General features: G+C 39.7%; 58 protein-coding genes and 4 pseudogenes (2 of these 62 only partly in view). 21 read left to right on the forward strand and 41 right to left on the reverse strand.

The features are described from left to right. Positions 1-639, forward strand: partial view of a phenylalanine--tRNA ligase subunit beta gene (gene pheT / locus myaer_RS10205; RefSeq protein WP_046662007.1) — the 3' end only. It extends 1,797 nt beyond the left edge of the window; 639 of the gene's 2,436 nt are visible here — the last part of the coding sequence; its start codon lies off the left edge, out of view; the stop codon is at positions 637-639. Positions 640-804: 165 nt separating this feature from the next. Here pheT and myaer_RS10210 read toward each other — a convergent pair whose 3' ends face one another. Beyond that, complete coding sequence (locus tag myaer_RS10210; protein ID WP_046662008.1) at positions 805-2,154, reverse strand: AAA family ATPase; 1,350 nt, start codon at positions 2,152-2,154, stop codon at positions 805-807. A gap of 246 nt (positions 2,155-2,400) precedes the next feature. Here myaer_RS10210 and myaer_RS10215 point away from each other — a divergent pair, with 246 nt between their 5' ends. The 6 genes from myaer_RS10215 (at position 2,401) to myaer_RS10240 (ending at position 6,570) form a co-directional block, all read left to right on the forward strand. Further along, positions 2,401-2,586 carry a hypothetical protein gene (locus tag myaer_RS10215; RefSeq protein ID WP_002754073.1) on the forward strand — a complete coding sequence of 62 codons (186 nt, stop codon included), beginning with the start codon at positions 2,401-2,403 and terminating at the stop codon, positions 2,584-2,586. A gap of 125 nt (positions 2,587-2,711) precedes the next feature. After that, on the forward strand, positions 2,712-3,068 hold the full coding sequence (locus tag myaer_RS10220) for a hypothetical protein (RefSeq protein WP_046662009.1): 357 nt from the start codon (positions 2,712-2,714) through the stop codon (positions 3,066-3,068). Between the two features lie 16 nt (positions 3,069-3,084). After that, the gene (locus tag myaer_RS10225) at positions 3,085-4,554 is read left to right on the forward strand and encodes a hypothetical protein (RefSeq protein ID WP_046662010.1); all 1,470 of its coding nucleotides are present in this window, start codon (positions 3,085-3,087) and stop codon (positions 4,552-4,554) included. A gap of 32 nt (positions 4,555-4,586) precedes the next feature. Next, on the forward strand, positions 4,587-5,678 hold the full coding sequence (locus myaer_RS10230) for a hypothetical protein (RefSeq protein ID WP_046662011.1): 1,092 nt from the start codon (positions 4,587-4,589) through the stop codon (positions 5,676-5,678). A 182-nt stretch (positions 5,679-5,860) separates the two neighbouring features. Next, a complete protein-coding gene (locus myaer_RS10235; RefSeq protein ID WP_002754053.1) occupies positions 5,861-6,100 on the forward strand; it encodes a UPF0175 family protein in 240 nt (79 codons plus the stop codon). A gap of 5 nt (positions 6,101-6,105) precedes the next feature. Then, positions 6,106-6,570, forward strand: a complete 465-nt coding sequence (locus myaer_RS10240; RefSeq protein WP_046663694.1) for a DUF3368 domain-containing protein — start codon at positions 6,106-6,108, stop codon at positions 6,568-6,570. Positions 6,571-6,640: 70 nt separating this feature from the next. Here myaer_RS10240 and myaer_RS10245 read toward each other — a convergent pair whose 3' ends face one another. Genes myaer_RS10245 through myaer_RS10255 form a run of 3 tightly spaced genes read right to left on the reverse strand, consistent with a single transcriptional unit; the run spans position 6,641 to position 7,592 of the window. Then, the gene (locus myaer_RS10245; RefSeq protein WP_002747316.1) at positions 6,641-6,820 is read right to left on the reverse strand and encodes a hypothetical protein; all 180 of its coding nucleotides are present in this window, start codon (positions 6,818-6,820) and stop codon (positions 6,641-6,643) included. After that, positions 6,801-7,274, reverse strand: coding sequence for a PIN domain-containing protein (locus myaer_RS10250; RefSeq protein WP_046662012.1), 474 nt, complete (start codon positions 7,272-7,274; stop codon positions 6,801-6,803). Before myaer_RS10250 ends, myaer_RS10245 begins: the two co-directional genes overlap by 20 nt. A gap of 15 nt (positions 7,275-7,289) precedes the next feature. Next, positions 7,290-7,592 carry a DUF433 domain-containing protein gene (locus tag myaer_RS10255; RefSeq protein ID WP_046662013.1) on the reverse strand — a complete coding sequence of 101 codons (303 nt, stop codon included), beginning with the start codon at positions 7,590-7,592 and terminating at the stop codon, positions 7,290-7,292. Positions 7,593-8,142: 550 nt separating this feature from the next. Here myaer_RS10255 and myaer_RS10260 point away from each other — a divergent pair. Beyond that, complete coding sequence (locus myaer_RS10260) at positions 8,143-8,397, forward strand: hypothetical protein (protein WP_046662014.1); 255 nt, start codon at positions 8,143-8,145, stop codon at positions 8,395-8,397. A 659-nt stretch (positions 8,398-9,056) separates the two neighbouring features. Here the strand turns inward: myaer_RS10260 and myaer_RS10270 are convergent. Further along, positions 9,057-9,689 (reverse strand): Uma2 family endonuclease, encoded by a 633-nt coding sequence (locus myaer_RS10270; RefSeq protein ID WP_046662015.1) that lies wholly within the window; start codon positions 9,687-9,689, stop codon positions 9,057-9,059. A 211-nt stretch (positions 9,690-9,900) separates the two neighbouring features. Beyond that, positions 9,901-10,101 carry a hypothetical protein gene (locus tag myaer_RS10275; protein ID WP_046662016.1) on the reverse strand — a complete coding sequence of 67 codons (201 nt, stop codon included), beginning with the start codon at positions 10,099-10,101 and terminating at the stop codon, positions 9,901-9,903. Positions 10,102-10,360: 259 nt separating this feature from the next. Here myaer_RS10275 and myaer_RS10280 point away from each other — a divergent pair, with 259 nt between their 5' ends. Then, entirely contained in the window at positions 10,361-11,029 is a 669-nt protein-coding gene (locus myaer_RS10280; RefSeq protein ID WP_046662017.1) for a lysophospholipid acyltransferase family protein, read from the forward strand. Between the two features lie 153 nt (positions 11,030-11,182). Further along, a complete protein-coding gene (locus myaer_RS10285; protein WP_046662018.1) occupies positions 11,183-11,527 on the forward strand; it encodes a hypothetical protein in 345 nt (114 codons plus the stop codon). Here myaer_RS10285 and cbiB read toward each other — a convergent pair. The 3 genes from cbiB to myaer_RS10300 are packed head-to-tail and all read right to left on the reverse strand — an operon-like array spanning position 11,498 to position 13,345. Next, complete coding sequence (gene cbiB / locus myaer_RS10290; RefSeq protein ID WP_046662019.1) at positions 11,498-12,478, reverse strand: adenosylcobinamide-phosphate synthase CbiB; 981 nt, start codon at positions 12,476-12,478, stop codon at positions 11,498-11,500. The two genes, myaer_RS10285 and cbiB, sit on opposite strands and share 30 nt — an antisense overlap. Positions 12,479-12,480: 2 nt before the next feature. Beyond that, positions 12,481-12,954, reverse strand: coding sequence for a GFA family protein (locus myaer_RS10295; protein ID WP_080949737.1), 474 nt, complete (start codon positions 12,952-12,954; stop codon positions 12,481-12,483). Beyond that, positions 12,902-13,345 (reverse strand): Rrf2 family transcriptional regulator, encoded by a 444-nt coding sequence (locus tag myaer_RS10300; protein WP_002783777.1) that lies wholly within the window; start codon positions 13,343-13,345, stop codon positions 12,902-12,904. Before myaer_RS10300 ends, myaer_RS10295 begins: the two co-directional genes overlap by 53 nt. 300 nt (positions 13,346-13,645) lie before the next feature. On the opposite strand from myaer_RS10300, the gene myaer_RS10305 reads away from it, so the two are divergent. Beyond that, complete coding sequence (locus myaer_RS10305) at positions 13,646-14,035, forward strand: AbrB family transcriptional regulator (protein ID WP_046662020.1); 390 nt, start codon at positions 13,646-13,648, stop codon at positions 14,033-14,035. Positions 14,036-14,707: 672 nt separating this feature from the next. Here the strand turns inward: myaer_RS10305 and myaer_RS10315 are convergent. Next, positions 14,708-15,457 (reverse strand): SIMPL domain-containing protein, encoded by a 750-nt coding sequence (locus myaer_RS10315; protein WP_080949740.1) that lies wholly within the window; start codon positions 15,455-15,457, stop codon positions 14,708-14,710. Positions 15,458-15,649: 192 nt separating this feature from the next. Here myaer_RS10315 and myaer_RS22475 point away from each other — a divergent pair. Continuing rightward, positions 15,650-15,760 (forward strand): annotated as a pseudogene (locus myaer_RS22475) (IS982 family transposase); the annotation flags it as partial. 296 nt (positions 15,761-16,056) lie between these two features. Here the strand turns inward: myaer_RS22475 and eno are convergent. The 5 genes and pseudogenes from eno to myaer_RS10345 form a co-directional block, all read right to left on the reverse strand. Further along, complete coding sequence (gene eno / locus myaer_RS10325) at positions 16,057-17,355, reverse strand: phosphopyruvate hydratase (RefSeq protein ID WP_002802932.1); 1,299 nt, start codon at positions 17,353-17,355, stop codon at positions 16,057-16,059. A gap of 46 nt (positions 17,356-17,401) precedes the next feature. Next, positions 17,402-18,163 (reverse strand): DUF3887 domain-containing protein, encoded by a 762-nt coding sequence (locus myaer_RS10330; protein WP_046662022.1) that lies wholly within the window; start codon positions 18,161-18,163, stop codon positions 17,402-17,404. Between the two features lie 115 nt (positions 18,164-18,278). After that, complete coding sequence (gene glgX, locus myaer_RS10335; RefSeq protein WP_046662023.1) at positions 18,279-20,357, reverse strand: glycogen debranching protein GlgX; 2,079 nt, start codon at positions 20,355-20,357, stop codon at positions 18,279-18,281. Positions 20,358-20,635: 278 nt separating this feature from the next. After that, positions 20,636-21,533 (reverse strand): annotated as a pseudogene (locus myaer_RS10340) (DUF4351 domain-containing protein). Positions 21,534-21,587: 54 nt separating this feature from the next. After that, positions 21,588-22,526, reverse strand: coding sequence for a DUF4351 domain-containing protein (locus myaer_RS10345; protein ID WP_046662025.1), 939 nt, complete (start codon positions 22,524-22,526; stop codon positions 21,588-21,590). Between the two features lie 150 nt (positions 22,527-22,676). On the opposite strand from myaer_RS10345, the gene myaer_RS10350 reads away from it, so the two are divergent. Together myaer_RS10350 and myaer_RS10355 are read left to right on the forward strand one after the other, a co-directional pair. After that, positions 22,677-24,383: a potassium channel family protein gene (locus myaer_RS10350; protein ID WP_046662026.1), complete on the forward strand. Its 1,707-nt coding sequence runs from the start codon at positions 22,677-22,679 to the stop codon at positions 24,381-24,383. Continuing rightward, complete coding sequence (locus myaer_RS10355; protein WP_002776534.1) at positions 24,380-24,634, forward strand: hypothetical protein; 255 nt, start codon at positions 24,380-24,382, stop codon at positions 24,632-24,634. Before myaer_RS10350 ends, myaer_RS10355 begins: the two co-directional genes overlap by 4 nt. Before the next feature lie 117 nt (positions 24,635-24,751). Here myaer_RS10355 and myaer_RS10360 read toward each other — a convergent pair whose 3' ends face one another. Beyond that, on the reverse strand, positions 24,752-25,363 hold the full coding sequence (locus myaer_RS10360) for a Uma2 family endonuclease (protein WP_046662027.1): 612 nt from the start codon (positions 25,361-25,363) through the stop codon (positions 24,752-24,754). A 230-nt stretch (positions 25,364-25,593) separates the two neighbouring features. Here myaer_RS10360 and myaer_RS10365 point away from each other — a divergent pair, with 230 nt between their 5' ends. The 5 genes from myaer_RS10365 to myaer_RS10385 all read left to right on the forward strand — a co-directional run bounded on the left by myaer_RS10365 (position 25,594) and on the right by myaer_RS10385 (position 29,161). Continuing rightward, positions 25,594-25,800, forward strand: a complete 207-nt coding sequence (locus myaer_RS10365) for a hypothetical protein (protein ID WP_002740011.1) — start codon at positions 25,594-25,596, stop codon at positions 25,798-25,800. Positions 25,801-25,881: 81 nt separating this feature from the next. Continuing rightward, positions 25,882-26,091 carry a hypothetical protein gene (locus tag myaer_RS10370; protein WP_046662028.1) on the forward strand — a complete coding sequence of 70 codons (210 nt, stop codon included), beginning with the start codon at positions 25,882-25,884 and terminating at the stop codon, positions 26,089-26,091. Positions 26,092-26,198: 107 nt separating this feature from the next. Continuing rightward, on the forward strand, positions 26,199-26,765 hold the full coding sequence (locus tag myaer_RS10375; RefSeq protein WP_002757316.1) for a nicotinate-nucleotide adenylyltransferase: 567 nt from the start codon (positions 26,199-26,201) through the stop codon (positions 26,763-26,765). Next, a complete protein-coding gene (locus myaer_RS10380) occupies positions 26,762-27,490 on the forward strand; it encodes an NUDIX hydrolase (RefSeq protein WP_046662029.1) in 729 nt (242 codons plus the stop codon). The genes myaer_RS10375 and myaer_RS10380 overlap by 4 nt, the downstream gene beginning before the upstream one ends. A 12-nt stretch (positions 27,491-27,502) precedes the next feature. Continuing rightward, the gene (locus tag myaer_RS10385; RefSeq protein ID WP_046662030.1) at positions 27,503-29,161 is read left to right on the forward strand and encodes an NAD+ synthase; all 1,659 of its coding nucleotides are present in this window, start codon (positions 27,503-27,505) and stop codon (positions 29,159-29,161) included. A gap of 376 nt (positions 29,162-29,537) precedes the next feature. Here the strand turns inward: myaer_RS10385 and myaer_RS10390 are convergent, their stop codons facing one another. The 7 genes from myaer_RS10390 to gcvH form a co-directional block, all read right to left on the reverse strand. Continuing rightward, positions 29,538-30,551: a YgfZ/GcvT domain-containing protein gene (locus myaer_RS10390; RefSeq protein ID WP_046662031.1), complete on the reverse strand. Its 1,014-nt coding sequence runs from the start codon at positions 30,549-30,551 to the stop codon at positions 29,538-29,540. Beyond that, positions 30,548-30,916: a hypothetical protein gene (locus myaer_RS10395; protein WP_002802888.1), complete on the reverse strand. Its 369-nt coding sequence runs from the start codon at positions 30,914-30,916 to the stop codon at positions 30,548-30,550. Before myaer_RS10395 ends, myaer_RS10390 begins: the two co-directional genes overlap by 4 nt. A gap of 281 nt (positions 30,917-31,197) precedes the next feature. After that, positions 31,198-32,232: a type I glyceraldehyde-3-phosphate dehydrogenase gene (gap, locus tag myaer_RS10400; RefSeq protein WP_046662032.1), complete on the reverse strand. Its 1,035-nt coding sequence runs from the start codon at positions 32,230-32,232 to the stop codon at positions 31,198-31,200. 724 nt (positions 32,233-32,956) lie between these two features. Then, positions 32,957-35,710 (reverse strand): DNA methyltransferase, encoded by a 2,754-nt coding sequence (locus myaer_RS10405; RefSeq protein ID WP_046662033.1) that lies wholly within the window; start codon positions 35,708-35,710, stop codon positions 32,957-32,959. A 72-nt stretch (positions 35,711-35,782) separates the two neighbouring features. Beyond that, positions 35,783-36,364 carry a hypothetical protein gene (locus myaer_RS10410; RefSeq protein ID WP_046662034.1) on the reverse strand — a complete coding sequence of 194 codons (582 nt, stop codon included), beginning with the start codon at positions 36,362-36,364 and terminating at the stop codon, positions 35,783-35,785. A 224-nt stretch (positions 36,365-36,588) separates the two neighbouring features. Next, positions 36,589-37,761, reverse strand: coding sequence for a molybdopterin-synthase adenylyltransferase MoeB (moeB, locus tag myaer_RS10415; protein WP_046662035.1), 1,173 nt, complete (start codon positions 37,759-37,761; stop codon positions 36,589-36,591). Between the two features lie 159 nt (positions 37,762-37,920). Further along, complete coding sequence (gcvH, locus tag myaer_RS10420; protein ID WP_002737085.1) at positions 37,921-38,316, reverse strand: glycine cleavage system protein GcvH; 396 nt, start codon at positions 38,314-38,316, stop codon at positions 37,921-37,923. A 219-nt stretch (positions 38,317-38,535) separates the two neighbouring features. Here gcvH and myaer_RS10425 point away from each other — a divergent pair, with 219 nt between their 5' ends. Continuing rightward, a complete protein-coding gene (locus tag myaer_RS10425; RefSeq protein WP_046662036.1) occupies positions 38,536-41,244 on the forward strand; it encodes a bifunctional acetate--CoA ligase family protein/GNAT family N-acetyltransferase in 2,709 nt (902 codons plus the stop codon). A 22-nt stretch (positions 41,245-41,266) separates the two neighbouring features. Here myaer_RS10425 and myaer_RS10430 read toward each other — a convergent pair whose 3' ends face one another. From myaer_RS10430 to myaer_RS21195, 5 genes are all read right to left on the reverse strand, one after another. Further along, positions 41,267-42,247 carry an NAD-dependent epimerase/dehydratase family protein gene (locus myaer_RS10430; protein WP_046662037.1) on the reverse strand — a complete coding sequence of 327 codons (981 nt, stop codon included), beginning with the start codon at positions 42,245-42,247 and terminating at the stop codon, positions 41,267-41,269. A gap of 20 nt (positions 42,248-42,267) precedes the next feature. Next, complete coding sequence (locus tag myaer_RS10435) at positions 42,268-43,047, reverse strand: glycosyltransferase (protein ID WP_046662038.1); 780 nt, start codon at positions 43,045-43,047, stop codon at positions 42,268-42,270. Positions 43,048-43,165: 118 nt separating this feature from the next. Further along, positions 43,166-43,903 (reverse strand): glycosyltransferase family 2 protein, encoded by a 738-nt coding sequence (locus myaer_RS10440; RefSeq protein WP_046662039.1) that lies wholly within the window; start codon positions 43,901-43,903, stop codon positions 43,166-43,168. Between the two features lie 29 nt (positions 43,904-43,932). Then, complete coding sequence (locus myaer_RS10445; protein WP_052734176.1) at positions 43,933-44,931, reverse strand: glycosyltransferase family 2 protein; 999 nt, start codon at positions 44,929-44,931, stop codon at positions 43,933-43,935. A gap of 108 nt (positions 44,932-45,039) precedes the next feature. After that, complete coding sequence (locus tag myaer_RS21195) at positions 45,040-45,789, reverse strand: hypothetical protein (RefSeq protein WP_149039025.1); 750 nt, start codon at positions 45,787-45,789, stop codon at positions 45,040-45,042. An 850-nt stretch (positions 45,790-46,639) separates the two neighbouring features. Between myaer_RS21195 and myaer_RS10455 the strand changes: the two are divergent. Next, positions 46,640-46,804, forward strand: a pseudogene (locus myaer_RS10455) (IS982 family transposase); the annotation flags it as partial. 156 nt (positions 46,805-46,960) lie between these two features. On the opposite strand, the pseudogene ltrA reads toward myaer_RS10455, so the two are convergent. The 13 genes and pseudogenes from ltrA to myaer_RS10515 all read right to left on the reverse strand — a co-directional run. After that, positions 46,961-48,785, reverse strand: a pseudogene (gene ltrA, locus myaer_RS10465) (group II intron reverse transcriptase/maturase). A 669-nt stretch (positions 48,786-49,454) separates the two neighbouring features. Continuing rightward, positions 49,455-49,850 carry a DUF433 domain-containing protein gene (locus myaer_RS10470; protein ID WP_046662042.1) on the reverse strand — a complete coding sequence of 132 codons (396 nt, stop codon included), beginning with the start codon at positions 49,848-49,850 and terminating at the stop codon, positions 49,455-49,457. A 141-nt stretch (positions 49,851-49,991) separates the two neighbouring features. Further along, a complete protein-coding gene (locus myaer_RS10475) occupies positions 49,992-50,309 on the reverse strand; it encodes a hypothetical protein (protein ID WP_046663697.1) in 318 nt (105 codons plus the stop codon). A 75-nt stretch (positions 50,310-50,384) separates the two neighbouring features. Next, positions 50,385-50,600, reverse strand: a complete 216-nt coding sequence (locus myaer_RS22010; RefSeq protein WP_235614840.1) for a hypothetical protein — start codon at positions 50,598-50,600, stop codon at positions 50,385-50,387. A gap of 12 nt (positions 50,601-50,612) precedes the next feature. Continuing rightward, positions 50,613-51,110 carry an FkbM family methyltransferase gene (locus myaer_RS10480; RefSeq protein WP_235614841.1) on the reverse strand — a complete coding sequence of 166 codons (498 nt, stop codon included), beginning with the start codon at positions 51,108-51,110 and terminating at the stop codon, positions 50,613-50,615. Between the two features lie 171 nt (positions 51,111-51,281). Further along, positions 51,282-52,418, reverse strand: coding sequence for a glycosyltransferase family 4 protein (locus myaer_RS10485; protein ID WP_046662043.1), 1,137 nt, complete (start codon positions 52,416-52,418; stop codon positions 51,282-51,284). A 52-nt stretch (positions 52,419-52,470) separates the two neighbouring features. Continuing rightward, positions 52,471-53,361 carry a hypothetical protein gene (locus myaer_RS10490; protein ID WP_103672707.1) on the reverse strand — a complete coding sequence of 297 codons (891 nt, stop codon included), beginning with the start codon at positions 53,359-53,361 and terminating at the stop codon, positions 52,471-52,473. A gap of 63 nt (positions 53,362-53,424) precedes the next feature. Continuing rightward, on the reverse strand, positions 53,425-54,348 hold the full coding sequence (locus myaer_RS10495; protein ID WP_046662044.1) for a hemolytic protein HlpA-like protein: 924 nt from the start codon (positions 54,346-54,348) through the stop codon (positions 53,425-53,427). 316 nt (positions 54,349-54,664) lie between these two features. Continuing rightward, the gene (locus myaer_RS10500; protein ID WP_046662045.1) at positions 54,665-55,426 is read right to left on the reverse strand and encodes a Uma2 family endonuclease; all 762 of its coding nucleotides are present in this window, start codon (positions 55,424-55,426) and stop codon (positions 54,665-54,667) included. Positions 55,427-55,622: 196 nt separating this feature from the next. Beyond that, positions 55,623-56,096: a DUF29 domain-containing protein gene (locus tag myaer_RS10505; RefSeq protein ID WP_046662046.1), complete on the reverse strand. Its 474-nt coding sequence runs from the start codon at positions 56,094-56,096 to the stop codon at positions 55,623-55,625. A 154-nt stretch (positions 56,097-56,250) separates the two neighbouring features. Beyond that, positions 56,251-56,436: a hypothetical protein gene (locus tag myaer_RS22670; protein ID WP_419178826.1), complete on the reverse strand. Its 186-nt coding sequence runs from the start codon at positions 56,434-56,436 to the stop codon at positions 56,251-56,253. After that, the gene (locus tag myaer_RS21630) at positions 56,437-56,649 is read right to left on the reverse strand and encodes a DUF3782 domain-containing protein (RefSeq protein ID WP_052734177.1); all 213 of its coding nucleotides are present in this window, start codon (positions 56,647-56,649) and stop codon (positions 56,437-56,439) included. A 335-nt stretch (positions 56,650-56,984) separates the two neighbouring features. After that, positions 56,985-57,671, reverse strand: partial view of an O-antigen polymerase gene (locus tag myaer_RS10515; RefSeq protein WP_046662047.1) — the 3' portion only. 348 nt of this gene lie beyond the right edge of the window; only the last 687 of its 1,035 coding nucleotides appear in the window; its start codon lies beyond the right edge, outside the window — the gene reads right to left on this strand; it ends in the stop codon at positions 56,985-56,987.

The following is a 57,671-nucleotide window of genomic DNA, read 5'->3' on the forward strand; positions in this document are numbered from 1 at the left end:
ATTGCTGGCATTTTTGGCGGTGATTTCTTCCCGGCCGGACGTTGGCTGCGATCGGGTAAAGAGGTGGCCATGACTTGGTATGAAGCAAAAGGCATTTTAGAAGCAGTATTCGATCGCCTTTCGCTGACAGTAAGCTACGAAAAATATGCCGAAGATGCGCGTTTTCATCCCGGACGAACAGCCTCTTTATGGATTGGTAAACAACGACTAGGAATTTTTGGTCAACTACACCCGCAATTGCGTCAGCAAAAGGGATTAATTGAGGCAGTTTATGCCTTTGAAATCCGGTTCCCGATCCTGTTAGCAACTCTTAGCGATAGTGCCAAAATTACCCCGCGTTTACAGGTCTATTCTACCTATCCGGGGGCAGCACGAGATATCGCCTTCTTTGTTTCTACAGATATACCCGTAGATAGATTGACAAAAACTATCAAAAATGCTGGGGGAACTCTTTTAGAAAAAGTCGAATTATTCGATCGCTATCAGGGGCAGAATGTGCCAGAAAATCATTGTAGTTTGGCCTTTAGTTTAGTCTATCGTGCCAGCGATCGAACTTTAACCGATGAAGATGTGGAACCCTTAATGACAAAAGTGCGAGAAGCTTTAGTTAAACAGTTCCAAGTTTCTTTAAGAAGTTAAATTCAGCGATCAATTATCAGTTATCAGACATCGACTTTATATTATCTCAAGAATAATCTCACACATCGCTATCAATATCGCTGATTGCCTCTAATTGTTACCAATCAGTTTAAGAGGTTGGAATGGTTCTTTTTTAGACTCGATCTCCTCTAAGAAATATTACAATCAATCGCTTTTGATATACGCTTTAAAAATAGATGATAATTGAAATCGGTTTTGCTCCCTTTGAATTAAATAACGTTGTTGCAAGGATTGTAAACCATTGATTAAATCACTAGCAGATAAATCTAGGTTATTTTTTAACTCCTCTCTAGATAAAGGTTGATTAACTTTACTTAATTCTAAGGCGATTTGTTGGGCAAGGGGAGAACAGCGACCAAAAATTTGTTTTAAATGAGACTGCATTTTTTTAGTAATAACTAAGCTATTTTCTGCCAAGAAATCATTAACCTTGCCATCAAAAACATCTTTAATCAAAACGGCAATATCAGTTAAATAAAAAGGATTACCTTCGTATAATTGAATTAATTCTAACCATCTTTCCCCATCTTGTAAACCTTTATTTTCAAGAAAATCAATCGCTTCAAATCCTGATAATTCTAAGCATTGAATAGGAGAATTTTCTTGATTAAGATAGTTCATTTCCGCCGATTTTTCTTGACTAATGAGAATAAAATGGCTCTGGTGTTGGATTTCTGCAATCAGTTTTAAAAAATGTTGATAACTACTATATTCAGGTTGATAATTACCCGCCATTTGACCAACAGCAAAAAGATTTTGAAAATCATCTAAGACGATTAAACATTTATGATTGCTTAGAACTTCTAACAATTGCTGGATTTTATTATCGGTGCTTTCTTTCGGTTCTTTTTGGCAAGTATTCAATAAATCATTTAGCCATAAATCTAAAGACTTAGGAAATTTTAAACTTTTCCAAATCACCACTTCAAATTGTTCTAAATTGAGATCAATAAATCGTTTAACTAGGGTGGTTTTTCCTATTCCCCATAATCCCAAAACGGCAATTAAGCGAGTATTTTGCTTAAACACCCAGTTCGAGATTGTTGCCAGTTCATTTTCTCGATCATAAAAGTCAATAATTTGGGGAGCAAGGGTTAGATCATGATAGATTGATTCAGATTGAGAGTTATTATTACTATTTAAGTCATTTTCGTTATACAATCTTGTATTTTCTGTAGGACAAAGATTATTATTATTGCCATTAATACTATAAATATTAGAATTTTTTAATGATTTAATATACACTCTTTCTAAGACAGAACGGGAAGTAGATTTTTTTATATCTTTTTCTAAAACCTCTGATAAAAGCTTCCATAATTTAGCACCTTCCTCTCTAATATGAGTCTCACTGCGGTGATATTCGTTACCTATTTCTTGATAACTCTGTCCTTGCCAACTCCCTTCAAAAATAGCCTTCTGGATAGTATTTAGCGGCTTTTTATCTCGCTCAATAAGGCGTTCGTCAATCAGTTGTAAGACTTCCGTGATATTCATACAATCGACACAGCAAAAGACTTTTGGGTATTATAGCCCAACTAAATCCCACTTTTTCCAATTTTCAGAAAAATTTACCCGACAAAACTCCCGATAAAATCCGATGTTTAGGGGTTGTCACTTTTTGGAAGCGTTTGGCATGATGGAATGTAGTTAAGCAAAACAGACCTAAAACTAACCACATCTAACTCAGCGACGCTAGTTCTAAGTATTATTGCTTATGTCTCAGTTTAACGTAGGTATTTTATGACGAAGTTCGTTTTAGACAAATATGCGCTCGATTCTAAAAAATCAGAAGCTAAGGCAAAAATCGTCGGTTCATTGGGTTCAAATGCCTCAATTTCAGGGGATCAGATAGAAGTCCCCAGTTATGACGCGAGTAAAGTGGTTCAGATTTTAAGTCAAGTTGGTATCAAGTATTCGGGGGGGTAGATTCAAATGTCGGACATTGTTAATCACTCAAAAATATCAATGTAGCAGATCAAAACTGAATCTGTCGTAAAGTTTACGATGCACAATCCAAGATAATTTTTACTCAACCCTAAATAATATTAGTCATGAAAAGCAAAACAAAAAAACTAACTATGGTTTTTATTTTGACAACCATTATATTCAATTCTCAAATTTTATTACAACCAAAAATTTCTAATGCGCAAACAGCTACTAAAAGGTTGTGTTGGGATGCGTATTATTCATATCTAAACACTAATGTTGGCGACGGATATATTGTTAGTAGTTCTACTCAAAAAGCAACTTATATGAATATGGTTTTTAGATGTGCAGAAAATTATCTAAATATGGTAGAGAAGGATTCTCGATACTGTCGTGAGGCCTTAGAATACGCTAACATGATATTACCTAACTTAGCAACAGTATTAGCATCACAAATTATCTTTAAATGTACAAATCGTTAACAAGGGAATCTCGAACGTGCTTCAGAAATTTAAGAAACGTGTAAGTAAATTATCGCTATTCATCATATTATTACTATTTCAGATAGTTAGTTTTACAACAACAGTCAATGGAACTAGAATTTTACTAGGCCATTTAGACCTATTAGGAATAGGCTCATTCAAATTTCCAGCTTATCTTTTTTTTGGATTAGGCATTCAGCTATTTATATTGTGGCTTTTTTTATTGGGTGAACACGCACTAAGATCACGTTTTACCTTATGGTTATTAGTTTTTGTTTATACATTGCTCAGTATCTATACAAGCTTTTTCTCTCTTTACGAAGGCATTAGTCGAGAAAAATTATCAGAAACAACTTCTGCTATAAAACAGAGTGAGGAAATCGTGAGACTTATCCAAGCTAATAAAAAATATCAAGATCAGAATAATCGCTACTCGGAACTTGAAGAGGAGATAAAAAATGCAGAAGAAGACAGAACAGATATCTGTAAAAGAGAATTCGGCGGATTCTACGGTTGTGAAGATGATCCACGAAAAATCGCAATTGACAACAAGATAAGTACACTCAAACAGGAAAGGGGGAAGTTAGCGGGGAAAGTTAAGACGTTTAATGATTTTCTTAAAAATAAAGGAGAAAACTTTGGCAAATGGACAGCCGAAAAAATTTATCTAGAAAATGGAAAGGTTATATCACTTTTCTCTGAAGAAATTCCCCAAAATACTCGAGAGGAGCTAGAAAAACAAGCAGGAACGCAAAATTTCTTTTTATTACCTTTTGTAAAACTGCTGGAAGGAGATAAGAATGCAATCTTTGCTGTTTTTATTGCCTCTATACTAGACTGTACATCAGTTTTAATCGGACTTAATCCAGAAACAATTAAGAGAGATAGATTTAGAACCGTTATAAATGCTCTTATTTTGGTAAAAAATAAAACAACTCTGGGAATAAGAAATTTCTTACCCCATCTAATCGAAGTTACTGGTCATACAATATCTACTATTGTTCGTTCTATTGCTGGACTCCCTAATGGAATTATATATGGTGTACTTGCAGGACTTCAAAGAACTTTTCAGATTTTTATCCGTACAAATAACACCTTTACAATTCGAGGAAGAAGACAAGATTTTTTAGAAAATTTATGGGATAGTATTGATCATTTTAGAATTGGTTCTATCAATAGTCAAGATCATCAAGGTCATGTAATAAATTGTAAAAAACTGATGTTATCTTCTCAAGATAATCAGTCATTTAAACGTGGATATGAAAAAATTCTTAATAGAATGGAAAGGTTAGAATGGGTTCAAAGAATTAGACACAGTAATGACACCAAATTTGAAATTCTAGAGTATGAGAAATTTGAGCAATGGTATTTAAAAGAGCATAACAAAAGATTCGATCAAGAAAGACACGATATGTCAGGAGTTAATACTTTTAAAACAGTTATCTATCTCCCTCCAATTTCTCGTAAAAAAACAAACAAAAACTAAATTTTAAAATTAAGTTCCAAAAGAGGTTTACCATGAAAATGCAAGAAAGAGAATGTTCTAATCAAGGCGAGACTCTAGGCATGGGGTTTGATTCCTTAAAAAATATTCTCTTACCCAATAGTGCTATAGATTTGAGTAATGTTAATGAAGATAGCATACAATCTGAACAAGTTCCCGTGGAAGAGTCTTGTTCTTTTGCTCATATAGAAAATGAGGCTATGCTATCAAAGTCATTAAGCCTTTCTGCAAACATTGATTTTAAAATTGGAGGTGAGGGATCTGGACTGGACATTCCATGTATTTTATCTGCAAGTGCAAAAGGAGGTTATTTTAGAAGTGTAGAAATGAAAGAAAATAATTTATATATTCTGCTCAACTATCAGTTGAAGAATACTGCTTACAGAATTACGCACCCCAAGTTATCGGCTGAAGCAGAAAATATTCTATCTAATTCTTCTGATTTTTTGGAGTTCAGGAAAAAATTTGGAGATGAATTTATTATTGGTTTTAGAACAGGTGTTGAATACACTGCATGGATAGAAGTGTTAGATATAAAAAATAATGAAAAAGAGAAAACATATTTGAAAATTAATTCAGCAGTATCTGAATTATTAGCATTATTAGGAATACCCACCCAACCAATTGATGGCAATCTTCAAAATGATTCAGAACAGACTCTCAAAAACTATTCTAGTAGAACTTTATGTTTCAAGAGACCTCCGAATATAAATGAAAGTGGTGTGATTTTAACTCTAGATCGGTTAATTTTTGACTTTATAGATTTTAGAAAACAAATTTCGAGTTCGAGTAAAAAGCATTATAAATATACTGCGGTTTTTGCAGATTATGATCAATTAGTTGAAGTCCGTCATGATATTTTAACACCAGAACTAAAACGCCTTAAATCTAAACTAAACCGATTGAGAGGTATCAAAATACAAAAGCAAATTCAATTGTTAGGAATACAAAATCAATTAAGATTTCAAGGACAAGACCTTGAATTAAATGAGCAGCTTAGAAAATTATATAATTATGTTTATGAGTTAGATGATTTTATGAACGAGTGTTTATTTCTTCCAGACTCTATGACTGATGAAAGATATAAACTATACCTAAATTCATAGACCTGTAAAGTGAGTACTAATCTTGTAGCACAATCGCTTTTCTTATCGGGTGCATTATACTTTGTTAATGCACCTTATTTGTTGTCTATAATTTAAAAGATTGAGATAAGGGCAGTTTGTTGGGTTGATTTTGCGTTAAAATTAAGTTAGATATGTCTTAATTAATAAAACTTAGCAAGACAATGAATACTTCGATTACTTTTCAAGAAATTGCCGCCGAAATTCAATTATTTGATAATATTGAACAAAAAGAACAATTTATTTTTGTAGTGGGTGCTTTAGTTTCTCGCATCATCAGTCTTCATAAAGCCGCAGAAATCATGGAAATGGATACAGAAATGTTCTTGAAAATTTTAGAATTAATGGGAATCGATTTTTCTTATCTTACTACAGAAGACATAGATAGAGAAAAAAAATGGTAATCTCTATGAAAATTGTTTTCAATTCTTCCCCTTTAATCTTTTTGTCTCAGTTAGGATTTTTAGAAAGATACCTAGATTCTAATGATAATTTTTATTTGCCTGCAACCGTACAACAAGAAATTAATGCCAAACAAGATCAATCTTCAGAGACTCTTAATAAGCTGATCAATCAACAGAAATTAATTATCCTAAATATTAAATTAATCTCTCTAGCAAATAGTTTAAATGAACGTTTAGGAAAAGGTGAATCTGATGCCATTACTTTAGGAATAGAATTACAAGATGACTTTGCAGCAAGAAAAGAAGCACTACACTTAGGCTTAAATGTTAAAGGAACTTTAGCGATTATTCGTAAACTTCTCAAAGAAGGAAAGATAGAAATTGAAAATTTGGAGAGTTTTTATCAAAGACTTAGAGAAATTAACTTTAGAGTCAAGCGTGAGATATTTGAGAGCATTTTTGGAGACTGAGTGTGATACTGAAGGCACTGCGTAGCAGCACGCTTATTTTGTCGGGTGCATTAACAGAGTATAATGCGCCTTATTTCTTGTTATTGATGGATTCCCACCATAACTTTAAATCACTTTCATTAATCTTTTTTTGAAGATATTCAATCTGATCTGAATAGCTGAGATTTTTCATGTCTTCAGCCATTTTTTCTTGACTGGTTTGTTTAAAAGCTAAACAGTCAAAACTTTTTTTAATTGTCGTTGGCTTCATCAATTGTTACCTCTAAAGGAGAAATAATAGTCAAAATCCCGTAGCCATTAAGTAAATTAATTTGATTATAGCCTTTCATTTTATCTAGGCGCACAATATGTTTAAAATTCCATGATATGATTGCATCCGCTCTAGCTATTGTAGCAGCCGCTACATGAGTAGCATCATTAATAGACTTTGATGTAACAACTCCTTCATTGATATAAGCATCCCTTAACTGTAAAACTTCAGGTGTTATCTTAACTACTTCAATAACTCTCTGCGGAATCGATAATAAAATATCTTTAACCGCTTGGGGGGCATTAATTAATTCGCTAACAATGATATCACTCATTAACAAAATAAACTTTTCTTGCTTAATGGCTTCCATCAATTGATTGGACTCTAAGGAAAATTCATCATCTAAACAGCCTCCAATGACTGATGTATCGATATAAATTCTAAGTTGTTTCATAACGATTTTAGCTCGTCAATTTAATATTTTCTCAATTAAAGATGGTTTGTTGCCTTGTAGTTGTTTAGCAAAAGTTTCTCCTGCTTCAAGTTGTCGTCTAATTTCTTCTCGATTGTCATGGTAATAGGCCAAGGCCGCATAAACATCTGCTAGGGTGATAGTAGGATGATGATAAATAATTTCATCTGGTGACATTCCCATTCTTTCATGCCAAATTACAATATCTTGAACTTTAATTCGATGTCCAGCAATACGAGGTTTTCCGCCACAGATACCAGAAGTGATTTCAATATGTTGTGAGATAACTAAAGATGACATAATTACTTGCCAATAAGATCAATCAATCCTTGTTATTATACCATTTTTTCCCAGTAAGGCAACATCAGTGCGATCGCCGATATTGTAGGTTGGGTTGAGGCACGAAACCCAACAGGATCAACTATAGCAATTCTCTAACTTATGAGGTACAGTAGCAACAGTGAGTAAACCAATTGCGAATATATTTTTGAGTAACTTGTAACATAGTGCGATCGCCGATTTGGTAGATTGGGTTGAGGCACGAAACCCAACATGATCAACTATTAATTTATACTAAATTCGGTTATTAAAAACTGATTATTTATTCCCCCTTTTGCCTCTTGCCTTCTGCCTCTTGCCTCTCCTGATATGTAGCATATACTCAACGGATTTAGTATTATTTGGTTGGTGTTGGGTTGCACTTTGTTTAACTACATTTTGGCAATAAAGAGGCGATTAGGGTTGATAAACGGCGAACGCTAATCTTGTAAGCTTTAAAAAGTGCTATATAAAAAACTAAACAAACTATAATTAAAATTACTGCAAAAATTTAGAGAGTAAAGAAGGAAATATGACAGAAATAGTTTTTTTAGTGGAAGATGCACCGGAAGGGGGATATACAGCAAGGGCATTAGGCGAGTCTATTTTTACCGAAGCCGATGATTTACAATCTTTACGAGAAATGGTAAAAAATGCCGTTAATTGTCATTATGATGATAGGGAAAATCGCCCTAAAATTATTCGTTTACATATTGTTAGAGTGATTAATTTTTACTTTTTTCAAATAATGCTTCGTCAATTAGAAAATCAAGTTTTCCAGCTATGAAATCTTCCTCAATTTGTTTTTCCCATTGTTGATCGTCTAACTTATTGATCCAATTTCTTAAATACAAAAATTAATCAGAAGTAAGGCTTTCAATTTTTGCTTGAATTAATTGTAACTTTGTCATCTTAGTATCTTTCCACAACAATAGTTCAAATTTGAGTTTTATATTATCATTTTTTCTGTAAAAATGGGAATTTGCGATCACATTTGGCAGAATATTGGAAGTGTGATCGCTCTTATTATCGGCTGCATTAACAAAGTATAATGCACTTTATTTGTTGTCTATTGACGAATTCAATAAACATAAGATAAAATACTGTTGATACTCGTAACCATTAAAGAGAGATATGAACATCAATTCTATTCAAGATAACTCTTTACTCTTTAAGAAACCCGTTTTCTCTCTCGATCCTACGGTTTTCTGAGTTCCTCGTACTGTTCACTACGGTTCTTCCGAACTTACACTGTAGAAAATTCCGCAAGCTCCCTCTCCGTCCAGCAATGCTCTAAAGTTGATATAGCAGTTTTCATCAGAATGAGGTATGGGCAAGGGGCTTAAACCCTTTGTTGGCAAAACTTGTCGATACCTCAGTAACGTGAAAAGCGCTATAATGAAACCTACTCCCTTGATGAAGTGTTGAGAGAAATAGAATAACCTTCTATTTCTCTGTCTGACTTCTCACCCAATTACGAAATTCTTTCACTAATTCTAGGTAATCTTTTTGACCAGCTTGTTGTAAAAATATAGCAATCTCTAGAATGGGTAAATTGGCAAAAAATTGACTCGATTGGGAGGTAATGTAAGTACCATTCTCTAACTGTTGAATCGCCAAAAATTCCCCATTATAAATCCAAACTTCTCTGACGCCTAAATCTGCATAAACCTGGAGGCGATTTTGAGAACTGCTAGTGACATCAATTTCTAGCACCAAATCTGGTGGGGGATCTTCATTCAAATCCAGTCGCTTTTTACCGCGAACCGCATCAATATTGTAGATATAGAAACACTTATCAGGTTCAGCACCACTTATTTCCGGTCGTTTGAAAGTAGTAGAGCCAAGAGGATATATTTGAACCGCTAATTCTTCTGCGAGAGTTTCCACAAAACGGCCGAGAACTTCTTTACTAAGTTCATGTTCTGGAGAAGGAGCCATGATTTCTAATGTACCACGATTGTAAGTGAGCCGGAGGCGGCGATTGTTTAATTCTTCTAGCAGTGTTTCGTAGGTTTCCCAACTAATTCCTGATAAGTTAATTATTTCAGCCGGTGGCGCAATTACTGTTACAGTCATAGGTGAAAATAGAAATCTAATGCTTCCATTTTAGGATATCACTGTCATTAATACAGGAATTTCGGATTGCTTTGCCTGTGCCAAGGCTCTGACTTTTATTCAGTGAACAGTGAACATTTATCGGTTAACAGTGGAAAAAACTGATATGGTGCTATTGAGAGTAATCAGGTACAGCCACCTTCTTACCCGTTTTCCCTTCCCTTATCAAACCCTAGAAATCATCGGGAATAATCCATTGGGTCGGTTGCGTCAGTTTTTTCAGTCTAGCGGCTTCGGCCATTTCTAGCATCTTTTCCAAAGAAGTTTCGGCAATAAATTTGGCTGCTTCGGCGGCATGGGCTTGATTGGGGCATTGATCGCCTAAAATACAACCATTTAGGCAATCTACAGCACAATTTACCTGTTTTTCCATAAAAATTCTCTTTTTATGACGAGATTTGTCTTTTATATTTTAACCTAACTTTTTTTAAGTACCTCAGCAAAATTAATTACACATCTTGCTAATCCTTTTGCCGCTCTCAACCCTAGGTGAGTAATTATGCCAGTTAAGAAAGCGGCACCCTTAACCTTTCCCTAACCCATAAATTGCTATAGATTTTAATTGTGTGAGGAGTGAGAAGAAAGCAAAGTCCTTGGGGTCGAAACACGGCAAGACTCCCAAGGGCTTTTCCATGTCTAGGGAACAGTTGTCAGTCATGAACCAGCCTCAAGAGCGAGAACCTTTTGCCAGTTTAGTTTTATATCATCTCTTTAAATGGTCGTTCGTTAGCCCCACCCTACACGGCTATTTTCGCGGTCGCGTTTACGGAGTGGAAAATGTCCCCCGTCGTCATCCTCTGATTATCGTCTGCAATCACGCCAGTTACTTCGATCCACCCCTATTATCCTGTGCCGTGCGTCGTCCCGTAGCTTATATGGCTAAAGAGGAATTATTCACCATCCCGATTTTAAAACAGGCGATCGCTCTTTATGGGGCCTATCCCGTCAAACGCGGCAGTGGTGATCGCGGAGCCATTCGGGCGGCGATGGGAGCATTAGCAGCGGGCTGGGCAGTGGGAGTGTTTCTGGAGGGAACCCGCACCGAGGACGGATTGATCCATCAACCAAAACTAGGCGCGGCGATGATTGCCGCTAAAGCGGGAGTTCCCCTGTTACCCGTCAGTTTGTGGGGGACAGAAAAGATTTTTCAAAAAGGTTCTTCTTTTCCCCATAGTATCCCCTTAACTATTCGCATCGGAGAAGTGCTGCCGCCACCGATTTCTAGCAAAAGAGAGGCTTTACAGGCAGTTACCGAGCGCTGTGCCGAAATTATTAACGGATTACACGCCCTCGGACGCTAAATCTTTGCCTTTTGCATGAGTAGAAAACGGGTTTCTCGGAGAAACCCGTTTTCTGTGTGTTACTCAACGGATTTAGTCTTAGATTTCTTTCCCCGACACTTTCAAGTCGGGAATCTAGGCTAAAATTGGCATAACTCGACCATCGCCTCGACCATGTTCTTTTTTGTCCTCGGCTTCAATCTAGGCTTAACTTTATTTAATTGCTTTCTAGTCTGGAAATTGTGGCAATTGCGGCGGATTTTAGGGCGAGTGACCAAAATTTTAAACCGGGTGGAACGACGTTTACACCACATTTTTTACCCCGCTCCAGAATATATTATCATCGCCGGGGCGAAAACCTATTATCTCCGACAAAACTATCAACGCCTCTGCGGACAGATACAGATACTGCAATCCCTATTCTTGACCTTCTCCCTGATTATCCGTTACTGGCAGCGTCAACCCCGTCAACCCCGTCGCCTCTGGTCGCTAAAATTGAGCAAAATCTCTAGCAATTAGGCAGCTAACAGCGATCGCCAACCAGAGTAATACACAAGTACGAGTTAAATGCAAAGCCTGTTCGACGGTTTTAACGGTAATCGGGTTGAGGTTATCGCCTAATAAAGGTTTTTCCACAATCTGGCCCCGATATTGATTTTTCCCCCCCAATTGCACCCCCAAAATCGCCCCATAGACGCATTCACTCCAACCAGAATTAGGACTAGGATCCCGACGGGCATCGCGCCAACAAATGCTTAAAACTCGCCCCGGCCGGCCCGAAATCAGGGCGAGAGTTAAAACCGTTAAACGACAGGGTAGCCATGTGAAAACATCCTCGCTTTTGGCACTAAACCAGCCAATATGGGTGTAGGGTGGCCGACGATAGCCAATCATCGAATCGAGGGTACTAGCGGCTTTATAAGCGCAAGCGAGGGGTACCGGTCCCACCCCCAGAAAAGCACCGAGAAGGGCATAAAAAAGCGGCGCGGTAACTCCATCTACACCATTTTCACTGACGGTTTCTAATAGGGCGCGGAGGATTTCTTCCTGGCTGAGATTATCTGTGTCCCGGCCAACGTATAAACTTAGTTGGCAACGAGCTAGGGTGATATTTTCAGCTTGTAAAGCTGCGGTGACGGTTTCGGCAGCCCTGCGTAAACTTCTGCCGGCTAAACAACTAGCCAAGAGAATCATTTGTACTAGGTAACTCAGCAGCAAATTGACCTGACCTAACCACTGGATTCCTAGCCAAGTTAAGGCCCCAGTCAAGATAATTAAACCCAGTCCCAGAATTATGCCCGCTAAACGTTGGCGAATTTTTCCCTGCGTCCAATTAAGGATAACTTTTGTGGCAACGGCAATAATCGCCCCCATCACCTGCACCGGATGAATCCATCCCCAGGGATCGCCGATCAGATAATCTAAAACCGCCCCCAATACTAAAATGATCGCCGTTGCCGTTTCCTTCACAATTACTCCCTTTTACCATCAATATCCCGAATTTTCTCAATATTGTCTTCCCAGTTAGCCCCATCAAAGAACTGGATCTGAAAATCGCCTAAGACATTGCCATCCAAACAGCGCAGGTTTATATCTATAGCGTCAGGATGGGAGCGAGGACGATAGAAAGGATGAATACCACAAACACGACAAAAATAATGTTGGGCTGTGTGGGTATTAAATGTATAGGTACTTAAGAAATCTTCACCGCTTAGGAGGGTAAATTGTGCTGAAGGAACAATCAGATGCAGAAAGCCTTTTTTCTGACAAATCGAACAATTACAGTCTAGACCTTGATTATGCTCGATCGCCACTTGAAAACGGATCGCTCCACAGTGACAACCTCCCCCATAAATCTTTGCTTGAGTTGTTGCTGTCATAACTTCTAAACTACTAAACAATAAAGCTGGTTTCCTCTCCCCTAGCGGCGATCCAGCTACGCGCATCGTAGTATAAATCGGCTAAGGTAATCTTCCCCAGGGCCTCTTTTAATTTCTCATGGAGGTGTTTCCAGATAGTAAATGTCACCCAATCTTCTGCCTGTTCGTCCCTGGGATGATAGCCTGATAATGGCTCGATCGTCTCTCCCACCGCCTCTAAAATTTGCCCCAACGAGATACGATTTGCCGGCCTGGCCAATTGATAACCCCCTTGCGCCCCCCTAAAGGAACGAACTAACCCCGCTCGTCGCATTTCTATCAGCAATTTCTCTAGATAAGCAGCTGGGATATCTTGACGCAGGGCGATCGATTTTACCGATACGGGAGTTCCCCTCGGTTGTAAACTAAGATCCAGCAAGGCTTTAACACTATAGTGACCCCTAGTTGTTAGCTTCATTATCCCTCATTTTTACCTCTTTATCTCTATCCTACCCCCTGCCCTCATTGATGACAGAAAGGCTAACCTCCCTTCCCTCAGCATCTCGATCAACATTGGTAAATTCTGTTAAGATTTCGATCGAGAGATAGAGTGTAATCAATTACAATCAATTTCCTCAAGCAAGTGATAATTTTTAGTTTATACCGTGTAAGATGAGTGTAGAGAGCAATCGTAACCCGATTGTTTCTGGTCAGGGGGAGCAACTCTCCTCGACTAGCCTTGATGACCCTAACCTTTACTTATCTACTGCAAACTTAAATGAACAAAACTACTAATCCAGAACCCCTGACTGGCCTCGAACTAATTGAGAAAGTTAAACAGCTAGGCAACCTCAGCAAAGAGGAAAAAGCCCGGGAATGCGGCTACTATACCATGACAAAAAATGGTATTGAACGTGTTAATATGATGAAGTTTCTCAATGCTTTAATCGATGCCGAGGGAATTGACTTAGATAGCAGTGCCAATGGTCAAGGACGGGGCGGGCGCTCGGCCAGCTACCGGATCAGTGTCCAATCAAATAATAATCTCCTGATCGGTTCGGCCTACACCAAAAAAATGGGACTTAAACCGGGAGATGAATTTGAAATTACTTTGGGGAGAAAACATATTCATCTCAAGCAAGTTGGCGCCAGCGACGACGACGAATAGCAATAATTAAGGAGAGAGCCGTTTAACTCTCTCCTTGCCATTAGATAGGGTCTGCTGAAAAAGGCACTCCAGGAATCATGTTATTAAATGCCAATGATTGGTCACCCAAGTGATAAGTTTTACTTGGGTTAAACTTCTATAAACATAATTTTTATTAAATATGAGTTCATGTCTTATACTAAATTCGGTTATTAAAAACTGATTATTTATTCCCCCTTTTGCCTCTTGCCTTCTGCCTCTTGCCTCTCCTGATATGTAGCATATACTCAACGGATTTAGTATTAGTTCATTTGTTCGCAAAAAAAGCAAGAAAGATAAAAAAGCCTAAAAAAACAGCCGAAGCAGTTGGGAAAGATTGACAACCAAAAAGATAATAGCAAGCTCAGTTTCTGAAGTTTCAGATTGAAATTAAATCTTCTCTTAGCTTGTCCGAACTTTCTGGGGGCATCTCAGTTTGGCCAAAATACCGACAATCAACAATGATCAGTCATCCTTAAATTAGTACAAATGCCACGAAGCCGCGTCTAAGCATCCCACTCCAAAAGCTAATCAGCGGCGGGATTGAGGAAAAAATCGCCAATAACCGCCAATTTTAGCGGAGAGTTTCCCTTGAAAAATCCCCACTGAGTAGATTGACAAAAATTAGATGCAGCCGTGGGTAAAGACTGTAATTCAGTCAATCCCAAAAGTTATCGAAACCACAGCGGTAATATCTTTGTCGATCGAGGAAGTGTCGTAAATTCCCGAATCGCTCACGTCAGTGGAATTGCGCGAGGTGATCTGAAAAACTCCCGTTTTCGCATCGCGCACCCTTCCCACCCGACTGCCGGTACTACTAGCGATCGCCTCAGCCCTCGCTCTGGCATCCTTGGTCGCCGCAGCCACCATTTCCACCCGCAGTTGATCGAGTTGGGTGTAAAGGTATTGGGGGGGTTCGGAGACGAGGCTAATTCCCTCCTCGATCAATTCCGTTACCTGCCTAGAAAGTTCCGTGTAACGGGCCACATCGCTCGCTCGGATCTCGAAGCGTTGGGTGAGACGATAGGCGAGAATTTGCCCGGTTTCCTGACCGTTAGCTGTTACTTCGGGAATCGGCATCGTCTCGATCGCGTTAGTGGTGATTGCGTCCTCGGGAACTTGTTTTTCTTTGAGATAAGCTCGTATCCGCTCGGTTTGCCGGATCAGATCGCGGTAGGCATCCTGGGCGCTGGGTTGTTGACTGGAAACCGATAAACGCCAGAGAAGATAATCGGATGTAATCGCCCTTTTGGCCGAACCGGTCACGACAAAAACATCGCCCGCCCGTTTCACCTCCAAGAACGAGCGCGCCGCTATCCAGGAACTCAAGACGAGAGCGATCGATAGCATCGATAAACCCGCGAATACCTGTGGGAAACGTTGGAATATAGAACTGTCTTTCATCATCCCCCATCCTAGAAATCCGACGTTTCCATCCTATGCTAGTAGCGAGTGCCTTGACATTATTATTTACAAAAATCAATAGGGGTTGCAATCTGACGGGAAGCTTTCCCTTACCCAAAAACTCCCTAGCGCTGACGGAGATAACGCCCTATGAGTTCGGCTTGAGCATTGGGACGATTATTGACCGATTCCAAGAATATTCCCAGAATTGAACCATCTCACCATCGGAATCCTGTTAATTTGTGCGTTAACGTTTTGTCCGGTTTGATTGCTTACTGTCACCAGCCGAAAAACCCTCCTTGAAAATGGAATGGGCTTTATCCCCCTCTGTTTAACCCGAACTGAGCTTAAATAAATACTTCGCCGAAAAAGGTTCCAGCGAAGTACCACAATAGTCAGTGACCAGTTATCAGTTATCAGTACCTTTAATATAACACCTTTGATCCAAAAATCATACCTTTGTACAAAAAAAGGCCAAAAATAAATACTTCGCCGAAAAGGGTTTCAGCGAAGTACCACAATAGTCAGTGACCAGTTATCAGTTATCAGTGCTTTTAGTATAACACCCTTTTTCGATCACTGCAAACTTTTTTCCAATTTTAGGCCAAGAATTTTGGACCCAGGCCGACTTTCGGCGCGTACACCGCCCGATCGCCCAATTCTTCTTCGATGCGTAATAAGCGATTATACTTAGCCACCCGTTCACTGCGACTGAGAGAACCAGTTTTAATCTGTCCGGCATTAGTAGCTACCGCCAGATCCGCGATCGTGGTGTCTTCCGTTTCTCCGGAACGATGACTAATTACAGAACGATAACCGTGACGGGTAGCTAGGGCGATCGTTTGTAGGGTTTCCGTCAAAGAACCGATCTGATTGAGTTTAATCAGGATCGAGTTAGCAATACCCAGATCGATCGCTCTTTGCAGACGGATGGGATTAGTCACCATCAAATCATCGCCCACCAACTGAATCCGCGCCCCCAGTTTATCGGTCAATAATTTCCAGTTATCCCAATCTTCCTCGTGTAAACCGTCTTCAATGGAAATAATCGGATAGCGATCAACTAAACTAGCCAAAAAATCCACCATTTCGGCGGGAGAATGGGAAGAACCATCGTAGATGTATTGACCATCCTTATAGAATTCACTGGCGGCCACATCCATAGCCAAAGCCACCTGCGACCCCGGTTTATAACCAGCACGTTCGATCGATTCGATTAAAATATCCAAAGCTTCCTGATTTGAACCCAAATTAGGGGCATAACCGCCCTCATCGCCCACACCGGTCAGTAATTTGCGTTCGTGCAAGGCCTTACCCAAAGCGGCGAATACTTCCGCCCCCCAACGCAAACCTTCCTTAAAAGAATCGGCCCCGATGGGGAAGATCATAAACTCCTGAAAATCGACGTTATTATCGGCGTGAGAACCACCATTGATCACGTTCATCATCGGCACGGGTAGCACATTGGCCATCGGGCCACCGAGATAACGATAGAGAGGCAAGCCCAGATCCGCCGCCGCTGCTTTGGCCGTAGCCAGAGAGACGGCTAGGATAGCATTAGCCCCTAATTCTCGTTTATTGGCCGTGCCATCGCGATCGATCATAGCTAAATCGATACTAGCTTGGTCGAAAGCATTCATCCCCTCCAAAACCGGGACAATTTTTTCGTGGACATTGCGAACCGCTTTCAGGACACCCTTACCACCGTAACGCTGGGGATCGTCATCGCGCAATTCGTGGGCTTCAAAACTGCCCGTAGAAGCGCCACTGGGAACCTGGGCCAAACCCATCGCCCCCGATTCTAACAACACTTCCGCTTCGATAGTGGGACGGCCGCGGGAATCTAGAATCTCCCTAGCAGCGATCGCTTCAATGGGAACTTCGATTTTATCTAACATAACTTATCGTCTCCAACTCAATTTACGCGGTCATTGCGGCTGATTACTAATTGCCTAAAGGGAAATCCACGTTGACAATCTGCTTTTGATCATCAAAAACGAGGATTAAAGTATCCGTCAGTTTTTCAAATTGAATCGTCACCAACACCAGATCCACACCGTCCGTATCCGCACCTTTTCTGACCTGAGTTCCCACGACCCGACGCACGGGGCCGGTACGCTTAAGTAAATTCTCCCAAGCACCTTGCACTCTGGTGGGGAAAACCTCGGCTTTCAGGAGAGGATGTAAAAAACCTCTGGCCAGGCCGTAGTCTTTATTGACCAAAGCCTTGACAAAAGCAGCACCAATCTCAGAAATACTGCGAAATTCGGGAAAATCGGCGGCAATTACCTGACCAGACCGGTTAAAGGTAATTACCACATCTTCAGTGATTTTCTCAAATTCAACGGTGACAATCACCAGATTGGCATTGATAGCATCGAGTAGCTTGCTTTTGACAATGCGCTTAAACGGTCCGGTATGGTCAATGACTTGGCTTTCCCAGACCTTTTGCAGTTTCTCGGCAGTCCAGAGGGGTTTTAGTTGGGGTGACAAGGCTGCAATCACCTTGTCGTATTGTTTAGTTCCCAACCATTGTACTAACTGCCGAGCTTGCTTTTCTTCTCGGACGGGATCACCAATAGCGATCGCGGTCGGTTCTAGGTTCGCCTGTACTGGTGAAACGTTGAACGTGGTCAAAGGCAGGGTAAAACCAATTAAACACAAAGACAGAATCGATACCCGTTTAGCTAATGAAAGCTGCATCATTTCAGCTATTGCTCCGCAAATAAATAACGTTTTTTCACTTGACGATTGAATTGATGCCATTGTTCATTAGTTAAAGCATTCAAGATCGCTCGATCGGGTAATATCTCTCCCCTTGTTATACTGGTTTAACGATTAAAACTACCGCCGAACGCGCTTGCACCCGATAGGTTTCCGATTCAATAGCGGCGGCGGCATCTAAATCACAGGCTGCCTCGGACAATTGCCCAGCAGTATCGATGACGCGATGCCATTTTTCCTCTGGGAATAGGGGGGGTAACTGGAAGTTGAGAGATTCCCAGTAAGCGTTCAGCATAATGTGTAAATACTCGTTGGCCTTGGGATAACGCAGGGAAAAAGCTAAACTGCGGGAATCTTCCGACCAATCGGGTTTACTCAACTGTACGCCATGCCAACTCAGATGGGGTTCGAGACTGGTATAGGTGACTTCTAGCAATTTTTCCTGACGGAAAAGAGCTAATTTTTTATTAAAATCGATCAGTCTCCTTACGAAACACCAAAGATCGAACTCTTGCTCTACCGCACTCCAATCGAACCAACTTAACTGGTTATCCTGACAATAGGCGTTATTGTTGCCCTTTTGGGTGCGTCGCACTTCGTCTCCCATCAACAGCATAGGTGTTCCTTGGGAAATGAACAGGATCGTTAAGAGATTTTTTATTTGTTGCAGTCGCAGGGTTTTAATCGCCTCGTTATTGGTTTCCCCTTCTATCCCACAATTCCAGCTAAAATTATCGTTGCAACCGTCCCGATTCTTCTCGCCGTTAGCCTCGTTGTGTTTCTCGTCGTAGGAAACTAGATCGTTAAGGGTAAAGCCATCGTGACAGGTAACAAAATTTATACTTCTATTGACATCGTTGTCAGGTCTGTGGTATATGTCGGGGCTTCCTAAAATCCGCGCCGCTAATTTCCTGACTATGCCGGTATCTCCCCGGACAAAAGCGCGCACATCATCGCGAAAAGGACCATTCCACTCGGAAAACCAATCGGCAAATTCGACAAATTGACCGACACTATACAATCCTGCCGCGTCCCAAGCTTCGGCGATTAATTTTGTCCCGGCTAAGACTGGATCCGATTCGATCGCCCAGATCATGTTATAACCTTTTTGCAGGATCGGTTCCCCGTCCACATTGCGCGATAATACGGCCGCTAGGTCAAAGCGAAAACCATCGACGTGCATTTCCGACACCCAATAGCGCAAACAATCGAGAATCATTTTGCCAACAATCGGATGACTGCCCTTGAGGGTGTTACCACAGCCGGTATAGTTGCTATAGAGGCTTTTATCGACCGCATCGAGGATGTAGTAGGTGCGATTATCGATACCTTTCAAGGAAAGAGTCGGCCCGATTTCGTCCCCCTCGGCGGTATGATTGAAAACTACATCGAGAATCACTTCAATCCCCGCTTTGTGTAACGCTTTCACCAGATCGCGAAATTCATTCAAAGGACCGAGCGGTGAGCGATCGCTACTGTAGCCGGCATGGGGCGCAAAAAAGCCGATCGTGCTATAACCCCAATAGTTAGTTAACCCCGGCATAGCGGCAGCGGGATCAAAGTAATGAATCGGTAACAATTCCACGGCAGTAATGCCTAGGTTTTTCAAATAGGGTATTTTTTCGATTAATCCCGCAAAAGTACCTCTTTTTTCCTCGCTAACACCGGAATTCGGGTTACGAGTAAAGCCACCGACGTGCATTTCGTAGATAAAACTGGCAGAGTAGGGAGTGCGTAGCGGTTCGTCATCTTCCCAATCATAGCAGCCCGTATCCACTACCAGACCCCGCAAAGCTCGATGACAATTATCGCCTTTTTCGCTGGCAGCTTGTCGATCATAAATTTCCGCACCGACAATCGCTTTCGCATAGGGATCGAGAACTACTTTATCAGGATCGAAGCGATGACCCTGGGCCGGATTATCCGGACCATAGACTCGATAAGCATACACTTGACCGACTCCAATGCCGTGAACGAAAATATGCCAATAGAAAAAGGTGCGGTTTGTTTGCGGGGTGAGGAGAATAGTCCGGCTAGGTACGGGAGAATTAGCATCATCAAATAATAATAATTCGATGGCAGTGGCATACTTAGAAAATAGTGAGAAGTTGACACCATCGGCTAATACAGTCGCACCGACAGGATGGCTTTTACCGTGATCGGTTTTTAAGGTCATTGTCAAGAGATAAGAAGTGATTAGGATTAGTATAAGATTATTCGGCGTTGTTGAATCAAGGTATGAATGCTAACTGTGTATCGCATCCAAAAGTTAGTTGGGGTGCAGGTTTTAAAAATCTCACCCAAGAAGACTCAGAACTCAAATCAGCAACGCCAGGATTTTAATCGAGATGGTGTGATTAATTTCTAAGACCTTGCCCCGTTCAATAAAGCTCTCAATTTTCCGAGCAATCAAGAAAAAAATATAGGAGTTTTAAATGACCTTTCCCGAATATTTTAGGCTTGATTAAGCCAATTAATTAAGTCAGCTTGACTCTCAAAGTCTAGCAACGCTTCTCCTAAGTCTTCTAATTTTTCTACTGAGAGTTTTTGGATAGTTTCGGTAATATGCGGGGGAAGTTCACCAAAACGTCGCTTTAGTTGACGTAGCACTAACTTGGATGCTTCTTTTTGAAGTCCGATAGCTTCTCCTAGTTGAATAGCTTTTTCTCTATCCTGTTCGTATAAAGGGGCTAAACGCATAATAAATTTCCTCTCCTCCTGGGTTCTTTTGGGTAAGGCTTGCAAGTTCCTACTCAAATTGTATAATAATTTCAAGGAAGCTGATTTAAAGGGATGATTAGAAGACAAGGCCTCTAATTCATCAATCGCTCTGCTTCTGGTTCCTCCTCTGCCTAATAATCTTAACCAAAGGGTTTCAGGGGTTTCAGGTAATTGATGCAGGACAATAATGGCTGTGGTTAATGCTGGGGCTAAAAAATAAATTCCTTCTCCCCAATCTGGATGATTGAGAGCGGAAAAAGCAGTTATAATTCTTTGACTGGCCGTAGGAGTTAGTATCCATAGTCTAGGAATATTTTCTGCTAATAAGGGTTGTTGATGACGGTGAGCTTCTCTTTGTAATTGTTCCCGCACAGTTAACAGTTTAGATAAACAAGCGAGAATTCCCTCAATCGTGACTGGATTGCGATAGGGTTCTAATAGACAAGGGGTTTGAGCTAATCGACCCAATAAACCTAATTCGGGCGGTATTTTGGGGGAAGTCGGCCGAAAATACACATTAATTTCTTGAGTTTCTGCCGTCACATCAAGGCTAGTTTTCACGTCACCGGAAGAAGAGAGAAAGGTTTCGAGGTAGTCTTTCACTAAATTTATCCCAAAGAAAGCGAGTCAAGGCTGAAGTGATTAAATCAATGATGGTTATTTTATCATTTTAAAAGCCTATTTATTAGTTCAGCCAATTAATTAAGTCAGCTTGAGTCTCAAAGTCTAGTAATGCTTCTCCTAAGTCTTCTAATTTTTCTACTGAGAGTTTTTGAATAGTTTCGGTGATATGCGGGGGTAGTTCACCAAAACGTCGGTTAAGTAAGCGTAGCACTAGGTTGGCTTCTCCTTTTTGAAGTCCGATAGCTTCTCCTTGTTGAATCCCTTCGATTCTACCTTTTTGAAGTCCGATAGCTTCTCCTTGTTGAATAGCTTTTTCTCTATCTTGTTCGTATAAAGGGGCTAAACGCATAATAAATTTCCTCTCCTCCTGGGTTCTTTTGGGTAAGGCTTGCAAGTTCCTACTCAAATTGTATAATAATTTCAAGGAAGCTGATTTAAAGGGATGATTAGAAGACAAGGCCTCTAATTCATCAATCGCTCTGCTTCTGGTTCCTCCTCTGCCTAATAATCTTAACCAAAGGGTTTCAGGGGTTTCGGGTAATTGATGCAGGACAATAATGGCTGTGGTTAATGCTGGAGGTAAAAAGTAAATCCCTTCTCCCCAATCTGGATGATTGAGAGCGGAAAAAGCAGTTATAATTCTTTGACTGGCAGTAGGAGTTAGTATCCATAGTCTAGGGATATTTTCTGCTAATAAGGGTTGTTGATGACGGTGAGCTTCTCTTTGTAATTGTTCCCGCACAGTCAACAGTTTAGATAAACAAGCGAGAATTCCCTCAATCGTGACAGGATTGCGATAGGGTTCCAATAAACAAGGGGTTTGAGCTAATTTGCCCAATAGGCCTAATTCGGGCGGTATTTCTGGGGAAGTCGGTCGAAAATACACATCGATTTCTTGAGTTTCTGCCGTCACGTCAAGGCTAGTTTTCACGTCACCAGAAGAAGCAAGAAAAGTTTCGAGGTAATCTTTACTAAATTTATCCCAAAGAAAGCGAGTCAAGGCTTAGGTGATTCAATCGATGATCAGGGTTATTTTATCATTTTAAAAGCCTGATTGGAAAAATTAGCAGCATTGCAGCTTTAGTTACAGATTTTTCCTAGTTTTTGCGCTAGAACTGAAAGGTTAATCAGCAAAAAACGCGCTCGACGAATGAAACCGCAAATCATCGTCTGTGGATTAGGTCGCACGGGTTATAAAATCTTTTGTTTACTCAAACAACAATCTGCGGCAGTAGCGGCGATTAGCGATCGCCAAATGGTCTGCGAATACCAGTCTGATATTATCATCGGCGATCCCTGCTCTCCTCAGACTCTCCTGCAAGCTGGTCTCCCGGATGCAGAAACCCTAGTTTTGGCCATCGATAACGACGCACTCAATCTGGAAATTCTCACCCGTGCAAGGATAATTAACCCAAAAATTCGGATAGTTAACCGACTATTTAACGAAACTTTAGGAGAAAGACTCGATCAAACCCTCCCTGCTCACGTTAGCATGAGCGTTGCTTCCCTAGCGGCTCCGATCTTTTCCTTTGCTGCCCTTGGTAATAAAGCTATCGGTCAATTACAGCTATTCGATCGCCTTTGGCCAATTCAAGAGATAATTATCGAGGAAAATCATCCTTGGTGGGGATTACCCCTCTACGAACTTTGGGACGATCCGGCCCGGATGTTAATCTATTATCTCCCCGCTCACGACGAAATTGATCTGGTTTCAGCAGTTCTTTTAGGCAAAAAACTCCAAACTGGCGATCATCTCATTATCGGCAATAAACCGACAATTAAGGCAAAACAGCGTTTTAAACTGCAAAAGTGGCTGAGAAATCTACTCAATCTCCGTCCCTATCAGCACTATGTCCAACCGGTAATTCTTGTCACCCTTTCCCTCCTGGGGATGATTTCCCTTGCTACCATTACCTATCTCAGCGTTAATCAAAAAATTTCCCTCGTCGATTCCCTCTATTTCTCCGTCGGGATGATTACCGGTGCCGGAGGTAACGAAAAAGTGGCCGAATCTACCCCCGATAGTATCAAAATTTTTACCGTGGTCATGATGATTGTCGGTGCGGGGGTTATTGGTATCTGTTATGCTCTCCTCAACGATTTTATTCTCGGTAGTCGCTTTAAGCAGTTTTGGGATGCTACCCGCATTCCCGTCCGCAATCATCACATTATCTGTGGTTTAGGAGGTATCGGCACCCGGATCGTGCGACAATTACACGAGCAAGGCTGTGAAGTGGTGGTGATTGAATCAGACCCCAATAATCGATTTTTGCATTCCGTGCGCTCCTGGGGAATCCCCGTTATCATCGAGGATGCGCGTCTAGTGGCTACCCTAGAAACCGCTAATATTAACAACGCTGAATCTTTGATCGTGGTGACTTACGAGGATATGATTAATGTGGAGATTGCCCTCACTGCTAAAGCGATCGCTCCTAAAATTAATCTAGTTTTACGCTGCTCTCAGGAACAATTCGGGCGATCGATTCAAGAGGTTTTTGATTTTGATACGGTATTATGTCCCCGGGATCTAGCTACCTATTCCTTCGCCGCGGCCGCTTTGGGCGGTAGAATTCTCGGTAATGGCATGACCGATGATCTCCTCTGGGTTGCTTTGGCTACATTAATCACACCTAATCATCCTTTTATGGGTCAAATTATCAAGGAAGCGGCGATGAATGCCGATTTTGTGCCACTTTACCTAGAAAAACAAGGTCAAACTATCCACGGTTGGCAATTACTGGAAATCACTCTCGATCAAGGTGATATTCTTTATCTAACTATGCCGGCTATGCGTTTACAACAGGTTTGGCAAAATACTTCCCTAACTATTCCCCAATCTTTCCCCGATTTAAAATGATTTCTGGTCTTAATTATCTGAGCAAAGCTAGTTATCGCTGTATCTTGAGTTTAGGCAGTGCTGGCAGTATTTTAAGTCTCGCTAGTGCCAGCAGCATTTTAAGTCTGGTTAGTATCGGCAGTATGCTCAGTATTGGCAGTGTTGGCAGTATTCTTAGTATTGGCAGTGTTGGCAGTATTCTTAGTATTGGCAGTGTCGGCAGTATATTTGGCATTTTTCAATATCATTCTCTGCCTAACTATCCTGAGTAGTTCTAATGAACTATTCATTACCGCTTCTTTGTCGATGGCGGTTTTTTGAGTTTAAACTGTGGAGCGATCGCTTTTTATGCAAACAAAATAGAAAGGGTATTAATCGGATTAAGGGATTTATGAGGCTGCGGCAAAACTAACACGACGATAAATTTCTAGCAAGGGAAGTTCAACGTTTAAACTCTCCAGAGGGATTATTTGACTAAGTTGATCGTAGGTTTGTAGTTGCCAGCGATCGCTCTGTGCGAGTCTAAAATATTGCTCAATGTAGGGTTCAGTTTGACTAACGAGCAGATATTCACAAAAACTTGGCAGGGAACGATATTTTCTAAATTTATCACCTCGATCATCTGCTTCCGTGGCGGGGGAAAGCACCTCTACAATAAATAAAGGATTAAGAATTTCGTCTTTGCGATCGCCGTTAAATTCTGGTTCATGGTTAACAACCATGAGATCGGTATAGGTTCCACAATTATATTCAGGAATCCACAGCCGCAGATCGCTGTTATACAGACGAAAATCCCTATCTCTCAATAAAAATCCCAAAAAAACCGAGATATTGATCGCGATCGCGCTGTGGGTTGCGGTTCCTCCAGGCATAAGAATCATTTCTCCATGGCAATATTCATAACGTTCCTGAGAATTTTCAGCGATCGCCCGATATGCTTCCAAAGTGACAGGGGTTTTGGTGACTGTCGCAATAGTTGGTTTTTCTTGAGCGATAATCATCTTTGTCTTTCTCCGATATTCTATTAATTAATTTTATGGTTATTTTTTAGGGATTGTGGGGAAGCGATCGCTTTTTATCAAAACAGAATAGAAAGAGCGATCGCAGTTTTTCTGAGGTGAGAGAGAACAATTTTTTAAGAGCAAACTATCGTTAATTTGATTGTATGTACTATAATTGAGTCGTTAAATTTAAACAAAATACTATACTGTCCTCATCGAGGTTATTGTTTATGAAATCAGAGTATGATCTCGCTAATATGAAAAGTCGTCCTAATCCTTTTGCTCAACAACTCAAGCGGCAGGTCACTTTACCTTTAAGGATTGATGTCATTGATTTCTTTGAAAAAAAAGCAAAAGAAAAAGGAATTTCTTATCAGGAATTAATTGATTTATATCTTCAGGATTGTGTGACAAACGACCGAGAAATTTCTTTTTAGCGATCGCTTTTTATTCAATCAGAATAGAAAGAGCGATCGCCTTGTGAGCATCAGTTAATAAAACAATAAAGTTCTGGAAAAATGAGCCAAGCCAGTATTCAATGTTTATCCGATGAAAATGGCGAAACAATCGCTGCTGTTGTGCCTATTGATCTATGGCGAGAGATTGAGTCTGAACGGGAAACGGCTTATTTGTTAAGTAGTGAAGTGATGAAGGAAAGGCTGTTGACGGCGAAAAGTCGTCAGGGGGGAATGAAGTTAGAGGAAGTCTGCGAAAAGCTGGGAATTTGATCGGTTTGCCCTATTTTGGTAAAATCAACTATAATGGGGAGAAGTTAATCTTTGCCAAGCTTGAGCAGACTTAAACTAATCCCTCAGTGAGCAAGCAATTGAATCCTATGCTTAAAATTGCCCTTTTTGGAACCAGTGCCGATCCTCCTACTGCCGGTCATCAAGCCATACTAAAATGGTTATCGGAACAGTACGATATTGTTGCAGTTTGGGCTGCCGATAATCCCTTTAAAAATCATCAAACCAGTCTCGAACATCGTCTGAGGATGTTAAATTTGCTCATCCGGGATATTCAACCCCCAAGGGATAATATACAACTGCGACGAGAATTAAGCGATCGACGTAGCTTAATTAGTGTGGAAAAAGCGCAAACAATTTGGGGAGAACAGGAGGAATATACCCTAGTCATTGGTTCTGATTTAGCTGGACAAATTAGGCACTGGTATCGTAGCCAAGAATTACTAGAAAAAGTCAAAATTCTCGTGATTCCCCGTCCAGGCTATCCTATTAACCAAGATGATATTGAACAACTGCAAACATTAGGGGGTGATTGTCTGATTGCCGATGTATTTGCTCCGGCTGTATCCTCAACAGATTATCGAGAAAAAGGCGATAAACAGGCTGTTCCTGCACCGATTAAAGATTATATCGAAGGTCAAAAACTTTACGCATGAAACCGCCAAAGACCCTAGCTAATAAATCTCTAGCTGATTTTAAAGTGGGAGTTGATAACGTGATCTTTTCCGTTGATACCCAATTAAACCGGCTGCTGGTGCTTCTGATTAAAAGACGGGAAGAACCCTTTAGTAATTACTGGAGTTTACCCGGGACTTTAGTTAGAAATGGGGAGTCACTGGAAACGGCAGCCTATCGAATTTTAGCCGAGAAAATTAGCGTCAATAATCTCTACCTGGAACAGTTATATACTTTTGGCAGTCCAGAGGGAGATTCCCCAGCAGCGTCCGAGAGTTTTGGGAAACGTTATCTATCGGTGAGTTACTTCGCTTTAGTGCGGTTTGAAGAAGCAAAATTAATCACTGAACGGGATCATAATATCACTTGGTATATGATTGATAAAGTGCCAGATTTAGCCTTTAATCACGGTCAAATTTTGGAATATGGCTGGCGAAGATTACGCAATAAAGTAGAATATAGTCCCGTCGCTTTTGAGGTTTTACCAGAATTATTTACTTTAAATGATCTTTATCAATTTTATGAGACAATTTTAGGTAAAAATTTTAGTGATTATTCTAACTTCAGAAATCGGCTATTGAAATTAGGATTTCTCAAGGATATGGGTTTAAAAGTCTCTCGTGGTGCCGGTCGTCCTGCTAGTTTATATCGCTTTGATGAAAAAGCTTTTGCTCCCTTTAAAGATCAACCCTTAGTTTTTGTTTAAATAGGAAAAAATATGAGAATTGCTATCGCTCAATTAAATCCCATTGTTGGAGATATCGAAGGAAATGCCCAAAGAATTTTAGAGGCTGCTCAAACAGCATTTAATCAGGGAGCAGAATTACTTTTAACCCCGGAATTATCCCTCTGTGGTTATCCTCCTAGAGACTTGTTATTAAATCTGGGTTTTGTGGAGAAAATGTCTCGACAATTGCAATTATTGTCCCAACAATTACCAGAAAAGTTAGCCGTCTTAGTCGGTTTTGTCGAAAAAAATCCCTCGGCAACGGTCAGGGGAGAAAAGCCGTTATTTAATAGCATAGCTTTGCTAAAAAGTCAAGAAATTAAACAAATTTTTACTAAACGTTTATTGCCTACCTACGATGTTTTTGATGAGGATCGTTACTTTGCTTCTGGGAAAGAAAGTCAATATTTTCAACTAACAGAAAATAATGTAAAAATCGGTGTAACTATCTGTGAAGATGTTTGGAATGATGAACAATTTTGGGGTCAACGTCAATACGCAGTTAATCCCATCGCCGATTTAGCTAATTTAGGAGTGGATTTAATCGTTAATCTTTCCGCTTCTCCCTACAGTGTCGGTAAGCAAAAATTGCGAGAATCTTTATTATCCCATAGTGCCACTAGATATAATTTACCGATAGTTTATGTCAATCAAGTGGGAGGTAATGATGATTTAATTTTTGATGGTGACAGCGTTGCTTTTAACCGACAAGGAGAAGTGATTTATCGCGCCCAGGCATTTACTTCTAGCCTAGAATTGATCGAGTTTAATCAAGATTTGTTACCCGCAGTTATTCATCCTTTACCCGTCGATGAAGATGAGGAAATTTATCGAGCTTTAGTCTTAGGAGTGCGAGATTATGTGCAGAAATGCGGTTTTAAACGGGTAATTTTTGGCTTGAGTGGTGGCATTGATTCCAGTTTAGTTGCCGCTATTGCCAGCGACGCATTAGGTAAAGAAAATGTTCTCGCTGTGATGATGCCTTCTCCCTATAGTTCCGACCATTCCATTAGCGATGCAGTGGCTTTAGTTAATAATTTAGGTATCAAAAGTGAGAAGTTAGCAATTCAAGAAATTATGACCGCTTATGATCAACTTTTAGATGGTCTTTTCGCTGGGACTGATTTCGGTATTGCCGAAGAAAATCTTCAGTCACGCATTCGCGGTAATTTATTAATGGCTCTCTCTAATAAATTCGGTCATTTACTATTATCCACTGGCAATAAATCAGAAATGGCGGTGGGATATTGCACCCTTTACGGTGATATGAATGGTGGTTTAGCAGTGATTGCTGATGTGCCGAAAACCCGCGTTTATTCCCTCTGTCGCTGGTTAAATCGGCACGGGGAAATTATTCCCCTTAATGTGATTAATAAAGCTCCTAGTGCTGAATTAAAACCCAATCAGAAGGATCAAGATTCTTTACCTCCCTACGAGATTTTAGATGCTATTTTAGCACTATTAATCGATCGCCATCAATCCGCCGAACAAATTATCGCCGCCGGCTTTGAGGCTGAAATTGTGCAGAAAGTGATTAAATTAGTTAAAAATGCCGAATTTAAGCGCAAACAAGCTCCCCCGGTCCTAAAAATTAGCGATCGCGCTTTTGGCACTGGTTGGCGAATGCCTATCGCTAGTCGCTGGGGTTAGGGGGGTTTTTCAGTTATCAGTTATCAGTATTAAATAGCAGTTTTCTACGGGTGTATCTCGTTTTTGTAAATCTACGAAGTTGGGATTTTTAAGGGGAAACTCTCTTTTAAAATTGGGCGTTACTTTCGATTTTATCACTCAATCCAAGCTTTTGGGGGGTTCTACCCCCCAAACCCCCCGTTGGGGGCGTGGCGCCGCCCCCAAACCCCCCGCGCATTAGTTTTTCGGTGGGATGCTTACACGCGATTGTTCATATTTTTGTACTAATTTAAGAGTCACTGATAATTGCTGATTGTCGGTATTTCTGCAAATGTGAGATGCACCCGTTTGCCACTGTCTTTTCACTGATTACTGTTTACTGTTTACTGATTACTGTTCACTGAAAGGGGTATTCGTGAGAGAGGAAGGGTAAAGGGATTAATTCTCCTGTTGCCTCGCCGATTTGTACTTTCAAACCCTCTCCTCCCGCTTTTGTTTTCACATAACCCAAGCCAAAATCCTCCAGCACACTGGTGAGTAAACCGACTTTTTGCGCTTCTAAAATAATCGGGGTATTGCTGGGGACGGGTTGGCTAAGTTTTATGCCCCAAAGTCTTTGTTTTACGCCTTTATAGGTGTTGAGACGGGCGATAGTTTCTTGACCAATATAACAGCCCTTATCAAAGACAATCGCTCGCCATAAACCGGCCTCTAAAGGGTTATAATCTTCAGTTAATTCTCGATCGACTGCCGGTCGGCCCTGATGGATTCTCAGGTATTCCCACACCTGCTCATCTGCGGGAGTAACGCCATTTTTTATTAAATTTTCCCAGAGGGGACCGGCTTCGGTGGCGGCAACGATTAAAGTATATCCGGGCAGATCTAAGCCGGTGCCGACGGCTACTCTCAGGGCGGGTTGAGAAAGGAGATAATGACTATGCTGCACCCCCGTTAAAATCTGCTCTGGAATGGCGATTTTTTGCAGGTATTGCCCGCTTTCAGTACCGATTAGGGTGACAATGCCAAAATTATCGGTTAAGTCGCTAATTTCCACCTTATCGAAGGGGAAAATATAGCGATCAATCAATTCCAGTAAAAATTGACGACGTTGGGGAGAAACGAGGATGAGGAGGGAATCATCGCCAGCGTAAACTGTGACAAAATCGAGGGTACGACCAGTAGAGTTAAGGAAAATTGTCTCACAACCCTGACCCGGTTTCAGGCGATCAATCGCGTTACTGGTTTGATTGTGGAGAAAACGCAGTCGGTCCTGGCCTTTTAATTCTAATAAACCCCAATCGGAGCGATCGATTAAAATTGTTTGGGATGCTAAACTTTGGGGATCATTGTGGTAATCTTTCAGAAAATTAGCGGCATACTCTGCCTTGATCGTTTCTAAATCTGCTTTCATGGAGGTAAATTAGCGAATAATTGCTTAATAATGCGCTCGGTTTTCGTTTCCAAACTCTGCCAATCTAGTTCACCGGTGGGATCGAGGAGACTGGTATCGATGGTGACGCTCTCTCCTTCATCGGTGGGATAATCGAGAAAACAGACTTGAAAACAAAGTTCCCAAATATTTACAGTAACGGAGCGATCGAGATAAGTCAAACAGAGCAGATAACTGGGATAGGGATCTTGAATTTCTGTATAAGTTCCTTTCCAGAGGGAATTTTCTAACTGTTTACGCAGATTATCCAGCACCCGAATAAATGCCGGCTGCATTAATAATTGTGCCTGTTCCCAAGCGGTAATATCTTTAAATTTTGGATTCATCTTATCAGTTATCAGTGATCAGTTATCAGTTATCAGTGATCAGATTTGAGGATTAAGTGGGGGGATCCCCCCTGCCCCCCTTGATAAGGGGGGATCTGACAATTTTTAACACCCACCTACTTATTAAGTGAGCAGTATTAAATAGACAAAGACATACATTTCAGCCCTAGAACTATTTTGTTTCACTCTTGGAGATGTCTAATGGCATTAACAGTGCTGTCTTTTCACTGTTCACTGTTTACTGTTCACTGGTTACTGATAACTGATAACTGATAACTGATTTAGGCTGTTACTAGGGTTGCTTCCTTAGCTGCCATCATTTTCATCAGGTCTAACATCCGGCAGGAATAACCCCACTCGTTATCGTACCAAGAGACGACCTTAAAGAAATTGGCATTAAGTTGAATGCCAGCTTTAGCATCAAAGATACTGGAACGGGGGTCAGTGATAAAGTCACTCGATACCACTTCCTCATCGGTATAACCGAGGATACCTTTCATCGGACCTTCGCTGGCGGCTTTCATAGCGGCGCAGATTTCCTCGTAACTGGTGGCTTTTTCGGTTTTAAAGGTTAAATCCACCGCCGAAACGTTGGGAGTTGGCACACGGAAGGCCATACCGGTTAATTTGCCTTTTAGGGAAGGAATAACTAGGGTTACTGCTTTGGCTGCTCCCGTGGAGGAGGGGATAATATTTTGACCAGCGCCGCGACCACCGCGCCAATCTTTTTTCGATGGACCATCCACGGTGGGTTGAGTGGCGGTCATCGAGTGTACCGTGGTCATTAATCCTTCCGCTAGTCCGAAGTTATCGTTAATAACTTTGGTGATCGGGGCTAAACAATTGGTGGTACAACTAGCGTTAGAGACGATCATATCTTTAGCGGGATCGTACTCATTGTCGTTAACGCCTAGTACAATGGTACGAATCTTGTCGGGATCTTTGGTGGGTGCGGAGATAACCACCCGTTTCGCCCCAGCTTCCAGGTGTTTTCCGGCCCCTTCGGCGGTGGTAAATAAACCAGTGGACTCGACCACATAATCGGCCCCGGTTGCACCCCAGGGCAGTTGGGCGGGGTCTTTAATCGAGTAACAGGGGATAAACTTACCATCCACGACGATGCCATCTTCTTTTGCTTCTACCGTACCCTGAAAACGTCCGTGGGTGGAGTCGTATTTGAGCAGATAGGCAATATTATCGGAGGGAACCAGATCATTAATACCAACAAACTCGAAATCAGGATTTTGGATACCCGCCCTAAAAACGAGGCGACCGATACGACCGAATCCGTTGATGGCGACTCTTACTTTTGTCATGAAAAAAACTCCTTTGCAGCTGCGATAAGCTTAGGCACGATCAAGAAAAAACAATCCGAGAATTGATTAGCCTGTAGAGAATCACTATATATGCTAATCAGCTTTTATCGATCGCTAGATGAAGTATAGAAAGATTTTAAGTTTCAGTGCTTCCAAGATAAAAAATCATCAATTTGCCACCCTAGTCGTCCCGTCGTCCCCGCCACCGGCATCAAGAAAACCTGATGTTAGCCCTTGCCGACCAACGAGAATCTGATTATATAGCCTTTTGGGAAAAGTTGACATTAAAAAATCATTAAAAGCTTTCTGAGAATTTGTGCATCCCTAAGTTAAGAAGATATTAATATGCCTTTAAAAGCCATTTAAAAAACCCCGCCAGACTGACATCAATTACCCAAGCCATATCAGTAAAATATAGCTTATTTTAATAGTTTTTTACGAACCAAAAGGTTAGAATCCTGATTATAGTTTGAAAACCGACCGAGGGTTAATAGATGTTCCCCCTCGATAATCTGGAGAAATTGTCTATCAACTCTCTTAATCTTATCCCTGATATTCGAGAAATATTCATGGTATTCGCACCAGAAATATCCTTGACAGAGCAAAATACTCTTTAGTTTTCACGCTATCATGATAAATATCTTTGGCCAGCATTTTTATTATATCAGTTTTTTCCACTGTTCACTGTTCACTGAATAAAAGGCACACAAGCAAGTATTTTTGGTTATTGATAATTTTTTCTTCTCGTGGCTTTTTGTTTGCTGGTAGGGAGTAAAGGGGCGGTTAATTTTTCATAGAGTTCAAAGAGGTATTCAATCCGATTTAATTCACTGGTAAAGAGTTGGGGACGATAACACAAATCAACGGCTTTGTCAAGTTTTTGGTGAGCTTTGAGCAAGTCGGGAGGCATGGTTAAATGATCGTATAAATCCGCAAGGCTACTATCAGGATATTTTGCCCTAGTATCTAGCACAGCTTGAGCGCAAGTTTCGACGGTTTGTTTTTGTTTGTCGGTGATATTTTCTGGAAAGGGAAAATTATTATAAACGATGGTGTTTGAATAACGGTAATCACTTTTTAATCTTCCGCAAACATATTTAACCCATGCCATGTGCATCTCTGAAGTAAGAATACCAAATAAAGATAAATCAGCATTGGCAACAAAGAGACAACTATCACTAGCAATATAATCTGGACTAAAGAAACCTATTGGAATATATTTTCTTCTTTCAGATGAGACACGGGGAACAAGTAAATAATTAGTATCAGGTTGTCTATTTTCTCCAAAAAGAGTTGGGAATTTAGATAATTCTTGAGTGGTTTTTCGATTGCTTTCACTTCGCACTTTTCTAACTTCTTCAACTCTTCTATAAATTTCTTTTGACTTCTTTAATTCTTGAGGTTGAATATCAGCAAGCCAAAGACAATAACGAGAATAACCATTAATAAATTCTTGCGCTCCTGTATAGCGTCTTATCCATTTATCAGCATCAGGTTCATTTTTAACTAATTCTTCTTTTTCAGATTGTAAAAGAATAAGATGCCCACCATCATTTGGCATACTTCCAAAGTTTATTTCTGGAACAGATGAAATGGTTTTTCTTCTACTTAAAATTACTAAGTCATTACCCTCAACTAGGTAAGGATTAATATTTTTAACCTTTCTTTCTGTCGGTTCTCCTTTAATATCAGCATAATCAAAAATACGTTTATTGTCAATATCTTCTAGCCCAAAACCAATAATAACACAATGAACTGCGGCGTTTCCTTTTGCTTCATTGCTCCAGCTAAAAGTTCGATGGGCAAAATGAATTTTTATTTTATATTTTTGATAAAGTTCTTGCCAAATAATCCCAACTTGTTCACCCTGAGAAATAGAATTTGTACTAACTAAAGCGCAACGAATTAAACTATTTTGAATAAATTCAGCCGCTTTAATATACCATGCCGTCACATAATCTAAAACACCTGCTCCTTTAATGTCCCCTAAAACATGATTCATGTCAGCCTTTTGGTCGGCATTTTGTAACTGTTTCCCCACAAAAGGAGGATTTCCTAAAATAAAATTGAGCTTCTCTTTTGATATAACTTCCTCCCAATCAATCCGCAAGGCATTTCCATTAACAATCTTTGCCGCTTTCTTTAATGGTAAACGCACAAAATACTGACCAAAAGTATTACTAACTTTAATATTCATCTGATGATCAATTAACCCCATCGCCACCTCTGCCACCCTCACCGCAAACTCATCGTATTCAATACCCGCAAACTGATTAACATCTACCTGAATAATAGCACTAATATCTGTTACTAACTGCCCCGTTTTATCTAACTCCTGTAATACCAAAATCTCTAAATCGCGTAACTCCCGATAGGTAATAATTAAAAAGTTGCCGCAACCACAGGCAGGATCAAGAAAATATAAATTAGCAATCTTTTTGTGAAATTCTAGTAATTTATTGCGATGGCCTTTAATCTTCTCAAATTCTCTGTGTAAATCATCTAAAAATAACGGTTTAATCACCTTTTGAATGTTCTTCTCGGAGGTATAATGCGCCCCTAAATTGCGTCGCTCTTTTGGATTCATTACCGCTTGAAACATAGAGCCAAAAATAGCAGGGGAAATTTTTCCCCAATCAAAAGCACAAGCTTCTAATAACATGACTCTCATCTTGCTATCAAAAGCCGCTAAGGGTAATGACTCCTCAAATAACTTGCCATTTATGTAGGGAAATTGAGTTAAATTCTCATCGATATTTTTTAATCGTTTTTCTTCTGGTGTATTCAAAACCTGAAAAATAGAAGCGATGTGCATCGCCAAATCACTGCCATCTTCTTTGGTATGTATATCAATATATTCCCAGAAAATCCCCTGATTAAAAATACCCGTATCATCGGCAAATAAACAAAATAATAAACGCACTAGATAAACTTCTAAATCATGCCCCATATAACCAATTTCTTTGAGGCAATCATGAAGTTTTCCCATTAACTCGGCTGCTTGAATATTGACGGAATCTTCGTCTTTATAAACTCGCTTTTCGTAACCAGCAATAAAATCAAATAAATGAACATTATCAACAAAATTACTTAATTCAAATTCCCATTGATTGCCCGAATCTAAATCATATAATTTAAACCGTTGAAAATCCGAGACTAAAATATAACGCGGTAACTCATGTTCCTTTAAATTGGGAAAATAATCCTTAGCCTGTTGTGGGGCTTTTTCTAAATCTTTACCCTTCGATTTATGCTCAACTAAAATCGTTCCTTTCCAGAGTAAATCAATAAAACCCTGTTTATTATCGGCTTTTTTTATCGGTTGCTCAAAACTGGCTACCCTACGCCGTGAAATGCCAAAGACATGAAAAAACTCATTCCAAAAAGACTGAGATTCTGCCTTTTCTGAAGTCTCTCCTTGCCACTCTTTTTGAAAAGCGATGGCGCGATTTTTAATTTCATTCCAACTTAAAGGCATGGTTTTAATTCCTTCCCTACCCCCCTACGAGTCGGGGTAGGGAATCTGGCACATTCGTTGAAATAATCTTGATTAAAGTCTCTGGTCTTGATTTTGGGGATAACTGGGGAATAGATCTCTGGGGAAATCCTCGGCACTTAAACAGGTTTGTAAAGCTTGGGAGGGATTATTTTTGTCCACATCACGACTGACAGCGATAACGCACTCGGAAAAGCGACCGGGTAATAAACTTTGACGACAGGAATCTAAAATCTGTTTAGAAATCCCTAATTTATCGGGTTCCTTGGCTGTTTCTGTTTGTTTGGAGGAATTAGCGGCAAACAAGGGGGCAGCGCGATGGATATCGACCACACAATTCCCTAGGTCGATGGGACGACGCACTTGAAAACAAGCTTGCAGAGCCAGATTACCATCGATCGGGGTTTTGGATTTAATCATCACCACACACCGGGATAATTCTTTAGGAATTAATGCTTCTGAACAAGCGGTGGCGGCATCTTCGGGACTCACTCCCGTGCGGACAATCTGACTGATACAGGCGCTAAATTGATTATTTTTGCCAAATGCGATCGCTGTTCGGTTCATTTCTACTAAGCCAAGGGAAATAGCAGCGATCGCGCTCCAACTAGCAATTTTTTTAATATGGTTTTTCATTGTTTGCTCACACCCAAGATTTTAAGGCTAACTCGCCACGATCTTAACAGATTCACGGGGAACAGGGAACACAGAGAAGGGGGAATGGGGAATGGGGTAGGGTTGATTCATGAATCAACCCTACCTTGAATCAACCCTAGGGAGATGGGGGGATAGGGAATGGGGAAATTCAACTAATACCCCAAAACCCTAAAACCCCAACCCCCAACACCCAAGGACCAAAATTAGTATTCTGGTACAGAAGAATCGACTTCGCGACTCCAGGCGCTGATGCCACCTTTGACGTTAATTCCTTCGATACCTGCGTCTTTGAGGATAGCGAGGGCTTTAGCGGAACGTCCCCCCATCTTACAATGGGCGATAAGACGATAACCGTTGACTAATTCCTTAATTTTGGGAATTGCCGAACCATTTTCGATATCGGGTAGGGGAATTAATACCGAGTTGGGAATCTTAGCGATTTGGTACTCGTTGGGATTACGCACATCGATGAGAATGTAATCATTGGCATTGCTGTCAATTAGTGCTTTTAACTCTACTACGGTCATTTCTGTCATTTTTTGCTGTTCTGCTGCTTCTTGTGCTTTTGCTTGCGGAATACCGCAGAATTGTTCGTAATCAATTAGTTTTTCAATAACGGGACGGATAGGATTCGGGCGCAATTTTAACTCGCGGAATTTCATTTCCCAAGCATTGTAAAGCAGTAAACGACCACTGAGGGTATCCGGAGCGCCGAGGATAATTTTAATGGCTTCTGTGGCTTGAATTGTGCCGATTACTCCGGGTAAAACCCCTAAAACGCCGCCTTCGGCACAGGAGGGAACCATCCCCGGTGGTGGCGGTTCGGGATAGAGATCGCGGTAGTTGGGACCGCCTTGGTAGTTAAAAACGGTTGCTTGTCCTTCAAAGCGGAAAATTGAGCCATAGACGTTGGGTTTGTCGAGAAGAACACAAGCATCATTAGTCAGATAACGGGTGGGGAAATTATCGGTCCCGTCGATAACTACATCATAGGGGGCTAAAATGTCAAGGGCATTTTCGGAACTTATGCGGGTTTCGTACAAATCCACCTGACAATAGGGGTTAATTTCTAGAATTCTGTCCTTAGCGGAAACAATTTTCGGTTTACCTACCCAAGAAGTGCCGTGAATAATTTGACGTTGCAGATTGGAACTATCGACGATATCGAAGTCAACAATACCGATTCTACCGATGCCAGCCGCCGCTAGATAGAGTAAAAGCGGGGAACCGAGTCCCCCGGTGCCGATGCAGAGAACACTGGCGGCTTTTAGTTTTTTTTGACCTTCTAAGCCCACTTCGGGCAGAATAATGTGTCGAGAGTAGCGTTGAACCTCCTCTTTGGAAAGTTCGATCGCCGCGAGATTAGGATTTAGCATAGATTGGGTAAATAGTGAAACCTCACTCGATTCGGGCTAGAATTTCGTCTCAGCACGGTTTAGAGACAAAAATCAGGAAGACTCGATCGCTTCCTGGATTTTTAATTCTTTCTATGCCTATGATAGTGTGAGGGTCTGGCTCCGTGTTGTTAATATTAGTTAACTTTCTCCTGCTACTTGGGCGCGGTATTCACTAGCGGAGAGGGTATCAGCCAAGGCAGTATCGGGATTTTCTACCCGCACTTTTAATAACCAACCCTCCCCGTGGGGATCATCGGCAATTAATTCGGGGGAGTCAATCATCGCTTGATTGCGATCGACTACGGTTCCCGAGACGGGAGGATAAAGATCTTCTACCGCTTTTACCGATTCAATCGTGCCGAAACTACTACCTACTTCCAGCGCCTCTCCCAATTCGGGCAATTCTAGAAACACGATATCACCCAATTGATCGACGGCAAAAGCACTAATTCCCAAGGTAGCGATTTCACCTTCGAGTCTGACGTATTCGTGGGTTTCTAGGTATCTCAAATCCTCGGGATATTCCAGTTCCATCGTCTGTCTCTAAATATTTACAGCATCAGTTAGTTTACTAGATTTCTTGGGGAAAATGTTGATCGCCTAGGGCTGTTTTATTGCCAACCCTACCTAGACAAAATTAATTACACCGATCGAACCCTGATTAAACAGCTAGAATTGGTCTAGGTCGATCGGGGAACGCTGGAATACTCGAACAGTGCAACAGTAAGGGTTAGCTGCTTTTTTAGCTCACTTATGTTAAATCCCATCTTAGATCATCGTGGTGGCGAACATCAAACCATAAGAGCCTTTTTTGAGCCAAAAACCATCGCTGTGGTGGGATTTAATCGCCAAAATCCCCAACTCGATCGCACTCTTTTAAATAATCTCCATCATAATCCCGGTCAGCACCGCCTTTATCTAGTTAATCCTCACCCCGAAAACTGGCTCGATCTTCCCAGCTATAGCAGTTTACCAGATATCCAGGCGGCGATCGATCTGGTAATTATCACCGCCCCTGCTCCCGAAATTCCCGCTATTATCGCCCAATCTGTCGAAAAACAGGTTAAATGCGCCCTGATTCTCTCCACGGGTTTTCGGGAAACTGGACAGATAGGGGAAAATTTACTCAGGGAAATTAAAGCGATCGCTGGTCAAAAATTACGCATTATCGGTCCCCATAGCTCAGGAATCTGCAATCTCAGCCAAAATCTTAACGCTACCTTTTCCCCGATCCTGCCGAAACCCGGTTCAATTGCCCTGATTAGTCAAAGTGGGGCGATCGCTGCTGCCGTGCTTGATTGGAGTTTAAGCGAAAATGTCGGTTTTAGTCACTTTATCTCCCTCGGAGTCCTTTTAGATGTGGATTGGGGCGAATTACTCTATTATTTGGGAGACGATCCCCAAACCAAAAGCATCGTTATCTACCTGGAATCCCTGAATAATGCCCGCTCTTTTCTGTCCTCAGCCCGAGAAGTTGCCCTAAATAAACCAATTATCGCCATTAGTCGCCACAGTACCGACTTTGACCCCACTTCTCTTTCCCATGCTGGCAAATTGACCAGCGATCAGCTAACTCTCTCCGCTGCCTTTGCTCGCTGTGGCATTGTGGAAGTACAAAGACTGGCCGATCTCTTGAATATCACGCAAGTTTTAGCGAAAATTCCCCGATTTCCCCGGGGAAAACGCTTGACAATCATCAGCAATGGTGTTGCTCCCGCTCTTTTAGCGGCCTCGGCTTTACTGGCGGAGGATGGACAACTGGCAACCCTTACCCCCGCAACGATCGCACAACTAGCGCCTCTTGTTCCCGCGGATATTGTCCCACGAAATCCCATCGATCTGCGTCGCGGCAGCGATCCCGATAGCTACGCTCGCGCCCTAGAGATCGCTTTAGCGGATGCACATACCGACGCGGTGTTGATGATTCTCTCGCCTCGCTTTAACACCGATCTGCGAGAAATTGCCCTTAATATCGCTTTAATTGCTCAAAATAGCACAAAACCCATTTTAGCAAGTTTGATGGGGGGAGAGGGCATTGCAGAGGCAGTAGCGTTATTAAATCAGCAGGGTATCCCCACCTATCGCTATCCCGATTCGGCAGCCCGGGTGTTTAATTTGCTCTGGAAATATGAAGAGAATCTGCGCGGTCTTTATCAAACGCCAATTTTAACCAATTCCAGGGAAAATGGCTCCGATCTAGTTTTAGTGAGCCAGATTATCGAGCAAGCAGGGGATAGAACAATTCTCAGTGAGCCAGAGTCTTTAGATATACTCAAAGCTTATGGAATCCCTGTTATTGTCACTAAAATTGCTGAAAGTGCCGCAGAAGCAGTTAATCTCGCTGAATCTCTCGGTTATCCCGTGGTGATGAAACTGTATTCGAGGACGATTATCCATAAAAGTGCGGTGGGTGGGGTACAATGGCCGCTTTTTTCCCCTAGGGCAGTGGTGCAAGCGTATCAAGCGATCGAAGCTAATGTTAGCGCACAAGTGGGTGGGGAGCATTTTCTCGGGGTGAGTATTCAACCGATGTTAGAGATCGATCGAGGATATGAGTTAATTATCGGCTCTAATTACGATGATCAGTGCGGACCGGTGATAATTTTCGGCACTGGTGGCCGTTTGGTCGATATTTTTCAAGATTACGCCACCGCTCTACCTCCTTTAAATACTAATCTCGCTCGCCGACTTTTAGAAAAAACCAAGATTTATCGGGCTTTTCAGGGATTAAATGGGCTTAAATCGCTTAATTTAGCGAATTTGGAGCAAATAATCGTTAGATTTAGTCACCTAGTTAGTGAACAGCCTCGCATTAAAACTATCGATATTAATCCTTTTTTTGCCGATTCAGAGCAATTAATCGCCCTTTCCGCTTCTATCCTTCTTCATCCTCCAACTACTCCCCCAGAAAAGTTATCTCATCCGGCGATTCGTCCCTATCCCGAACATTATATAGGGCTTTGGACGACGAAAAGAGGCTTAAAGGTGCTAATTCGTCCGATTCGGGCAGCGGATGAGCCTTTAGTGCGACAATTTCACCATTATCTCTCGGAAGAAACCATTTATTATCGTTATTTTCATCTTGTCAATCTCGATCGCCAAACCGCTTATGATCGTCTTACGCGCATTTGTTTTATTGACTACGATCGAGTAATGAGCTTAGTGGTAGAGATTAATAACGATCAGACGGAAGAGCCAGAAATTATCGCTATAGGACGCTTAAATAAACTGCACGGCGTTAATGTGGCGGAATTTGACCTATTAGTTAGGGATGACTATCAAGGTCAGGGTATTGGTACAGAATTACTACGGCGTTTAGTCACTATTGGCAAAAAGGAAGGATTAGAGGGAATCGAAGGGGAAATTTTAAGGGATAATCGCGCTATGCAGATGATAGCCGCTAAAGTAGGGTTTTCTCTCTATAAAACTGCCGATTTTGTCAAAGTGGAACTTGAATTATGAAGCCTTTTTGACGAGCTTATCACTAATTTTCTGGCTGAATTGTTTGGGCTAATCCTTGCTCTAAAGTAAAGGGAGGTTGCCAATCGAGGGTTTTTTGAATATAGCTAGAGTCAACGGCAAGAGAACCAAGCAAGCGATCGATATTATAGCTGTTAAAAGGGAGATTTTTCCCTGTGATGGATTCTACTCTATCACCCAGATAACCTAAGAATCTAAGTAAGGTAGTGGGGACGGGCAGCAATCGACAGGGTTGTTGAATTTGTTGAGCAATGAGTCGAATTAATTGGGGAGTAGAAACAGCTTGGTTATCGCTAATTAAAAAAATTTGATTAGCGGCATTAGGATGATCTAAACAGGTAATAATGGCAGCAACTAAGTTACCCACAAAGACAAAACTACGATGATTTTTGATCGCACCAAAAGGTAAAGGTAATCCCCGTTTAATTAGTTTCATCAAGCGGTCCATATTAGCGCGATTGCCTAGTCCGTAAACTAGAGTAGGACGAAGGATCGTCCAAATCATGTTACTATCTTTTGCTAGTTCAATTAAAGCTTGTTCTGCTTGCAATTTGCTACGACCATAGGGACTATCGGGGTGACAGGGAGAATTTTCGTTAAGAATATCATCACTTTCGGCAGCCATAGCATGAATAGAACTGACAAAAATAAAGTGCTTAACTCCCGCTTTTAGCGACTGCTTCACTAGGTTAATAGTCCCCTTAGTGTTAACTTTTATAAATGCTGCTTCTGGATTGGATATAGTCTCATGAAGGATATGAGCGCGTCCTGCTAGATGAATAACGGTATCAATGCCTAGCAATGCTTCTTGCCAATCGGTCATATCATCAATTTCACCCACCTGAACGGTCTTAATTGACAGGGCTGCGGGAAACTCAAATTTCTGGCGAATTGCAGCTGTTATCTGGTAGTTATGTTGATGTAAAGTTGGCAGTAAGTGGCTGCCAATAAAGCCAGTAGAACCTGTAACTAAAACGTTTTTCATTATTAATTATTCAATTAATTTTAGTAAAATTTCCAACCATGTTTATTGAAAAAATACACGGCAGATTGAGCAAAAACTATAGCCAGTTTAGTCGAGTTGTGCGCTCCTCTTGCCCAATGATGATAAATATTCACATGGGGATAAAGTATGGTTTTATATTTTTTAGACATTCTAAGGGTCAAATCATAATCTTCAAAATACATAAACATATTTTTATCAAAGTAGCCAATATCATCTAAATATTTTCTGTTAAATAGCATAAAACAACCACTAATAATCGGTACTTCTATTATCTGGTTATAGCTAATATCTCTCATTTCATACCAGTCCAATCTCTTTTTGAAAAGAAATTGCATTTTTTTTGGTATAAAACGTCTAATAAATAAGGTCAAAACTGTGGGTTGACGCTTACAAAGGTATTGGATGTCCCCATTAGGGTAAGATATTTTTGGAGTAATCAATCCCACATCTTGATGCTTATCGAGGTAGTGAATAAGTTCAGTGATCACATTATTATCAAAATAAACATCTGGATTGATAACTAAATGATAATCATAATTTTTAGCCCCAGTAATAGCTAGGTTATGTCCTTGACCAAAACCAACGTTATTACCATTATTGAAGTAATAATCTATATCGTATCCCTGAAAATTATCGAATATTTTTTTGAATTCATCGGTGGGAGAATTATCTACTACTGATAAATTAATTTCTATGGGTGTGCTGAACAGAGATTTAATTGCTTGAATAACTATCTCTGGGTCATTTTTGTAAAGGACAAGGGAGGCACTAAGTTTCATGGTTTGTACTGATAAATTTAGTTTTTAGTTTTGATTCCTTAAATTACTACTTTTAGTAATTTGATGGGAAAAGTTCAGTTGTTTTTTCCAATTCGCCAAGTATTAATAGTAATGCTTTTTATTTAAACTGAGTATTTCCAGAACAGATAAAAGTTTTTTTTAAAATTACCATAGCTAAATTTTTAAACAAAGAGTATCTCCACTTAAGTACTTTAATAATAGCAGCATGATGGTCTGATGTAACATTATTACTGTGTCTTCGATATTTAATCAATGGTTTGTCTATATAGAATGTTTGTCCATAAATTTCATTGACCAATCCTATCCACATATCGTGCATTGGTATATCTTTTGGAAAAGGTAGAAAATAATTCAGCATTTCTCTCCTAAAAGCTAAGGCACATCCACGAAATCTCGGTTTGATTAAATTAGGAAGCATCCCGGCAGTAAATTCACTTATTAACTGTGAATCGTAAATTAAATTATCATCTTCATCAATCACCTGTAAATTACTAATAACTAACGTCACTTCTTTTTGTTGAGTGAATATGTTGACAAATTCTGAGATTTTATCAGGACACCAAATATCATCTTGATCACAGAGGAAAATTATATCCCCTTCAGCATTAGTTATCGATTTTTCAAAGTTTTTAATTGCTCCTAAGTTTCTGGTATTTTCCCATAATTTTATCCGAGAATCAGTAAATTTATGAATCAAGTTCACCGTTTGATCGGATGAACAATCATCAACTATTACCAGTTCATCATTATATGATAGCTGGGGAAGAATAGATTGTATTTGCTTCTCTATAAATCTAGAGCCATTGTAGGTAGCCATGCAAACTGAAATTTTCATAATTAATTTCTCTCAATCAAATTAACAGACTAATAGTTAATATTTTCATGATTAGGCTCGAAAAAGCCATCTAAAATTTGAATAAAAACTAGACTGCTCTTATTGTATCTGCCTTGAAATAGTAGGTTGATGATTAGATACTTAATCATTTTTATTCTACTAAAGGAGATTTTTTGAGTCTTCAGATAACTGCTAAACTCTGGAAAGCAATGGGGCTTTTCTCCTGAATAGCTGAAGAAAAACTGAACAATTTTAAAATCAGCATTTATTCTAAAAAGTAACCTATTTTTCAGTCTAAGCAATAATAAATAAAGGGATGAAATTTTATAAAGCTTTTGGTAGTATTGCCTATATTTTATCCCTTCTTCTAGCGCAGTAACTCTAGAACTCGAGTTACCCGCTAGTAAATTGTTTTGATGAATTGTTTGTCCAGCTAGAACTTCCTCAATTTTAACAAGTTTAAACCCTGCTAGAGCGGCTCTAGTAAAAAATTCATTATCAGCAACTAGCGTATAATCTAAGTTAAAGTTACCAATTTTTTCAAATACATTTCTTCTGATAAAAACCGTAGGCTGTGGTAGGTTATAATCAGACAGTAGATCGTATTTGCTCAATTTCATCCAAGGTAGCAACTCTAAATTTGCTGACGGATAGTATAAGTTAACCCAGTCTCCGTAAACGATATCGGCATCAGTGCTGTTAAAGACATCAACAACTGTTTCTATGGTGTAGGGAAAATAAAAATCATCCGTATTAAGATAGGCAATTATATCACCGTTGGCCAAGCTAATACCTTTATTGACAGCATCATAAATGCCTTCATCTTGTTCAGATATCCAGCGGAGATTATATTTTGTTTCCTCATTCCTCAGTATCTCAACAGTATTGTCCTTTGAAGCAGCATCTACCACTATATGTTCCCAATTTGTATAGGATTGTTTCTTAATAGAATTTATACACTGGGAAATAATCCAAGCTCTGTTGTAACTGGGAGTGATAACAGTAACTAAACTAACAGGATCAAACATAGTTTTCTACTTTTTTTATTTCCTGAACTGTGATTGATTGATATTTGGGAACAGATAATATGTTTTTTCTTCGAGATAATGTATATGAAAGCTTAAAACATTGACTAGCTACCATTCAGCATAAGTTTTTCTCTTTTTTTCATTTAAACATAACGAAAAACAGTAGGATATAAAGAAAAATACTGAAGATATTAAGGTTTGATATATAAAATACTCAGAATCTACAAAAAAGCTCAGAGAGTTGCTTGCCATACTATAAATCCAAATATCCTTTATTGATAAGTTATTAGATTTCATGTATCTTATTTTTAATAAGCAAAATGTTGTTAAAGTAATATATATCGGAGCTAATAAGGGGCTGAAAAACATAAGTGACTGGAGATGTATCATGAAATTTGGTCCCTGAGAAAAACTTAATGTTCTTCCCACTGCTAATTCCATTAATTTCCATCCTAAGCTCTGATTTTTTTCATCACTATCACCAATACGGTTTAAGAAAACTCCGAAGTTATATTTGATAAAACCCCAAGTATCAATGAACTTATCACCATCCAATTTCACAAAGTAATCTAGGCCATCAGCATTTGCAAAAATTCTGTTTAATATCACCGACCATCCATCATTCAAGTTAATATCCCCAGTTTTGCTCATATATAGTGCTGTTACTAATACTAGAGAAAGTATTGTCATAGGAGCGGCAATTAATAACATCCTATTAAACAATCTGTTAGTATTCTTTTGATTTATATATCTCCGGAAATAGAAACAAAAAAACCCCAAAGAAAGAAGCATACTCATTGCTGCACTCCTACTTCCTGTGACAGTATTAATTATTAAATTATGTACTAATAAAGACATTACTAATATTCTTAAGATCATTCTTTTTTCAAAAAAACAAACATAGAATGAAATATACTCATACACTGGATATAACATGATTATTGCAATAGTTCCGTATAAAGGTCTCCCTCTGTCCAAGAGTTCAAATTTATACATGACCGAAGCAAATAGTCCGTTATTCAATAAGGAATTCCACTTATTAATATAATCTGAAAAGAACAAAATTAAAAAAGCAATAATTAGTAAAAAGTAGTGAAAGTAATTAGGTTGTTTGGCTAATAATAATATTGAATTTTCTCTTATTCTTTGTTTAGAAAAAACAAATAGATTGAATGTATAATATAAAGAAACTAGACAGAAGAAAAATGTCCACGCATTGTCGCTGTACTCCAATAATAACTCGAAGCAAACAGCATTCATTGAAGAAATCCATACAAGATGATACAAAAGAGGATCAAAAACACTATAAATCTTTCTTCTAAAAATATTTATATTGATAAAAAGACCAATAAAAAATACTAAATACAATCTCCACAATACATAGTCATTAATATCAAAATAGTTCATATTGTAACTTTAAAATTTGAATTATATCGAGAGTTTTTGTCACCTGAAAACCTCTATCAGGTGGTTTAGCCTAGAGGGTTCATTTTGATAATCCTTTGGACATTATAGCACAGCCGGATCAATAATGGGAGTATCATCACAGATTTCTCAAAATACCAAAGTTACCCCCTGTGCAACTTTTTGACTGGAGAAGTTAACAAAAAGCGATCGCTAACTCAAACAAGGTAGAATGAAAATCAGAAAATCGCACCTTGGACTATGAGAAACTAAGTAGTAGCTCTTAAGAGTAAGGTGAACTGCCATGTTTGACACAGAAGAGTTTATTATTGTCGTATTCTGCTGTATTGATCACTTAATTAAAGAAATCACTCCATCTCGTCCCATTCGTCAACGGGGTTTTGCTCCCAGCTTAAGTGACAGTGAGGTCATCACAATGGAAATAGTGGCAGAATTTCCAGGTTTAGATACAGCTACTAAGTCAACGCTGAATATTTTTCGATTTTTTTTACTGTAGATATTCTCCTAGAATTGAGACGGGGGCAAAAATTAGGGGTCGAGAAGGTCGTCACCGACCTCCCCTCCCATTCAGAACCGTGCTTGAGACTTTCACCTCACACGGCTCCTAGTTTGATTGTTCCTTTGTTAAGGATACCGCTTGACTTCTCTGTGGTTGCCTGTATACTTTGTCTTGTGGGTATATCGAGGCTTCCATCTGAAGCTGATTTTTCATCATGACAGTGGCGGTGTAGTAATTGAAGGTTTTTATATTCATCCTTTCCGCCTAGGCTGAGAGGGTGGATGTGGTCAACTTCAATTAAGTCCGATGGGGTGAAGTATTGCCCACATCGGTTACACTTGCCTTGTTGCTTCTTAAGTAGTTTGGCTACTCTTGTCGGTGTGTCGATTGCTTGTCCTCTTCTGGTTGCCCAGTAGGTCCAATTTCCGTCGAATGGTGATGCGTCGGAGCGTGCTAAGGTATGTCTGACAATTGGTATCCAATTATGTTGCCATAAGTGGAGACCGTCTTTGGTTTGAAATAACCAGGATTCTTGTCTTTCTTTCCCATTGCTGAGTTTAACTGTACCCGGTCTAAAGTAATTTCTCAGCTTTTCGTAGTTCGCTTTTCTGCATCTTGATACTGTCCATGCCCTTAACATCAACCAGATTGTATGGTCTAGTTTTGTGAAAGTATCCATAGATACTACTCCTGAATAGTAGTTCCCCCATCCTCTTATGATTGGGTTTAGTCGACTAATCAGGGCTGATTGAGGTGCGGTTTTGTGTTTTTTGATTACACCTTTAATCGCTTCTGTGTGGGCTTTAACTGCTTTTTGGCTAGGTTTAATGTGTGTTAGGAATGTCTTGGGTGTTCCTTTACATATTTTTCCCGCTTTATATTTTCCGGCTGGGTATTGTCTGATGTTGAATCCTAGAAAGTCAAATCCTGGTTCTTCCGTTTTTCCATTATATTCAATGGGTTTGAGTGTATGACACACTCTGGTTTTTTCTGGTTTGAGTTCTAATCCTATCGGTTTTAACCATTCGGAGATAGCAGTTTTGCACTGTTCAATGATTTCGAGTGAAGGTGAAATCACCACAAAATCATCGGCGTACCTTATTAAAACAGCTTGATTTGTACCATTTCCCTTTTTGGGGAATAGTGTTTCGATTAATCTTGCCATTCCATCCAGTGCGATGTTAGCAAGTAGTGGACTTATTACCCCTCCTTGTGGTGTCCCTGTTTCTGTTTCTTCAAATACGCCTTTATCCAATACTCCTGCTTTGAGCCATTGTTTTATGTCTCTTTTCAAGGCACTGGGACAATGAATTCTTGACAGTAGGAAGTTGTGATTAATTCGGTCAAAACACTTGGCAATATCAGCATCTAACACAAAGTAATTACCCTTATTAATGCTGAGGTATATCCTCGATATTGCGTCATGGGCAGACCTTCCGGGTCGGAAACCATAGCTGGTTCCTTCCATTTTTGCTTCCCATTCTGGTTCAAGTGCCGATTTAATCACCGCTTGTCTAGCTCTGTCTTTGATGGTTGGTATTCCTAATGGGCGTTTTTCATCCCTGCCGGGTTTAGGAATCCATACCCTTCTTAACGGTTTTGCTTTAAGTGTTCCCTTAATTTCTTCGGTTAGATTTAGCCTTTGTTCTGGGGATATTACTATCTTCCCATCAACTCCTGCTGTTTTCTTTCCTTGATTATCTTGGGTTACTTTGCGAACCGCTAATAGACGAGCGTAGTACGATTTCACCAATAGACGTTGCAACCTTCTAACCTTTGCATCCTGTCCCGATTTAGCCGCTTGGTATATCCTCTTTTGGAGCTTGAAGACATATCTTTGGACTTTCGCCCAATTGATAGCCTTCCATACATTCGTAGTCTTAGTGGTTTTCGGTTTCCCGAACCCTTTACCTTTTCTCGATTTCGTCATATAGACTCCTACTAGACTCTATCCTTACAATCAAACCGTAACCTGTTAGCGTATCTTGACTATTAACGTCAAGCGTTGGCTTTTGGTTACATCTCACCCCCTTTAAGGCTTGCGCTTACACTTCTCACTACTGGGTATTTCGACCGATACTCAGAGCCTGAAAGGGGTTATCACGTTCCGTTTATATGGGCTTTCAATCCTTTAGATTCGTCTTTTCCACCGGGGTACTTTAAAAGGTCTGTGTGAGTAGCTTATCAAGTCCCTCACTTATTCCCCTTGTTCTTTTGAACGCAGTGTGTCAACCTTATTTCACTGCTTAATTGTTACGATGGTTCATGTCAGACGTTCAGCTTTCGCTTAATCCTGGGCTGTTGGCAGTGGTCTCGCTGCTGGTGTTAGGTTGCACCTCGGAGCCTTCCGTTCCCCGCTTCAATTTCAGGGTTGTGACTTCTGAAACTGGGGGTGGCTATCGCCGTTACTCTCACCTTTGTAACGATTGTAAATAATTGTTACAAAGTGTTTTGACCTTGAGTCCCCTTGCCTATTTTGTATCGGGTGATACTAAACGTCGGGACATATAAACAGTTATAAGGTTGGTCTGGGTTGACCTCTTAGATTCAGTCGGGGGACTGAAGACCTTACTAGGCGGTTATTTCAGGCATTTCAGCCCTATTTCATGCCTAAACGTTTCGCACTGTTATGGCAATTATAGCCTTCTTCTAGGAAATTAGAGTTTTTTAAGCACATATTATAGGCTTGAGCTGCCTTCAATTTTTGGTACAGCAAAGGACTCTTTTCTCTACAAGACTGTTGTAGTTGCTGAAACTCGGCTTCACCCTTTTTCAGATAGGCATCCACAAGCTCTCGATTGGCCAGATAGAAAGCGATTGCGCCATAAACCTGTTCGAGGGAAAGGAGTGGAAAATTTTGGGCAATGCTTTCGGGCGATTCTCCGTTCAAGAAAGAATAGACAACTGAATCAAGGGAGATACGAGTTCCTTCAATCCAATATTCTTCTTCTCGTTGCTCGATGTACTGTTTTGTTGGGATGGGGGCTAATTTCATAGGAGCAATGTTGCTGTTTAGCTAAAAGGATAAGAAATCCCATTACCAAGTAGGAATACCATTGCTAGGACTAGGGTATAGATTTTTGGAGATGTCTATTTCTTATGATAATATTAGCGTCGAGAACGACGAATTTGAGTCTCACTCGTCTAAATCCTTTCTCTGATTTGTTCTGTCCGCTTCACACAGCTGACGAAACTCACGAACAATATCGTCCTCGGAAATTCCCTTTTGACCTAATAGGTACTCAAATTGAGCGGCCACCGCTTGTAAGGCAGCGATATCTGCGCTTTTACTCCCCTGTTTAACGGGGAAATAGAACCCAACAGTATGACCGTGACGTAGTACCTCAACGGGAGTCTCACCGTATAGGTATTTAGGGAGTTCGCTCCGAAATTCTCGCACCCCAATTTTCTCAATGTCATACTTAATCCATAGTCTCTCTCGTTGTGTACGCATTGTGTACATACTGTAGCACTATTTAAGAAGGGATATCTACAAATAAATTTGCTCATGTTTTACCAGATTAAATTTTTAATCTGGTTTAAAGAAAATACCATCCATCTGCAACATCCTCCCAGTTTTTTCGGCAGTAAACCCTGGTTCAATACCGTACAGTTCGTAACCTAATTTTTCTACGATATCAATCATTTCTTTAAACAGGACTTGACCTTCGTAGAGAGATACTAAAGATAATTCAAGCTTAATGCCTTTAACCAAAGGCAAAATTGCAGTTGCCCCTTCTATCACTTGCTTTTCCAATCATTGCACGTCTATTTTGAGGAAAATGGATTTAGTTTCGCTTTTGATATAGTCCTTGGCAATGGTATCTAGCCTGCTCAATTTTACTGTTTCTGAACCAGAGTAAGCTGATTCGGGTGCAGATTCTAAGTGAGCATCCAGCATTGACAAAGCTGAACTACTATAACTATTACCAGCAATATTGATGATAATTTCACCTTCTTGCTTGCCGATGGCAGTTTGGGGAGCAATTTCCCAGAGCGGGTCTTTTTTACTAACAGCTTTTAACTGAGAGTAAGCACTGGACAGTGGTTCAAAGGAAACTATCCTCCCCGAATAGCCTAATTCTCGCAGTAATTTAGCATATTGCCCAATATTAGCGCCAACATCGAATACTAAGTCAATATTGTGATAGGCCAACAAGCGCTGCATTTTCGCCGCTTCGGATGTTTGGACATTGTATCTTTTTAGGTCAATTCCTAAACTTCTGGAGAGTTTTTTAATTGTTTTTTTGATCATGACAGATAGTTAATTAAGCGTATATATGGTCGTAAGATTGCTGCTAGTGATGAGTGGATAAGAAACCTGCTATTAGAAAAATCTATACAAACTTTGGTTATTCATAATTTTTATAAGTAAAAATTCTTGATCGTAATAGCTTAGAATATTTTAGCAACTTTCTCGATCAAGCTAAAGTAGTGAGGCGTAGATTGAGTGGGTTTGTTCTGCACATTTTTCCCAAGAAAAATTCTTTACCCTTGCCTTTCCTAATTCTACAAGCTTTTTTTTTAAATCCGAATCAAATAATACTTTTTCTAGCGCATTAGCAATACTCTCTATATCATAGGGATCGAAAAATTCGGATGCATTACCAGCCACTTCTGGAAATGAACTTGTGTGGCTACAGACAACGGGACAGCCAAATGACATAGCTTCTAGGATTGGTATGCCAAATCCTTCGTATAGAGAAGGATAGACAAAGGCAGATGCTTGACTGTATAATTTTGCCAAAGTTTGATCGTCACCATTAATATGTAGAATTTTATTTTCACTTAGTCCTAAACAGTGAATTAAATTAAGTTCATCTTGAGAAAATCGCTTACCTCCCGCACATAACAAATTGAAGTTACTATTAAGACTAGAATGGCTGGCATAGGCTTTAACTAATCGAGAAAAGTTTTTGTACCATCCCCGCTGTCCAACATAGAGAATGTAAGGATGATAGAAATTTTGCTTACATAATTTAGAAGTTACTGAAGACTCAGAACTTAAAGAGTAACCAAGATAAACCACAGCTATTTTTTGAGGATCTATATCAAAAATATTTATTAAATCTTTCTTGGTATTGTTAGAAATACATATAACATGATCTGCCCTCTTAATTGCTTGTAATTTAATAGAGGAAAAGTCTTTTTGTCTTACCAGGAATAAGTTAGCAGATTTAGGTGCAGAATCAGCAAATTTTTCATGAATCATATCATATACTGTAATTACTTTTTTAGTTTTAGATGAATTAGCGGCAATGCTATTAAAAGTGTAGTATGTTTCATGAAGAATATCAGGAGTATCAGATTTTATCCAGACTTTAGATATTAGAGCGTTGATAAAATCTACAATCCTAGTTGTTTTAGGTATTGATGGTCTTTTCCATCCATTAACCAAATTAGGAGGACAATGCTTTAAATATTCATTTATATATAAACCCGCCAGAATTTTTACTTCACAATCGTCGAAGTTTGCCATTCGTGTAGATAACTCGTAAAGATACCGAGAAACTCCCCCATATTTTTGGAAGGTAAAAACTTGATGATCGTAGAAAATTTTCATTACATTAATTTGTCTGTTTTTACTTTTATTTCTATTCTGTTTGCATCAAGACTTATTGTGCATCTACTAAAGGCAGTGATGATAATATTTGTAGTTCTTCTTGATGAGATAAGCATATTAACTTGCCACTTTTATTACGAGATTCACGAAATTTGCCAGCTACATAGCCTTCTTCTACTGTTAATTCCTTGATTTCACTTGGCTTTAAGTCTGTACGGACAAAGAAAGCATTACATCCAGTGCTATTACAGCCAACAAAAGTATATCCTTTTTTCTTTCCTAATTGAACAAGAGCTTTTAGTGATGCTCCATAGTAGATTGTAGAATAGTGTGCTTTAGACCGAACAAAATTTTCATCATAAGGAATAGTTACAGCTTTATACTTACCAAATCTAAAGTTATATTCAATAATAACAATAGCTGGGTTGATTACATCAATAGCTTCCCAAATCCAATAGTCATTCCCATCTATATCAATAGACAGTAAACCTATTTCTCCTATAATACCACTTTTAGTGATTAACTCATTAATATTATCCTTGGTTATAAAAGCTTGAACTGCTGTTAAATTATGCTTCCAATATATAGGATCATTTTTAATGTAATTAATATTATCTTTGCTGCCATCTAACACCAAACCTGACCAATTATTATTTTTTAATAAAAATCTAGTGTTAGATTCCAGATAATTTTCTACGCCAAATTCAATAAATACTTTCTCTTTAATTACTAGCTTTCTTAGAAAAAACTGAATTATACCATCTTCTCCATTTTGTGAAAAGACTTTGAATTCGTTAGCCAAAATATCATTACTGTCAATTCTTTCAAGTTGCCTAATTTCAATTCTTCCAATGGCTTGATTCATTTCTTCTAGTTGGCCATTTACTCTTGCCGATTCGCGAAAAGTCTGTTTTAATTTTTTGAGTATGTTTAGCATATTCATAGTTAGAATTAGTAGAAAATTTATCGATTCTTAATTAAGTATCTTACAAAATCTTACAAAAAATCACAATGAATTAGCTATTCTTCCTAATTTGTTTTTAATACGTTGAAACAAATTAGGATTAAATATATTTTTTTGTGTATAATTATCTGCCCCTTCATTTCTAATCAAAAAAGGAGGGCATTTTAACGGAAAATTCATTTCTTGAACGCCAAGATTTGCAAGTCGACTTTTACTACTGCTTGTATGAGTAGCATCTTCACCAAAACCAATATTACTAACTAAATTCACATTAGGAAGGATAGTTAGACCATTCTGAATCCAACAGGCAAAATTCCAAGGATAATCCCAAGTATCAATTTTACCATCATAATAAGTTTGAAAAATCTTCGTCCAGTATTTGACAGCCTGAGTTTTTCCTAAAATGGACTCAAGCCAGTTACCATCACGAATTTCTTGCCAGAGCTTCATTTTAACATCATAATATTGCCACGCTCTCCTCCAAGTTGCCCAACCCCAAATGTGGTTATAGCGAGAAAAGTAGTAACTGTACTCTGTGCGCTTTCTGTCAAACTGAAAATTATCCCCTGAAATAGCCATAATTCTTTGATCATTTCGGTAATAATCAAGCAAGTCTTGGCAAAAGCGAAAAAAACTAGGATGTGGTAAGCAATCATCTTCAAGAATAATCACTTCCTCAACCAGGCTAAAAACCCAATCTAATCCACTCGATACCCGATTTTTACAACCTAAATTTAAATCAGAATAATTGCTCAATACCTCACAATCCCAATCCACACCCTCGATAATAGCACGAGCCGCCTTACACTTTTCAATATCATCTGGTCTATCGGGACGTGGACCATCGGCAACCACTAATAACTGAGGTGGTTTAGCCTGACGAATGGCTTCAAATACCCTCGCCGTCGTATCAGGTCGATTGAAAATCAGGAAGGCAACAGGAGTGGTCAGTTGGAAGTCAGCCATAGACGGATTTACTGTTAACTTCTGTTATCTTGAACTATCCCGACCAAATTGTCAACCCAAAGCGGCACCAATTCTCAAGTCTGTCCCAGGCAACGGTTGAGCAGGCCGAGAATCAGTCTAAACTCTTAAGTATCTCCTTCTTTGACTAAATCCAAATAAAGCTTATCAGGGGGAAGTCTTATACCATTTTTCTAAAGTAATGGCAGAGATGGTTAATTTCCCTCAGCCCCAACCCTTCTACCGTTCTGGGAGAGGGGAGTAGAATGCCTGCCACGGATGGGGAAAAATGGTATTACCAAAATCCGCCCAGACGAAGTCAGAGACTTTCGGGATTAATCCCCAATTCCCTGAGTTTAGCCGCCATTCGTTCGGCTTTTTCTGCGGCTTCCTCAGCTTTCCGTTGTGCCTCCTCAGCTTTCTGTTGTGCTTCCTCAGCTTTCTGTTGTGCTTCCTCAGCCAACTCTCGCGGGGTTGGTAACAGCATTCCATCTAAAGTCGCCCAGCGAATCCAGACGGTTGTTACCCCTCTATATTCTCCCTGCCAACGAACTAAAGCTAATCCCAAACGACCACTGATTAGCCATCCTTTCTCGTTGGGTTGCCGTGGTTCATATAGGCCATCAACTAAGACAAATTCGGCAAAATCTTCAGGGTTAAAAGGATCGTACCAGAAATATTCAGGGACTCGTAACTTATCTTGATAAATCTGTTTTTTCTCGGTTTTGTCTATTTGGAAGGTACTTTCTGAGAGTAGTTCAATCACTACATCGGGGGCTTTTCCCTCCTCCCAAGTAACCCAACTTTTTCGCTCCCCTTTTGGTACTCCTAAGACGGCAAAAAAATCAGGTCCTTTGAAGTCTTGATTTTTAAGTTGTGCTGTACTGAAATAGACGAACATATTGCCACTGGCATAACCATCTTCTCGTCGGTCTAGCCAAGGGGATATAGTGTCTATTAACAGATCCATCTGCCATTTATGCCTTTGAGTTTCCATCGGTACTCCATCATCGCAGGGAAGTTCATCTTGCGTGGGTAATGCAGTTAATTGCATCGGTTGACTAAGCGTCAGAGTTTCCATATTTCTGTCCTATATTTTGGGTTTAGTTATTTAGATTTCCTAGATTTTTTGCCCTCTTTCAGGCAAATGTTACTTTAATTGACTGGCTATAGCAATTCTAAATGAGTCGTGAACGGGCAAAGGGCTTAATTCCACTGTTCAGCTGCTTGTTGTCAAGGGTTTAGGGGATTACTATATCTTATATCATAATTCTAGGCTAGGACTCATTTAAGTAGAAATCATCATCCAAGAGCTGCTCAATTGAAAAAGGACAGGTGATTGGATAATCATTTTCTAATGGTATGCGAACGCCAAATTTAGCTTTTTTTCCATCTCTAATTGCCAGCTGGCGAGCGTCTGGATAGACTGAGGAAACTGCTGTGGACAGATAGGGATTGAGAGATGGAGTATCTCGTAAGCTTTTTTGAACTCGCTGCCGGTGTTCGTTGATTGAATCATACCAACTGCCTGTCATAGTCTCAGGCGCATCGCCTTGTATCTTGAGCTTGAGTAAATGAGCCAACAAAACCATTAAGTTACTTTCTAAGGCTCTTTTTTCTGACTTGCCCAAGTCTTGTAATTCCTCAATTAAGTGTTCAACGTCTAGTTGTTCAAATTGACGATTTTTTAATTGTTGAATTGTCTGCTCAATCCACAAGTCAAAATCAGAATCATATAAAATACTGGACATTTCTCGCAGTTTTATTAATGATATAACTTAGCCAAGCCTGATGTTAACAAATATTGTAGGTTTTGTCAAGTAGCGATTACCTGATAATTTTTTTTGTACTATTTATCTTCCTTAACCTTCCTTTTATGAACTGACTTCTACATCTCTTGTAGAACTATAAACTTCTATTTTTAGCTATTTGCTGCGCCTTGAAATCTAGCATCAGTGAAATAACTATCTTGCGGCTGGATTCTTGTTGGTGTCGATGCTGATAAAATTGTACTTTTTTATCGAAAGTGTACAGATCTGATTTACTCATGGAGGATTGGATTTCGCCAATTATCAACAGTCTATTTTTGATTCACAAATCCAATTCTATCTGGTCTAGCCTACCAAAGACTTCGTCATCATGTTCAGTAACATTAATCATCTGCACTCCGAAAGACTCTTCTAACATTGCTTTCAGAGCATTGCGGAAAGATTCCTGCGAGTGCAGTCTCCATATCGCTGCCAAAGCACCAACACTACTGTCGTAATGGTCGCGCATTTCCCTATATTGGAAAATTTCGGCCATTTCTTGGCGGATAATCGCTTTGATTTCTTATTTCTTCATAGTTATATTTTCTTTGAAAACACATACTTATAGTTTTGAATCAACAGCAATAATAACATAAAACCCCAGGTAGGAATACTAGAAAACTGAGATTGAAATATTGACATCAAAGATATATACAAAAATAACAAGAGCCAGGACAGACTATACAAGTTGTTGTTTTTGATCCAATCTTGATAAAACAATGAAGTTATATATAGCGTTTTTCACTCTGCTGAGGTACAAAAGTTATGGGTTTTAGGCAAAAGGCAAGAGGCAAAAGGCAAAAGGGAAGAAAATAGGTGTACCTCACTAGCTTAGGAAACGCTATAACCTAAAATAAATGAGAAAATAAATACACCTATCTCTCTGCCATCTATATAAAAATCATAAACCATAGTATAAAATGCATTAGCATATCTATCAGGGGCAGAACCAATTTTTTGAAAGTCATTCATAAATTCATGTAAATATAACACTAATTGTTCTTTCCCTCCTATCAAAGGAAAAATTCCTGAGAAGTCTTTATCAAATCTAGTGATTATCAAAAATAATATACGTTCCAAACTGCTAAAAGTAGACAAACCATAAGTCATATTTTGAGATAGTATCGAATAAGGATCTTCTAATTGTTTATCTAATAAAACAAAACCACAAGTATGATACCATATAATAAAATCATAAAAAACTTCATAGTAAGAAGCTTTACTTCCTTTACTGGATATTCTTACAACAGAAATTATAGCAACCGAAAGCAAAATAATTGCTAATATAAATAACAGATAAAATAATAATCTTTTCCCAGCTCTGGATTTTATCCGCAATAATGCAAGAGTTGAATTTAGTTGGTCGGATATTTTTTTATTAAACAAAAATCCCAAGATAACCAAAAAGAAAAAAATAAAATACAGCTCAAACCTACCTAATGTCATAACTGACTTACAAAAATTTAAGAAGGTACTTAGTAAAATATATAATCTATTTCCATAGACATATAAAAATAT

This window comes from Microcystis aeruginosa NIES-2549 (assembly GCF_000981785.2).
Lineage (GTDB): Bacteria > Cyanobacteriota > Cyanobacteriia > Cyanobacteriales > Microcystaceae > Microcystis > Microcystis aeruginosa_C.

Coding starts and splice junctions, on each gene's coding strand:
- myaer_RS10210 (WP_046662008.1), bottom strand. CDS start 2,154: ATGAATATCACGGAAGTCTTACAACTGATTGACGAACGCCTTATTGAG.
- myaer_RS10215 (WP_002754073.1), top strand. CDS start 2,401: ATGACGAAGTTCGTTTTAGACAAATATGCGCTCGATTCTAAAAAATCA.
- myaer_RS10220 (WP_046662009.1), top strand. CDS start 2,712: ATGAAAAGCAAAACAAAAAAACTAACTATGGTTTTTATTTTGACAACC.
- myaer_RS10230 (WP_046662011.1), top strand. CDS start 4,587: ATGAAAATGCAAGAAAGAGAATGTTCTAATCAAGGCGAGACTCTAGGC.
- myaer_RS10235 (WP_002754053.1), top strand. CDS start 5,861: ATGAATACTTCGATTACTTTTCAAGAAATTGCCGCCGAAATTCAATTA.
- myaer_RS10240 (WP_046663694.1), top strand. CDS start 6,106: ATGAAAATTGTTTTCAATTCTTCCCCTTTAATCTTTTTGTCTCAGTTA.
- myaer_RS10245 (WP_002747316.1), bottom strand. CDS start 6,820: ATGAAGCCAACGACAATTAAAAAAAGTTTTGACTGTTTAGCTTTTAAA.
- myaer_RS10250 (WP_046662012.1), bottom strand. CDS start 7,274: ATGAAACAACTTAGAATTTATATCGATACATCAGTCATTGGAGGCTGT.
- myaer_RS10255 (WP_046662013.1), bottom strand. CDS start 7,592: ATGTCATCTTTAGTTATCTCACAACATATTGAAATCACTTCTGGTATC.
- myaer_RS10260 (WP_046662014.1), top strand. CDS start 8,143: ATGACAGAAATAGTTTTTTTAGTGGAAGATGCACCGGAAGGGGGATAT.
- myaer_RS10270 (WP_046662015.1), bottom strand. CDS start 9,689: ATGACTGTAACAGTAATTGCGCCACCGGCTGAAATAATTAACTTATCA.
- myaer_RS10275 (WP_046662016.1), bottom strand. CDS start 10,101: ATGGAAAAACAGGTAAATTGTGCTGTAGATTGCCTAAATGGTTGTATT.
- myaer_RS10280 (WP_046662017.1), top strand. CDS start 10,361: ATGTCTAGGGAACAGTTGTCAGTCATGAACCAGCCTCAAGAGCGAGAA.
- myaer_RS10285 (WP_046662018.1), top strand. CDS start 11,183: ATGTTCTTTTTTGTCCTCGGCTTCAATCTAGGCTTAACTTTATTTAAT.
- myaer_RS10295 (WP_080949737.1), bottom strand. CDS start 12,954: ATGCGCGTAGCTGGATCGCCGCTAGGGGAGAGGAAACCAGCTTTATTG.
- myaer_RS10300 (WP_002783777.1), bottom strand. CDS start 13,345: ATGAAGCTAACAACTAGGGGTCACTATAGTGTTAAAGCCTTGCTGGAT.
- myaer_RS10305 (WP_046662020.1), top strand. CDS start 13,646: ATGAACAAAACTACTAATCCAGAACCCCTGACTGGCCTCGAACTAATT.
- myaer_RS10315 (WP_080949740.1), bottom strand. CDS start 15,457: ATGAAAGACAGTTCTATATTCCAACGTTTCCCACAGGTATTCGCGGGT.
- eno (WP_002802932.1), bottom strand. CDS start 17,355: ATGTTAGATAAAATCGAAGTTCCCATTGAAGCGATCGCTGCTAGGGAG.
- myaer_RS10330 (WP_046662022.1), bottom strand. CDS start 18,163: ATGATGCAGCTTTCATTAGCTAAACGGGTATCGATTCTGTCTTTGTGT.
- glgX (WP_046662023.1), bottom strand. CDS start 20,357: ATGACCTTAAAAACCGATCACGGTAAAAGCCATCCTGTCGGTGCGACT.
- myaer_RS10350 (WP_046662026.1), top strand. CDS start 22,677: ATGAAACCGCAAATCATCGTCTGTGGATTAGGTCGCACGGGTTATAAA.
- myaer_RS10355 (WP_002776534.1), top strand. CDS start 24,380: ATGATTTCTGGTCTTAATTATCTGAGCAAAGCTAGTTATCGCTGTATC.
- myaer_RS10360 (WP_046662027.1), bottom strand. CDS start 25,363: ATGATTATCGCTCAAGAAAAACCAACTATTGCGACAGTCACCAAAACC.
- myaer_RS10365 (WP_002740011.1), top strand. CDS start 25,594: ATGAAATCAGAGTATGATCTCGCTAATATGAAAAGTCGTCCTAATCCT.
- myaer_RS10370 (WP_046662028.1), top strand. CDS start 25,882: ATGAGCCAAGCCAGTATTCAATGTTTATCCGATGAAAATGGCGAAACA.
- myaer_RS10375 (WP_002757316.1), top strand. CDS start 26,199: ATGCTTAAAATTGCCCTTTTTGGAACCAGTGCCGATCCTCCTACTGCC.
- myaer_RS10380 (WP_046662029.1), top strand. CDS start 26,762: ATGAAACCGCCAAAGACCCTAGCTAATAAATCTCTAGCTGATTTTAAA.
- myaer_RS10385 (WP_046662030.1), top strand. CDS start 27,503: ATGAGAATTGCTATCGCTCAATTAAATCCCATTGTTGGAGATATCGAA.
- myaer_RS10390 (WP_046662031.1), bottom strand. CDS start 30,551: ATGAAAGCAGATTTAGAAACGATCAAGGCAGAGTATGCCGCTAATTTT.
- myaer_RS10395 (WP_002802888.1), bottom strand. CDS start 30,916: ATGAATCCAAAATTTAAAGATATTACCGCTTGGGAACAGGCACAATTA.
- gap (WP_046662032.1), bottom strand. CDS start 32,232: ATGACAAAAGTAAGAGTCGCCATCAACGGATTCGGTCGTATCGGTCGC.
- myaer_RS10405 (WP_046662033.1), bottom strand. CDS start 35,710: ATGCCTTTAAGTTGGAATGAAATTAAAAATCGCGCCATCGCTTTTCAA.
- myaer_RS10410 (WP_046662034.1), bottom strand. CDS start 36,364: ATGAAAAACCATATTAAAAAAATTGCTAGTTGGAGCGCGATCGCTGCT.
- moeB (WP_046662035.1), bottom strand. CDS start 37,761: ATGCTAAATCCTAATCTCGCGGCGATCGAACTTTCCAAAGAGGAGGTT.
- gcvH (WP_002737085.1), bottom strand. CDS start 38,316: ATGGAACTGGAATATCCCGAGGATTTGAGATACCTAGAAACCCACGAA.
- myaer_RS10425 (WP_046662036.1), top strand. CDS start 38,536: ATGTTAAATCCCATCTTAGATCATCGTGGTGGCGAACATCAAACCATA.
- myaer_RS10430 (WP_046662037.1), bottom strand. CDS start 42,247: ATGAAAAACGTTTTAGTTACAGGTTCTACTGGCTTTATTGGCAGCCAC.
- myaer_RS10435 (WP_046662038.1), bottom strand. CDS start 43,047: ATGAAACTTAGTGCCTCCCTTGTCCTTTACAAAAATGACCCAGAGATA.
- myaer_RS10440 (WP_046662039.1), bottom strand. CDS start 43,903: ATGAAAATTTCAGTTTGCATGGCTACCTACAATGGCTCTAGATTTATA.
- myaer_RS10445 (WP_052734176.1), bottom strand. CDS start 44,931: ATGTTTGATCCTGTTAGTTTAGTTACTGTTATCACTCCCAGTTACAAC.
- myaer_RS21195 (WP_149039025.1), bottom strand. CDS start 45,789: ATGTCTTTATTAGTACATAATTTAATAATTAATACTGTCACAGGAAGT.
- myaer_RS10470 (WP_046662042.1), bottom strand. CDS start 49,850: ATGAAATTAGCCCCCATCCCAACAAAACAGTACATCGAGCAACGAGAA.
- myaer_RS10475 (WP_046663697.1), bottom strand. CDS start 50,309: ATGCGTACACAACGAGAGAGACTATGGATTAAGTATGACATTGAGAAA.
- myaer_RS10480 (WP_235614841.1), bottom strand. CDS start 51,110: ATGATCAAAAAAACAATTAAAAAACTCTCCAGAAGTTTAGGAATTGAC.
- myaer_RS10485 (WP_046662043.1), bottom strand. CDS start 52,418: ATGAAAATTTTCTACGATCATCAAGTTTTTACCTTCCAAAAATATGGG.
- myaer_RS10490 (WP_103672707.1), bottom strand. CDS start 53,361: ATGAATATGCTAAACATACTCAAAAAATTAAAACAGACTTTTCGCGAA.
- myaer_RS10495 (WP_046662044.1), bottom strand. CDS start 54,348: ATGGCTGACTTCCAACTGACCACTCCTGTTGCCTTCCTGATTTTCAAT.
- myaer_RS10500 (WP_046662045.1), bottom strand. CDS start 55,426: ATGGAAACTCTGACGCTTAGTCAACCGATGCAATTAACTGCATTACCC.
- myaer_RS10505 (WP_046662046.1), bottom strand. CDS start 56,096: ATGTCCAGTATTTTATATGATTCTGATTTTGACTTGTGGATTGAGCAG.
- myaer_RS21630 (WP_052734177.1), bottom strand. CDS start 56,649: ATGGCCGAAATTTTCCAATATAGGGAAATGCGCGACCATTACGACAGT.